General features: G+C 41.6%; 50 protein-coding genes. 29 read left to right on the top strand and 21 right to left on the bottom strand.

Translation table 11 applies throughout. From position 1 onward, the window contains the following. Positions 1-273 precede the first annotated feature (273 nt). A complete protein-coding gene (locus tag FTV31_RS09550; protein WP_180014512.1) occupies positions 274-966 on the bottom strand; it encodes a TIGR04219 family outer membrane beta-barrel protein in 693 nt (230 codons plus the stop codon). 130 nt (positions 967-1,096) lie between these two features. Between FTV31_RS09550 and FTV31_RS09545 the strand changes: the two genes are divergently transcribed. The 4 genes from FTV31_RS09545 (at position 1,097) to zupT (ending at position 5,634) form a co-directional block, all read left to right on the top strand. Then, positions 1,097-2,545, top strand: coding sequence for an aldehyde dehydrogenase family protein (locus FTV31_RS09545; protein ID WP_180014510.1), 1,449 nt, complete (start codon positions 1,097-1,099; stop codon positions 2,543-2,545). A gap of 593 nt (positions 2,546-3,138) precedes the next feature. Continuing rightward, positions 3,139-4,614, top strand: coding sequence for a sodium-dependent transporter (locus tag FTV31_RS09540; protein ID WP_166137423.1), 1,476 nt, complete (start codon positions 3,139-3,141; stop codon positions 4,612-4,614). Positions 4,615-4,624: 10 nt separating this feature from the next. Then, entirely contained in the window at positions 4,625-4,735 is a 111-nt protein-coding gene (locus FTV31_RS09535) for a methionine/alanine import family NSS transporter small subunit (protein ID WP_004780392.1), read from the top strand. A gap of 83 nt (positions 4,736-4,818) precedes the next feature. Further along, positions 4,819-5,634, top strand: a complete 816-nt coding sequence (gene zupT, locus FTV31_RS09530; protein WP_180014509.1) for a zinc transporter ZupT — start codon at positions 4,819-4,821, stop codon at positions 5,632-5,634. A 62-nt stretch (positions 5,635-5,696) separates the two neighbouring features. Here the strand turns inward: zupT and rsmB are convergent, their stop codons facing one another. After that, positions 5,697-7,001 carry a 16S rRNA (cytosine(967)-C(5))-methyltransferase RsmB gene (gene rsmB, locus FTV31_RS09525; RefSeq protein ID WP_180014508.1) on the bottom strand — a complete coding sequence of 435 codons (1,305 nt, stop codon included), beginning with the start codon at positions 6,999-7,001 and terminating at the stop codon, positions 5,697-5,699. Next, positions 6,998-7,960, bottom strand: coding sequence for a methionyl-tRNA formyltransferase (gene fmt, locus FTV31_RS09520; protein WP_180014507.1), 963 nt, complete (start codon positions 7,958-7,960; stop codon positions 6,998-7,000). Before fmt ends, rsmB begins: the two co-directional genes overlap by 4 nt. Positions 7,961-8,367: 407 nt before the next feature. On the opposite strand from fmt, the gene ilvD (FTV31_RS09515) reads away from it, so the two are divergent. The 5 genes from ilvD (FTV31_RS09515) to FTV31_RS09495 all read left to right on the top strand — a co-directional run bounded on the left by ilvD (FTV31_RS09515) (position 8,368) and on the right by FTV31_RS09495 (position 14,708). Next, positions 8,368-10,197: a dihydroxy-acid dehydratase gene (gene ilvD / locus FTV31_RS09515; protein ID WP_081402678.1), complete on the top strand. Its 1,830-nt coding sequence runs from the start codon at positions 8,368-8,370 to the stop codon at positions 10,195-10,197. Between the two features lie 189 nt (positions 10,198-10,386). Next, positions 10,387-12,072, top strand: coding sequence for a dihydroxy-acid dehydratase (gene ilvD / locus FTV31_RS09510; protein ID WP_180014505.1), 1,686 nt, complete (start codon positions 10,387-10,389; stop codon positions 12,070-12,072). Between the two features lie 152 nt (positions 12,073-12,224). Further along, positions 12,225-13,505, top strand: a complete 1,281-nt coding sequence (locus FTV31_RS09505) for a hypothetical protein (RefSeq protein ID WP_180014503.1) — start codon at positions 12,225-12,227, stop codon at positions 13,503-13,505. 21 nt (positions 13,506-13,526) lie between these two features. Further along, on the top strand, positions 13,527-13,814 hold the full coding sequence (locus FTV31_RS09500) for a chorismate mutase (RefSeq protein ID WP_004780403.1): 288 nt from the start codon (positions 13,527-13,529) through the stop codon (positions 13,812-13,814). A gap of 156 nt (positions 13,815-13,970) precedes the next feature. After that, positions 13,971-14,708 (top strand): sulfite exporter TauE/SafE family protein, encoded by a 738-nt coding sequence (locus FTV31_RS09495; protein ID WP_180014501.1) that lies wholly within the window; start codon positions 13,971-13,973, stop codon positions 14,706-14,708. Here FTV31_RS09495 and FTV31_RS09490 read toward each other — a convergent pair. The 4 genes from FTV31_RS09490 to FTV31_RS09475 form a co-directional block, all read right to left on the bottom strand. Further along, positions 14,705-15,610, bottom strand: coding sequence for a LysR family transcriptional regulator (locus FTV31_RS09490; RefSeq protein ID WP_180014531.1), 906 nt, complete (start codon positions 15,608-15,610; stop codon positions 14,705-14,707). The two genes, FTV31_RS09495 and FTV31_RS09490, sit on opposite strands and share 4 nt — an antisense overlap. 97 nt (positions 15,611-15,707) lie before the next feature. Further along, positions 15,708-17,003 carry a solute carrier family 23 protein gene (locus FTV31_RS09485; protein ID WP_180014499.1) on the bottom strand — a complete coding sequence of 432 codons (1,296 nt, stop codon included), beginning with the start codon at positions 17,001-17,003 and terminating at the stop codon, positions 15,708-15,710. A gap of 296 nt (positions 17,004-17,299) precedes the next feature. Further along, positions 17,300-19,984 (bottom strand): phosphoenolpyruvate carboxylase, encoded by a 2,685-nt coding sequence (gene ppc, locus FTV31_RS09480; protein WP_180014497.1) that lies wholly within the window; start codon positions 19,982-19,984, stop codon positions 17,300-17,302. Positions 19,985-20,134: 150 nt separating this feature from the next. Continuing rightward, on the bottom strand, positions 20,135-20,758 hold the full coding sequence (locus FTV31_RS09475) for a TetR/AcrR family transcriptional regulator (protein ID WP_180014495.1): 624 nt from the start codon (positions 20,756-20,758) through the stop codon (positions 20,135-20,137). Positions 20,759-20,906: 148 nt separating this feature from the next. Between FTV31_RS09475 and FTV31_RS09470 the strand changes: the two genes are divergently transcribed. The 4 genes from FTV31_RS09470 to dnaJ all read left to right on the top strand — a co-directional run bounded on the left by FTV31_RS09470 (position 20,907) and on the right by dnaJ (position 26,877). Beyond that, on the top strand, positions 20,907-22,010 hold the full coding sequence (locus FTV31_RS09470; RefSeq protein ID WP_180014494.1) for an efflux RND transporter periplasmic adaptor subunit: 1,104 nt from the start codon (positions 20,907-20,909) through the stop codon (positions 22,008-22,010). A 2-nt stretch (positions 22,011-22,012) separates the two neighbouring features. Continuing rightward, positions 22,013-25,150 carry an efflux RND transporter permease subunit gene (locus FTV31_RS09465; RefSeq protein WP_180014492.1) on the top strand — a complete coding sequence of 1,046 codons (3,138 nt, stop codon included), beginning with the start codon at positions 22,013-22,015 and terminating at the stop codon, positions 25,148-25,150. A gap of 130 nt (positions 25,151-25,280) precedes the next feature. Further along, positions 25,281-25,658, top strand: a complete 378-nt coding sequence (locus tag FTV31_RS09460) for a membrane protein (RefSeq protein WP_034703345.1) — start codon at positions 25,281-25,283, stop codon at positions 25,656-25,658. A gap of 103 nt (positions 25,659-25,761) precedes the next feature. Then, positions 25,762-26,877 (top strand): molecular chaperone DnaJ, encoded by a 1,116-nt coding sequence (dnaJ, locus tag FTV31_RS09455; protein WP_034703346.1) that lies wholly within the window; start codon positions 25,762-25,764, stop codon positions 26,875-26,877. Positions 26,878-27,047: 170 nt separating this feature from the next. On the opposite strand, the gene FTV31_RS09450 is transcribed toward dnaJ, so the two are convergent. After that, positions 27,048-27,233 (bottom strand): hypothetical protein, encoded by a 186-nt coding sequence (locus tag FTV31_RS09450; RefSeq protein ID WP_004780424.1) that lies wholly within the window; start codon positions 27,231-27,233, stop codon positions 27,048-27,050. A gap of 854 nt (positions 27,234-28,087) precedes the next feature. On the opposite strand from FTV31_RS09450, the gene FTV31_RS09445 reads away from it, so the two are divergent. The 3 genes from FTV31_RS09445 to FTV31_RS09435 all read left to right on the top strand — a co-directional run bounded on the left by FTV31_RS09445 (position 28,088) and on the right by FTV31_RS09435 (position 30,349). Further along, positions 28,088-28,285, top strand: a complete 198-nt coding sequence (locus tag FTV31_RS09445; protein ID WP_104426834.1) for a hypothetical protein — start codon at positions 28,088-28,090, stop codon at positions 28,283-28,285. Positions 28,286-28,825: 540 nt separating this feature from the next. Further along, a complete protein-coding gene (gene dapB, locus FTV31_RS09440; protein WP_180014490.1) occupies positions 28,826-29,647 on the top strand; it encodes a 4-hydroxy-tetrahydrodipicolinate reductase in 822 nt (273 codons plus the stop codon). Positions 29,648-29,704: 57 nt separating this feature from the next. After that, a complete protein-coding gene (locus tag FTV31_RS09435) occupies positions 29,705-30,349 on the top strand; it encodes an START domain-containing protein (protein ID WP_034170748.1) in 645 nt (214 codons plus the stop codon). Positions 30,350-30,399: 50 nt separating this feature from the next. Here the strand turns inward: FTV31_RS09435 and FTV31_RS09430 are convergent, their stop codons facing one another. Together FTV31_RS09430 and dkgB are read right to left on the bottom strand one after the other, a co-directional pair. Then, positions 30,400-31,575, bottom strand: coding sequence for an MFS transporter (locus FTV31_RS09430; protein WP_180014488.1), 1,176 nt, complete (start codon positions 31,573-31,575; stop codon positions 30,400-30,402). 9 nt (positions 31,576-31,584) lie between these two features. Further along, positions 31,585-32,391, bottom strand: coding sequence for a 2,5-didehydrogluconate reductase DkgB (dkgB, locus tag FTV31_RS09425; protein ID WP_180014485.1), 807 nt, complete (start codon positions 32,389-32,391; stop codon positions 31,585-31,587). Between the two features lie 113 nt (positions 32,392-32,504). Between dkgB and FTV31_RS09420 the strand changes: the two genes are divergently transcribed. Then, positions 32,505-33,395, top strand: coding sequence for a LysR family transcriptional regulator (locus tag FTV31_RS09420; RefSeq protein ID WP_180014484.1), 891 nt, complete (start codon positions 32,505-32,507; stop codon positions 33,393-33,395). 86 nt (positions 33,396-33,481) lie between these two features. Here the strand turns inward: FTV31_RS09420 and FTV31_RS09415 are convergent, their stop codons facing one another. The 11 genes from FTV31_RS09415 to FTV31_RS09365 form a co-directional block, all read right to left on the bottom strand. Further along, positions 33,482-34,504 (bottom strand): NAD(P)-dependent alcohol dehydrogenase, encoded by a 1,023-nt coding sequence (locus FTV31_RS09415; RefSeq protein WP_180014482.1) that lies wholly within the window; start codon positions 34,502-34,504, stop codon positions 33,482-33,484. Between the two features lie 4 nt (positions 34,505-34,508). Beyond that, positions 34,509-35,090: a DNA-3-methyladenine glycosylase I gene (locus FTV31_RS09410; RefSeq protein WP_180014480.1), complete on the bottom strand. Its 582-nt coding sequence runs from the start codon at positions 35,088-35,090 to the stop codon at positions 34,509-34,511. 21 nt (positions 35,091-35,111) lie between these two features. Next, positions 35,112-35,357, bottom strand: coding sequence for a hypothetical protein (locus tag FTV31_RS09405; RefSeq protein WP_180014478.1), 246 nt, complete (start codon positions 35,355-35,357; stop codon positions 35,112-35,114). Between the two features lie 15 nt (positions 35,358-35,372). Then, on the bottom strand, positions 35,373-35,876 hold the full coding sequence (locus tag FTV31_RS09400) for a M23 family metallopeptidase (protein ID WP_373686985.1): 504 nt from the start codon (positions 35,874-35,876) through the stop codon (positions 35,373-35,375). Positions 35,877-35,966: 90 nt separating this feature from the next. Next, the gene (gene mutY / locus FTV31_RS09395) at positions 35,967-36,995 is read right to left on the bottom strand and encodes an A/G-specific adenine glycosylase (RefSeq protein WP_218948708.1); all 1,029 of its coding nucleotides are present in this window, start codon (positions 36,993-36,995) and stop codon (positions 35,967-35,969) included. A gap of 164 nt (positions 36,996-37,159) precedes the next feature. Continuing rightward, complete coding sequence (locus tag FTV31_RS09390) at positions 37,160-37,519, bottom strand: HIT family protein (protein ID WP_005233203.1); 360 nt, start codon at positions 37,517-37,519, stop codon at positions 37,160-37,162. Between the two features lie 79 nt (positions 37,520-37,598). Further along, positions 37,599-38,333, bottom strand: a complete 735-nt coding sequence (locus FTV31_RS09385) for a dienelactone hydrolase family protein (RefSeq protein WP_005233204.1) — start codon at positions 38,331-38,333, stop codon at positions 37,599-37,601. A gap of 163 nt (positions 38,334-38,496) precedes the next feature. Beyond that, entirely contained in the window at positions 38,497-39,186 is a 690-nt protein-coding gene (locus FTV31_RS09380) for an FKBP-type peptidyl-prolyl cis-trans isomerase (protein ID WP_180014474.1), read from the bottom strand. Between the two features lie 48 nt (positions 39,187-39,234). Continuing rightward, positions 39,235-39,939: an FKBP-type peptidyl-prolyl cis-trans isomerase gene (locus FTV31_RS09375; protein ID WP_125279709.1), complete on the bottom strand. Its 705-nt coding sequence runs from the start codon at positions 39,937-39,939 to the stop codon at positions 39,235-39,237. 168 nt (positions 39,940-40,107) lie between these two features. Then, a complete protein-coding gene (locus FTV31_RS09370) occupies positions 40,108-42,291 on the bottom strand; it encodes a polysaccharide biosynthesis tyrosine autokinase (RefSeq protein ID WP_180014472.1) in 2,184 nt (727 codons plus the stop codon). 428 nt (positions 42,292-42,719) lie between these two features. Next, positions 42,720-43,796: a polysaccharide biosynthesis/export family protein gene (locus FTV31_RS09365; RefSeq protein ID WP_180014470.1), complete on the bottom strand. Its 1,077-nt coding sequence runs from the start codon at positions 43,794-43,796 to the stop codon at positions 42,720-42,722. 748 nt (positions 43,797-44,544) lie between these two features. On the opposite strand from FTV31_RS09365, the gene rfbB reads away from it, so the two are divergent. From rfbB to FTV31_RS09305, 12 genes are all read left to right on the top strand, one after another. Further along, the gene (gene rfbB, locus FTV31_RS09360; protein WP_180014527.1) at positions 44,545-45,603 is read left to right on the top strand and encodes a dTDP-glucose 4,6-dehydratase; all 1,059 of its coding nucleotides are present in this window, start codon (positions 44,545-44,547) and stop codon (positions 45,601-45,603) included. Continuing rightward, positions 45,603-46,478, top strand: a complete 876-nt coding sequence (rfbA, locus tag FTV31_RS09355; protein ID WP_104426847.1) for a glucose-1-phosphate thymidylyltransferase RfbA — start codon at positions 45,603-45,605, stop codon at positions 46,476-46,478. The genes rfbB and rfbA overlap by 1 nt, the downstream gene beginning before the upstream one ends. 5 nt (positions 46,479-46,483) lie before the next feature. Beyond that, positions 46,484-46,909: an FdtA/QdtA family cupin domain-containing protein gene (locus FTV31_RS09350; RefSeq protein WP_180012109.1), complete on the top strand. Its 426-nt coding sequence runs from the start codon at positions 46,484-46,486 to the stop codon at positions 46,907-46,909. A gap of 95 nt (positions 46,910-47,004) precedes the next feature. Further along, positions 47,005-48,093 carry an acyltransferase gene (locus FTV31_RS09345; protein ID WP_180014468.1) on the top strand — a complete coding sequence of 363 codons (1,089 nt, stop codon included), beginning with the start codon at positions 47,005-47,007 and terminating at the stop codon, positions 48,091-48,093. Between the two features lie 86 nt (positions 48,094-48,179). Continuing rightward, positions 48,180-49,295 carry a DegT/DnrJ/EryC1/StrS aminotransferase family protein gene (locus FTV31_RS09340; RefSeq protein WP_180014525.1) on the top strand — a complete coding sequence of 372 codons (1,116 nt, stop codon included), beginning with the start codon at positions 48,180-48,182 and terminating at the stop codon, positions 49,293-49,295. Beyond that, positions 49,296-50,540, top strand: a complete 1,245-nt coding sequence (locus FTV31_RS09335) for an O-antigen translocase (RefSeq protein WP_180014466.1) — start codon at positions 49,296-49,298, stop codon at positions 50,538-50,540. It begins immediately after the preceding gene. A 15-nt stretch (positions 50,541-50,555) separates the two neighbouring features. After that, positions 50,556-51,443 (top strand): glycosyltransferase, encoded by an 888-nt coding sequence (locus tag FTV31_RS09330; RefSeq protein ID WP_180014523.1) that lies wholly within the window; start codon positions 50,556-50,558, stop codon positions 51,441-51,443. A 130-nt stretch (positions 51,444-51,573) separates the two neighbouring features. Beyond that, a complete protein-coding gene (locus tag FTV31_RS09325) occupies positions 51,574-52,716 on the top strand; it encodes an O-antigen ligase (protein ID WP_180014464.1) in 1,143 nt (380 codons plus the stop codon). A gap of 2 nt (positions 52,717-52,718) precedes the next feature. Beyond that, positions 52,719-53,588, top strand: a complete 870-nt coding sequence (locus tag FTV31_RS09320; RefSeq protein WP_180014462.1) for a glycosyltransferase family 2 protein — start codon at positions 52,719-52,721, stop codon at positions 53,586-53,588. Then, positions 53,585-54,739: a glycosyltransferase family 4 protein gene (locus FTV31_RS09315; RefSeq protein WP_180014460.1), complete on the top strand. Its 1,155-nt coding sequence runs from the start codon at positions 53,585-53,587 to the stop codon at positions 54,737-54,739. The genes FTV31_RS09320 and FTV31_RS09315 overlap by 4 nt, the downstream gene beginning before the upstream one ends. Positions 54,740-54,823: 84 nt before the next feature. Next, positions 54,824-55,777 (top strand): GNAT family N-acetyltransferase, encoded by a 954-nt coding sequence (locus FTV31_RS09310; RefSeq protein ID WP_180014458.1) that lies wholly within the window; start codon positions 54,824-54,826, stop codon positions 55,775-55,777. 844 nt (positions 55,778-56,621) lie between these two features. Next, positions 56,622-57,260: a sugar transferase gene (locus FTV31_RS09305; protein WP_180014521.1), complete on the top strand. Its 639-nt coding sequence runs from the start codon at positions 56,622-56,624 to the stop codon at positions 57,258-57,260. Positions 57,261-57,671 lie beyond the last annotated feature (411 nt).

The following is a 57,671-nucleotide window of genomic DNA, read 5'->3' as shown; positions in this document are numbered from 1 at the left end:
GAACTGTTAAACAATGCTAAGAATTTATAGATAAAAAAAGCCCCAACATCCTGTTGGGGCTTTTTTCGTATCTCGTGTTTAGGTATAACTCCTGTCGTACCTCACGTCCTGGTGCACTGCTTTATTCTTCTTGTTTTTAGGTATTTGAGCTTCCTGCTCTGTATGTTTGTAGAATAGTCTGAACCTGAAAGCTGGCATAGACGTCGATGACATCTATCATTGTACGTCTGGGCTTACAGGGTAAGGACCGATTTCCATAACTCATTATATTACTTAAAAGTGTATATCTAAGCCGACATAAGGACCTTTAAATTCCAGTTCCAAGTCTGGCGCATTATTTTGTTCGGCATCGATATTCATGATGCGATAGCCGACTTTAGCCCCTACATCAACCAGCAGGTTATCAATAAAGTCATATTGCAGTTCAGCCTGAACATCAGTCTTTTTGATATCGCTACCGTGACTGTAAACCGCTTCAGCTTTAGCACTCATGCCAGTTAATGGCAGTTTTACCCCAGCTGTAGCGTAGAGTAATGGACTATATTCATCTAGATCGTACTGAGTCAGGACACCTGCATTCAGATTTCTGACTGTACCATCCAGATTAGTCAGACCCGCACCGATATCAGCATGCACAATGGTATCCAGCAGCTCATAATACAGAATATAGTCGATATTATTGAGTTCGATATCAGCAACATTCAGCGGGGTAATTTGTTCGCTATTGCTGTCCAGATTCACATATTTGATTTTGGCATTTGGCAGTAGTGGTACTGGATGTTCAAATGCAACCGACAGTTGTGCCGTGCCTTGGCGATCCAGGTCCTGTTTGCCGGCATTGGCAGACTGGCTATAACCGTCAAAATTCCAGTAGCTGGCATCTGCTTTAAGACCAATCACATCGGCATGGCCTATGCTGCTCAGTCCTAATCCTAGTAATAATGCAGTGAATAATTGTGTACGCATTTCTAATTTTCCTTACGCTTTCTTTAAATTGAGCGATTTTGTTACCTAAATACATCTTCTTAAACGTAATCAGTAAGTGCATGATATAGGTAATTTCTAAAATGTATATGCTAATGTGAAGGGCAGAATAATGGGATCGACAGCAGCACAACATCATCAAGACTATCCATTATATGTGGCAGGACAGCCGGTACAAACGGGTGAATGGCTGGAGGTCAAACATAAATATAGTCAGGAGCTTTATGCTCGTGTCGCGCTGGCTGATGCTGAAACTTTAGAAAAGGCAATTCAGTCTGCGACTCAGGCAGAAGCAGAAATGGCAGCATTGGAACCTTTCCAGAAACAGAAAATTTTGCTACATTGTGTGAAGCGGTTTAATGAAATCCGTGAAGAACTGACTGAAATCCTGATTGCCGAAGGTGGCAAGCCACGTAAAGCAGCTGGCGCAGAAGTAGAACGTCTGATCAATACTTTCCAGATTGCGGCAGATGCGGTCACCCAGATGGATCAGGGCCGTATTTTGCCTCTGGCAGTCACCGCCGCAGCTACCGGTTATCAGGGCATGGTTAAGCAAGTACCGATTGGCGCTGTATCCCTGATTAGTCCATTTAACTTTCCATTAAATCTGACCGCACACAAAATTGCGCCAGCAATTGCTGCGGGTTGTCCATTCGTGTTGAAACCGGCAAGTCTGACTCCAGTTTCAGCCTTAAAGATTGCCGAGATTCTGGCAGAAACTGATTTACCGAAGAATGCCTTCTCAGTTCTACCGTGTCCACGTGATCTGGCGGATGTACTGGTTACAGATGACCGTTTTAAATTGCTAAGCTTTACCGGTTCCGATGTCGTGGGCTGGGATATGAAAGCCCGTGCCGGCCGCAAAAAAGTTACTCTGGAACTCGGTGGCAATGCCGCAGTGATGATTGAGCCAGATACTGAACTCAGTGAACAGCTGATTGACCGTCTGATTGGTGGCGCTTATGGTCATGCAGGGCAGGTGTGTATCAGTGTGCAACGTATTCTGGTGCATCAGGATATTTTTGAAGAACTAAAAGACAAGCTGGTTCAGAAACTGCAACATCTGAAAGCCGGTGATCCGGATCTGGAAACGACTTTGCTGGGGCCAATGATCAAGGAAGCTGAAGCTAAACGTTTGCATCGCTGGATGGAAGATGCCGTAGCGCAAGGTGCCCATGTACTGACTGGTGGTGAAGTGAAAGGGGCGATGTTTGAACCGATTCTTTTGGAAAAGGTAGATCATCAACTGGAAATTTACCGTAATGAAGTATTTGGTCCAGTCGCCATTATTGAAGCTTATAGCGATTTTGAATCAGGAATTGCCTGTATTAATAGTAGTCGTTTTGGTCTGCAAGCCGGTATCTATACCCAGAATCTGCAGAAGATGATGTATGCCTGGGATCATCTGCATGTCGGCGGCGTGATTATCAATGATATTCCGTCATTCCGTGTTGATAATATGCCTTATGGTGGTGTCAAAGATTCCGGTCTGGGTCGTGAAGGCATTCAGTCTGCAATTCGTGACATGCAGGAAGAACGTATGCTTGTCATCAAATGTTAAGCTGACCGAATCAATTAGTACTATTCCACAATCGGGATAATTAAGGCCGGTTGTGGAATTTTACTTTTTATTGCTTAAAAAGGTAGCAGCGGAGGCAGAAAATATAGACTGAACAAATTAAGACACAGCTCTGTTTTTATTCAGAAGAAAATGAACAAAGAAGATTCAAAAACACTTTTTCAATTTCTATTTAACACTTGATGAATTAAGAGCGAAAAATTGCTTGAAAACTGTAGTAAAACTTAAAAACAATATATTCCAAAAAGTTTGTATATATATAAACAATAAAATCAAGAGCTCAGCGTAGAATTATTGAGCATTTGATAAGAATAGATTATAAAAAAAGAATGTTTTAAGCAGAAATTACAGAAAAAATTTGAAAAAGTCAGTATTGTTGAACCATCTACAAGGTCGGCTTTCTGCTCAGACTTTAAGCAAGCTGCCCGGCTAGCTGACCTGTTTGTATATTAGAATTCGATGCCCAAAAGGTATAACTCTAATTCAAACACCCGAAATAATTGAAATGCTTCTTCAGTGCTCGCGACATAACCATAACAAGCAGTATTGAATGAAGTTTAAAGTTTAGGTGTTCTATGACAGATACTCGAGAGAATTGGTCGGCACGATCAGGATTTATTATTGCAGCCATTGGCTCTGCCGTTGGTTTGGGGAATATTTGGCGCTTTCCATACGTTGCCTATGAAAACGGCGGCGGGGCATTCCTGATTCCTTATCTGATTGCGATTTTTGCAGCAGGTTTACCTCTATTATTTTTAGATTATGCAGTCGGACATAAGTTCCGCAAAGCACCGCCGATGGCCTATAAGAAACTCATGAATGCAGAATCTCTGGGTTGGTGGCAGGTCATGGTGACTCTGATCATCGGGATTTATTATGCCAGCGTCCTGTCTTGGGCCGGCAGCTATATGATTTATTCCTTTGGACAGCAATGGGGCACAGATACACAAGCCTTTTTCTTCAATAGCTACCTGCAAAATGGTGAGGGCCTGACCTTCGGTTTTGTACCGGTACTGTTCTTTGGTCTAGTGGTTGTTTGGGCAGCCGTGATGCTGATTCTTTACGGTGGGGTACGCCGTGGGGTGGAACTGGCGAATAAAATCTTCATGCCTTTGCTGGTAATTTTATTCACGATTCTGGTGATTCAGGCGGTACGTTTACCAGGTGCAGTGGATGGCTTAAATGCCTTCTTTACTCCAAACTGGGAAGCCATGACCAATTATAAAGTCTGGCTGGCTGCGTTCGGTCACATCTTCTTCTCACTCTCAGTGGGCTTCGGGATTATGTTGACTTATGCCTCTTACCTGAAACGTAAAACAAACCTGACCGGTTCAGGTGTCGTGGTGGCATTAGCTAACTCGTCTTTTGAAATTCTGGCAGGTATTGGGGTTTTTGCAGCGCTTGGTTTTATGGCGTTCAGTTCAGGTGCGAAAGTTGAAGATGTGGTCTCTGGTGGTATCGGTCTGGCCTTTATTGCCTTCCCGAAAATCATTTCCAGCTTAGGTGCAGGCGGTGACCTGTTTGGCTTCCTGTTCTTTGGTTCATTGACGGTGGCAGGTATTACCTCCATGGTGAGTATTCTGCAGGTGCCAATTGCGGCATTCCAGGACAAGCTGGGCTGGTCAAAGAACAAGTCAGTGACCATCATTGCGGGTGGTTCAGCAGTTGTATCCACCTTGATGTTCTCAACTCATAGTGCCATTACCTTTGTCGACATCATTGACTACTTCGCTAACAACATTGGTATTGTGGGTGGTGGTCTGTTCTCGATTATTTTACTGTCCTGGTTCCGTCGTCCATTGATGAAACAGCTGGAAACACATGTGAACGAGTTTGCCAGTCTGAAACTGGGTGGCAGCTGGAAGTTCATGCTGACTGTGATCACGCCCTTATCTTTATTATCGGCATTGGGCTTAACCCTGAAATCAATCATGGCAGAGGGTTATGGTGATTATCCTGCAAGTACGTTATGGATGATTGGTGGGGGTACGATTGCATTCTTTATTCTGGGTGCCATTCTGTTCAGTCTAGTGAAAGATCGTCATAGTTAGGAGAACGAATATGAATACATCTGCATTAATTATGATGATTTTCTCCATGGTTTTATTATGGGGTGGTCTGGCACTGGCTGTCATGCATCTGGCAAAAAATCCAGAAGAACCAGAAGACTAAAAATCTTCACATAAACACATTGTTGCTGTAAATGAAAGTCATTATCATCTTTGGTGATAATGACTTTTTTAATGGGCAGACTTATGGGAATTGCTCCCGTTACCGATGCACAAGTCTATACCGCTTTTGCAGTGACATTTTTGGCAGGTCTGGCTACCCTCGTGGGTGGGGGATTGGTGCTGTTCTTGAAAAAACCGAATTACCGGGTTTTAGCCTTCGGACTGGCCTTTGCTGCGGGAGCAATGATCTATGTCTCGCTCACAGAAATTTTAAATAAATCTATTAGTTCTTTTAGCCTGGCTTTTGATGAAAAATCCGGTTTTGCTTATGGTACTTTTGCCTTTTTATTGGGTGTGGTACTGGTCTTATTGCTGGATCGATTCGTTCCTAATCCGCATGAAACCATTGAGGCACAATCGAAACAGGATCTGAGTCAGCCGCAATTACTAAGAACAGGACTACTGACGTTATTTGCGATTAGTGCACATAACCTGCCAGAAGGATTGGCGACTTTTTTTGCGACGCTGGAAAGTCCTGCACTGGGTGCACCTCTAGCGGTCGCCATTGCGATTCATAATATCCCTGAAGGTGTTGCGATTGCATTACCGGTTTATGGTGCAACAGGCCGTAAAGATTATGCACTTGTGGCCAGTCTAGTTTCAGGCCTTGCTGAACCTCTGGGAGCAGCATTGGGCTATTTCATTCTGGCGCCGTATATGAGCCATACCATTTATGGCATGGTGTTTGGGATCATCGGTGGGGTGATGGTTTATCTGGCACTGGATGAACTCTTGCCGACTGCGAAACGTTTTTCCAAAGGTCATGAAACCGTGTATGGTCTAGTCAGCGGTATGGCTGCACTGGCGACCAGTCTAGTGATTTTTAAATTTGTACAATAGTAATCTCGAGTCAAAACAATAAAAAAGGCAGCCCAAGCTACCTTCTCTTTTAGCAATATCATTTAAGCAGTTTTTTCAATCCGGCAATAGAAGAAGCCATCGCCTTGACCGGTTTTAGGGAGTAGCTGACGACCATGGATCTGTTCAATTCCCCAATCGGCTTCAATTTTGATTTCCTTAGCATCTGCATGCTTGCTAAAGAATTCGACCATCTGCTGTTCATTTTCCGCTTTAAGAATTGAACAGGTGATATAGAGCAGGGTACCGCCGACTTTCAGTTGCTGCCACATATTTTCCAGAATCTGCTTTTGCAGCTCTACTGTCTGGGTAATATCAGTTGAATGACGTAACAGACGAATATCGGGATGGCGACGCATTACACCGATAGCTGAACATGGCGCATCCAGTACGATACAGTCCGGCTGTTCCGGTGCCTGCCAGGTGATGGCATTTGCGGCTTTAATTTCAACGTGTTCGCCTTCAAGTAACAGACGTTCAAGATTCTCAGTGACACGTGTTAAACGCTTGGCATCCTGATCAAGCGCAATTAGTTTACGCGGCTGATATTTTTCTAGGATATGCGCCGTTTTACCACCCGGTGCTGCACAGGCATCAATAACATACTTGTCATCCAGATTTGGCAACAAGGTAGCGCAGAGCTGGGCATGTTCATCCTGTACCGAAAAACCGCCGACATCAAAGCCGGGTAAATCAGGCACTTGCACATTGGCATCAAGAATAATCCCGACTTTGGAAACAGTACAGGCGTGAGCCGGAATTTCGTGCTCTTCCAGAATTTCCAGATAGTCCTCGCGGCTAACCTGACGTTCATTTACGCGCAAGGTCAGTGGAGCAATCTGCTTTAACTCATGACTCAGTTCAGTAAGCTGTTCTGGCCAGTCTTTTTTCAGGCGTTTAAAGAGCCAGCTTGGCAAACCATGAGCTTGATCCAATGCTGCTTGAAATTCCGATGTTTCACGTGAAACACGGCGCAGGATGGCATTGACTACACCACTTAAAGCCTGATAACCAAGTTGCTTTACTGCAGTCACGGTTTCAGAAATGGCAGCATGTGGTGCAATCCGGGTTTCCAGTAACTGGTATAAACCGACATAGAGACAAGTTTCGACCGTATCATTATTTAAAGGCTTCACCAGCAGAGGCAAGGTAATGCTTTTAAGCGCATACCATTGACGCAAAGTACCCAAAACCAGTTCATGGAACAGGGCACGGTCACGGTCTGCCACTTTCTTTAAATGCAGCGGCAAGATGCTAGCCAGAGATTGTCCTTGCTGTACAGCAAGTAAGGTACGAATCACTTGGGCACGCAAGTTAAGGTGAGATGTGCCTGATTCAGAATGACTCATGCCAATAATTGTCCTACATGTAATTTTTGGGTCTGGTTAATTTGTACCGGATTGAGCGGTTTGCCGCCCGGCCATTGCAGTGAAGTTAAACACACTGCTTTTTCATCACCACAGGCTACATGCACACCCTGTTTATCAATCGCCAGAATCGTGCCGGCTGCATGACAGTGTGCATTTTTTTCTGAGAGTACCGAACCCCAAACCCGCAGGTTGTTATTTTCATCCAGAGGGATAAAAGCCACCGGCCAAGGATTAAAGGCACGGATATTACGGTCAATATTAGAGGCAGTACAGCTCCAGTCAATTCGGGCTTCTGCTTTAGATAGCTTATGAGCATAGACGGTAAGTTCTTCGTCCTGCACTTCCCGGGCAGCCAAATACTGTTGTAATTTTTCTTCAGATTCCAGTACCGCTACAATCGCTTCTGCACCTTGGGCAGCCAGTTTATCGTGCAGGCTGGCTGAGGTATCTTCTGCAGTGATAGGACATAAGGTTTTATACATCATGTCACCGGTATCCAGCCCGGCAGCCATTTTCATAATGGTTACGCCAGTTTCGTGATCACCCGTCGCAATTGCACGTTGGATCGGCGCAGCACCGCGCCAGCGTGGCAGCAGTGAACCATGAATATTCAGGCAACCATATTTAGGCGTATCCAGAACCACTTGCGGCAAAATCAGACCATAGGCAGCTACAACCATCACATCAGCATCCAAGGCTTTTAACTCAGCCTGAGCTGCCAGACCTTCTTCTGTTGAAGACTTGAAATGAAGTGGCTGATATACCGGAATATCATGTTCAAGCGCCAGCTGTTTCACAGCAGAAGCGGTAAGTTTCTGACCACGGCCTGCTTTACGGTCCGGCTGGGTATAGACCGCCACAATTTCATGATCGGTTTTGAGAAGCGCAGCCAATGCAGTTGCTGCAAATTCTGGTGTGCCTGCAAATATGATTTTCACACATGAAATTCCAAATAAACTTGGCAGCTATTATAAGCTAAAAGCCAAATGGCCGCCTAATCTACAATGCACTTAACTGTTACAGCGATTATAGATTCCCACTTTTAATTAAATTTTATATAAAAAAAACTCATGCAAATTCTAAAAATTATTCATGAAAGTTTTGTATTGTCCGATCCATGATGGCGGTATAGTAGCTTTATTAAGAGATTTTTATTGTCAGCTCACCGAGACCTCTCTATAGACATTTTTGTCTGCATCTACAACGAATAGGTCATCTTGTAAAACAATGGCTTGTAGTATGATAGGTCTAACATTCGACTGATTTAAGCTCATTGTCAGTATGATCTAGCCAGAGTGAACCTTTTTCGGTTCATTCCAAGCTCAAACTTTGTTGGAAATATAAAATGCCTGACTATCGTTCAAAAACATCGACACACGGAAGAAACATGGCGGGTGCGCGTGGCTTATGGCGCGCAACTGGGATGAAGGATGAAGACTTCGGTAAACCGATTATTGCAGTGGTGAACTCATTCACCCAGTTTGTACCGGGTCATGTTCACCTTAAAGATTTAGGCCAGCTCGTGGCACGTCAGATTGAACAGGCAGGCGGTGTAGCAAAAGAATTCAATACCATTGCTGTCGATGATGGCATCGCGATGGGTCATGATGGTATGTTGTATTCACTGCCTTCACGTGACCTGATTGCTGACTCGGTAGAATATATGGTCAGCGCACACTGTGCCGATGCCATGGTGTGTATCTCGAACTGTGACAAGATCACTCCGGGGATGTTAATGGCAGCAATGCGTCTGAACATTCCAGTGGTCTTCGTGTCTGGCGGTCCAATGGAAGCGGGTAAAGTGAAAATCCGTGGTAATGACAAAGCCATCGACCTGATCGATGCGATGATCGTCGCTGCAGATGACAACTATACTGACGAAGAAGTTGCGGAATACGAACGTTCTGCATGCCCAACCTGTGGTTCATGTTCAGGTATGTTCACTGCGAACTCAATGAACTGTTTAACTGAAGCATTGGGTCTATCACTTCCAGGTAACGGTTCAACTTTGGCAACGCATGCGAACCGTAAAAAACTGTTCGAACGTGCAGGTTCTCTCATTGTTGAACTGGCAAAACGCCATTATGAACAGGACGATTACAGCGTATTACCACGTTCAATGGTGACCAAAGCATCGTATGAAAATGCCATGACTTTGGATATCGCAATGGGTGGTTCAACTAACACAGTACTTCACCTGTTAGCTGCTGCAAATGAAGCAGGTGTAGACTTTACGATGGATGATATCGACCGTCTGTCTCGTAAAGTACCCGTGCTTTGTAAGGTTGCTCCTGCGAAGAATGACGTGCATATGGAAGACGTACATCGTGCCGGCGGTATCATGTCGATCCTCGGTGAACTGGATCGTGCAGGCCTGTTAGATACCTCTGTAGGTACCGTTCACGAAGCAACACTCAAAGATGCTTTGGATAAATGGGACATCATCCGTACTGAAGATGAAGAAGTGTATAAATTCTTTAAATCAGCACCAGGTGGTGTACCGACTCAGACTGCATTCTCACAAGACCGTTACTACTCACGTCTAGACGGCGACCGTGAAAATGGTGTGATCCGTAATGCAGAACATGCTTTCTCTAAAGACGGTGGTCTGGCTGTACTTTATGGCAACATCGCACTTGATGGCTGTATCGTCAAAACTGCCGGTGTAGATGAATCGATCCTGAAATTTAACGGGACTGCACGTGTATTTGAAAGCCAGGATTCTGCGGTAGACGCGATTCTGGGTGGTAAAATCACAGCAGGTGATGTAGTTGTGATTCGTTACGAAGGTCCACGTGGTGGCCCTGGTATGCAGGAAATGCTGTACCCAACCAGCTACCTGAAATCTAAAGGTCTTGGTAAAGAGTGCGCACTTCTGACTGACGGCCGTTTCTCTGGTGGTTCTTCAGGTCTGTCGATTGGTCACGTTTCTCCGGAAGCGGCTGAAGGTGGTGCTATTGGTCTGGTTGAAGATGGCGACCGTATCGAAATCGATATTCCAAACCGTACCATTCACCTAGCTGTGGATGATGCGACTATGGCCGCTCGTCGTGCTGCTCAAGATGAAAAAGGCTGGCATCCAGTAGAAGACCGTCCACGTAAGATTTCTAAAGCTTTGAAAGCTTATGCCATGCATACCACAAGTGCTGCAAAAGGAGCGGTACGTGAAATCTAAGCTGTAAATTTTATAGCGCAAAAAAGCACTCCAGAAGGGGTGCTTTTTTATTTTTAATAATTGCACTGCCTCAAATAACCGAATCAGATACACAGAGTCTTACTTTTATCTAAAGATCGCTTTCTATACAATCGAATAAAACCTAGACAGCTTTTAAGCTTCACAAGAATTACATCCAGGACGATTAAAATGAGTAAAGACAATATCCGAGAACATTCTGCTCCCGTCTATGAAGGCATCGAAAATGCACCGGCCCGATCCATGATGCGTGCCACCGGTTTTCAGGATGAAGACTTTACTCGTCCGTTTATCGGGATCGCGTCGACCTGGGCCAATGTGACCCCTTGCAATATGCATATTGATGGCCTGGCACGTACAGTCGAGCAGGGCGTGAATGCTGCCGGTGGTAAGGGCATTATCTTCAATACCATCACTATTTCCGACGGGATCTCGAACGGGACTGAAGGGATGAAATACTCCTTGCTGTCGCGAGAGATTATTGCCGATTCGATTGAAGCAGTGGTCGGCTGTCAGGCCTATGATGGCGTGATTGCCATTGGGGGCTGTGACAAAAACATGCCGGGCTGCATCATGGGCTTGGCACGCTTAAACCGTCCGGGTCTGTTTATTTATGGCGGTACCATCAAGCCGGGTGAAGGCCATACTGACATGATTTCTGTATTTGAAGCGGTCGGTCAGCATGCCAAAGGCGAAATTAATGCGATTCAGGTGAAACATATCGAAGAAGTGTCTTTGCCGGGCCCAGGTTCTTGTGGCGGGATGTACACCGCCAACTCCATGGCCTCTGCGATTGAAGCTCTGGGAATGAGCCTGCCGGGTTCCTCTGCACAGGAAGCGGTGTCTGAAGACAAACAGATCGACTGCGCCCGTGCTGGTGAAGCAGTGATGAACCTACTGCGTCTGGATATCAAGCCACGTGACATCATGACCAAAGCGGCTTTTGAAAATTCAATTAAAGTATTGATTGCATTGGGTGGATCAACCAATGGAGTGCTGCATCTGTTAGCCATGGCGCATACAGCGGGTGTTGAGCTGAGCCTAGATGACTTTGTACGAATTGGTAAAGAAATTCCTGTAGTCGCCGATGTCCGTCCATCCGGTAAATATCTAATGTCGGAACTGATTGCCATTGGTGGGATCCAGCCATTGATGAAACGCATGCTGGATGCTGGCATGCTAGATGGTTCCTGCCTGACTGTGACCGGAAAAACACTGGCAGAAAACCTGGCGGATGTAGAAGATTATCCTGAAGGTCAGCAGATTATTTTGCCATTCGACCAACCGGTGAAAAAAGACTCGCATCTGATCATTATGAAAGGCAACCTGTCACCAAATGGCGCAGTCGCCAAAATTACCGGTAAGGAAGGTCTATATTTCAAAGGACCGGCCCGCGTGTTTGAAGGCGAACAGGGTGCGATGCGCGGGATTCTGGATGGCGAAGTTCAGCCAGGTGAGGTAGTCGTGATTCGCGGTGTAGGTCCTAAAGGTGGACCGGGCATGCCGGAAATGCTAAAACCGACTTCTGCTATTATTGGTAAAGGTCTGGGGGATTCAGTCGCACTGATTACTGATGGCCGTTTCTCAGGCGGAAGTCATGGTTTTGTGATTGGTCATGTCACACCGGAAGCCTATGAGGGTGGCCCGATTGGTCTGGTGCAAAATGGCGATGAAATTTCCATTAATGCAGAAACCCGTGAAATGACCTGGCATATTTCGGATGAAGAGCTTGCTGCACGTCAGGCCGCCTGGGTGAAACCAAAACCGAATTACACCCACGGAGCACTGGCAAAATTCGCCAAACTGACTTCTGGGGCAGAGACCGGGGCCGTGACTGACCTAAATCTTGAAATCTAAAGTCTTAGAAAACATTGAACATTTGTTGCTGACTTGATATAAGTTTTGCACAAGACTTATATCAGGTCATAAACATCCTCATAATAGGATGTTGAATAAAACGATCCTGCTGGCAAGGGCTGGCATGACAAAATCTTTTCGAGGCACCTCTCATGTCCCTGCTACGCCGTTGGTTTGATCCAATCCGATCGAGTTGGTTTTACCAGAAACCAGTTCGTCAAACGGTGTTATCTATTGAAGATGGCTTGAGCATCCATTTAAGACTGGATGATGTTTATAGTTATCTGGCGGTACAACAGTTACCGCAACTGGAAGAAATTCTCAGTCCGGAACTGAAGCCACTCAAAGTCATCATTTCAGATCAGCGGGCTGAGCCGCCTAATCAGATGTCTTTTGATGAATGGCAGCACTATTGCCTGAATGATGCCAAAATTTTATCTAAACAGCATCGTTTCAGTTTTCATGAGACTCCAGAATTACCGACAGCTGAAGCCTTAAAGCAGGCAGAAACCATCCTGAGAAATACACCATTACGCGGACAGGATTTTCTGTATTTGCTAGAAGATGTCTTTCATATGCTCTGGCAAAAACAGAACGGAAAATTACGCACTTTATATGCGATGGCCAGCCGTCATCATTCGCCGCAGAATTTTCCGGAACGAATTTTTGAGCATAGTCCGATTCTGGCCAGTTATTTCCAGTTTGGCGGACGCCAGTATCAGGCGGTAGATGATCTGTTACGTCTGACCCGTCGCCTGAAACAGCAGAGATTAGTGACCGGCAATCCGATTTTCCTGATCAATCATATTGAATGGCGTGAGCATCTGATCAGTGATGCCGAAGAGCTGAATGAAATCCAGTCCATGGATCCTGAATTGGATTTGTATATCGCTCTGGAAGATCCGATTTCCTGGTTGTTGCTGGCCTATATTAAGGAAGAGCTGGCTGATTTTTATAATATCCAGTTGAATGTCTATCCGCTGTCTTATCAGGGACGGGACTGGTTTGACTGGAGTCTGGCGACACGCTTATCCAAGCGGACTGAAGTTAAATTTACCCCATTCTGCCGGCCAACCGAGCAGGCCGTGATGCCGATGGCGCAATTGTTTTATAGCTGTCCGGAAGAGCAGCGGATTGAAGCCATGTACCAGATTCTGGAAGCGGTCTGGACTCGTGGTTATGATCTGTCTTATGCAGCGCATTTCAAGCGTATGCAGCAGGAACTGAATATTACTGAACTGACCCAGGAAGACGTTCTGGCCAAGTTGCAGGAAAATGACACCTTATGTGAAATGAAGTCCCAGCCGAATTTACCGGTGCTGGAACTGCGTATTGATGGGCAAAGTTATACATTTAATAGCTTATATCGTGTCTGGATGATTGAAAGTATTTTCAGTAATGTGTTAGAAGAAAAGTATAAGAGTGATAACTAAACTGAAAGTGACTGAATAAACATGGAAAAAATCAAAGCTGAATCATTACAACATGCACGTCAACAGATCGATGCCATTGATACAGCTTTAGTCGAGCTGATCGCTGCGCGTCAATTTTATGTTGATCAAACCACCCGTTTTAAAAAAACTGAAACTGATCTGCAATCACCGGAGCGTATGGAACAGATCGTGGAAAATGTCAAAGCCTTGGCACAACAGCAAGGTGTGGATCAGGCGTTTATTGAACATCTGTACCGGGAAATGTTCCAGTATTTCATTCAGCGTGAACTAAAAGAATTCCGTCCTTAAACAATTTTCATATCCGATTTTTGCTGATGAATCTGATGAGTTTCGGCACATCCATCTGAAGCCTCAACATTTGCTTGAGGCTTCCTTCTTAAAACCCTGATTTTACTCTATTCGTGATTTCTATAGCATGAGCTTAAATCAATTTAGGGTCATCAGATGACTGCTTTTATTATTGCTATTTTTGCTCTGGCTGGCCTGATTAAAGGCACCATTGGATTAGGTTTGCCTGCGGTGTCCATGGGTTTGCTGACCATATTTATGAGCCCATTCCAGGCAGCAACTTTACTGATTGTGCCTTCGATGCTGACCAATTTCTGGCAACTCTTTGCCGAAGGTCATGTGCTGAAACTGATTCGCCGTTTCTGGCTATTGCTGGCAGGTATTATCGTGGGTTCAGTCTGGAGTATTTTCCCGACCTTAGGCCATTCTGAATTTCATAGTGAAGCCTTACTGGGCGGGATGCTTGCCCTATATGGCTTATATGGTTTACTGGCGAAACGGATGCCAGATTTAAGCCAGCACGAAAAGTGGCTTTCTCCGATTATGGGATATCTCGGGGGGGCCTTGACCGTGGCAACTGGGGTAGTGGTAATTCCAGTCGTGCCTTATTTGCAAACCCTGCATTTAAAACGTGATGATCTGGTTCAGGCCTTAGGGTTGGTATTTACCACCTCAACGGTGTGTTTGGCAATTTTCCTGCACCAAAACCCGGTAGAAGATATGCCGATTGATTATGCCATGTCGGCGATTGCACTGATTCCAGCTTTGATCGGGATGTGGTTTGGCAAAAAAATCCGTTCCCGTATCCCTGAACAGAAATTCCGGACAGTATTTTTTATCGGCCTGATCACCTTAGGTAGCTATATGATGCTGCATCAATTCGGCTGGATTTAATTCAGGATTTTTTGTACATCCGCAGAAATGAGGAACTGGCTAAAGTGCTGATAGGCGGTGCTTAGTTCATCAAAGTTCTTTGCAGCTAACAATAACTTGCGGTTGGCCCAATCTCCCGTCAGTTGGATTTGATGAAATGCATAGAGCTTCGACAAACGTTGTGCAGCACGTTTTGGCATGATCGCGATACCTACACCATTGGCCACAACCTGGGCAATGGCGGCAAAATTTGGTAAGCGTAAACGGTATTGAATCTCACAGTTCAGCAAGCGAGCCTGGGTTTCAATCGACTGCTGCAAAGAGTGATATTGCATCAGACCAACAAAGGGATAATTCAGACAGTCTGCTAATGTTAATGCCTGATTCGTTGCCAGATCATGTTGTTCAGGGCAGATCAGCACCAAAGGATCATCTGAAAATTCCAAAGTCTGTAATTGAGGGGCAGAAAAAAAACTGGAAATAAGTCCTAGCTTGGCAGTACCACTCACTAAAGCCGCAATGATGTCCTTGCTCTCTGCTTCTTTGAGGTCGATCTGGATATTTGGGTTATTCACCAGATACTGGGGCAATAATAGGGGAAGGTACTCACTTTGTGCTGAAGAGTTACACCATAAGCTGATATTGGAATGGAGTCCTTCACTAAAACCGGCCATGGCTTGAGACAACTGTTGTCCCTGTTGCAACAGGGCTTGGGCATGCTCAGCAAAGACCTGACCTGCAAAAGTCATTTTCACCCCGCCAGAATGGCGGCTGAACAGACTGACCTGATATTGCTGTTCCAGCTTTTTAATCCGCTCACTGGCTGCCTGTAAGGAAATGGCAGAGCGTTCAGCACCTTTGGTCAGACTACCTGTGTCAACTATGTTGAGAAAAAGACGTAAATCAAAAAAATCCAGACGCATCGGCAGGATGCTCATATAAAAGATCAGGCCTATTTAAACAATTCTTACGATATAAAAAAAGCAGCCTGGAGGCTGCTTGAAAATTTAAGTCTTCGAATTATTTTTTATCGACCAGGCTAAAGAACCAGTTCAGGAATAACGCAGCAAAGGTCGCTGTACCAATTCCACCTAGGTTAAAGTTACCGAAGGTCAGGGCAAAGTCACCCGTACCCAGAATAATCGTTACTGCTGCCACCATCAGGTTTTTGTTCTGTGAAAAATCGACTTTATTTTCGATCCAGATTTTCGCACCGGCAATAGTAATCAGACCAAAGACCACAATTGAGGCGCCGGTTAAAATCGCTGTTGGAATGGTATGAATAATCGCACCAAATTTCGGCGATAAACCTAGGAATACCGCAAATACACCGGCAACAGCAAAGATAATCGTCGAGTAAACCCGGGTAACGGCCATCACACCAATATTTTCACCATAGGTAGTCATACCCGGTGCGCCCACACCACCTGCCAAGGTAGTTGCAATACCGTCCGCTACAAAGGCTTTACCGATATGCGGATCCAGATTTTCACCGGTCATGGCACTTACGGCTTTAATATGTCCCAAGTTTTCTGCAATCAGAATCAGGGCAATAGGCGCAATGATCAGCATGGCATTGGTATCAAATACTGGCGCATGGAAGCTCGGAACACCAAACCAGCCAGCTTGCTGAATGGGCGCAAAATCAATTGCAGTCCCATAGCCCATTATATTACTTAAAATATAGTAAATGAAGTAAGCCAGCAATAAACCGATCAAGAGCAATAAACGCTGTACCAGACCTTTGGTAAACACCGCAATGGAACCCATACACAGGACGGTCACCAGTGACATCCACATATTAAAGGTATTGCCCATGACGTTTTTCACAGTCACAGGGGCCAGGTTCAGACCAATAATCATCACCACCGCACCGGTCACTACAGGCGGCATCAATTTTTCAATCCAGCGGGTTCCTGTTGCCATGACCAGAACACCCATCAAGGCATAAAGCACACCACAGGCAATAATCCCGCCAGCGGCGACACCAATATTTGGATTTAGTCCGCCAGCACCTGCATAACCGGTTGCCGCAATCACTACCCCAATGAACGCAAAGCTTGAACCCAGATAACTTGGTACACGACCACCCGTGATCAGGAAGAACAGGATGGTACAGATCCCCGACATTAAAATGGCCAGATTGGGATCAAAACCCATTAGAAATGGCGCCAGTACCGTCGCACCGAACATGGCAAAGGCATGTTGTACCCCCAAGATCAGGGTCTGGGCAGGCGGTAAATACTCTGCGGTACCTACTGGTCGTGCATCGATACTACCCTCATAAGGGCGCCACTTGGGAAACCAATTGGACATAAAATGAGCACTCAAAAGATAAATTGTGCACATCATACTCTTGTTTTTTAGAAGATTTAATCACTGAAACAAAATTTTTGTTCAAATTAATTCTATGACTTTATTTGAGATTTTACCGTGCGGTAAAAGTTTTTTAAATCAAAACTAAAGTTAAATCAGTGGATTAATTCCCGGACAATTCACATTCAACTTCTATAAGTAATTTTAATTTGATATATAAATAAAGCTTTTTTTGGCTATTGACTGATCAATAAAAAAGCACATCGTGTAGATGTGCTTTAAATGGAAGGGAAAAATCAACCGGTATTTCGTAAACCGGCGGCAATACCGGCAATACTGACCATTAATGCATGATCGACCGGAGTATGTTCAGCCTGCTGCTGTTCCAGATATAATCGACGACGTTTCATCAGTTCGGCTTGTAGTAAATGGAGCGGCAACAGATAAGGTTTACGCACGGTCATGGACTGGTCCAAGACCCCATTACTGCTGAGCAGTTTTGATTCACCTTTTAAAGTGAGTAGGGTCTGGATGGCATCCTGCAAGCGTTGACGCAGTTCCGTGCCAAGCTCTTTCAGGTCTTCATCCTGAGTCAGATGCGATTCATAATAGAGCGCGACATTGCTGTCTGCTTTGGAGAGTACCATTTCTAGCATATCAATCAGCGTCTGGAAATAAGGCCATTCAGTCAGCATTTCATCCAGAATTGTACGTTGTCCCTGATCCAATACTTCATTTAATGCAGCCCCGGTACCCAGCCAAGCCGGTAACATCAGACGGATCTGGGTCCAGGCAAAGACCCAGGGAATGGCACGCAAGGATTCAATCCCGCCGCTGACCTTACGTTTGGCAGGACGTGAACCAAGCGGCAACATTTGCAGTTCCAGTTCTGGGGTCACGGTACGCAGGTATTTCACAAAATGCGGATTTTCACGCACCGTCTGACGATAGACCTGTACCGACAGATCGGTCATTTTATGCATCAGATCACGCCATTCCGGTTTCGGTTCGGGTGGTGGTAATAAAGTCGCTTCCAATGTCGCCGCAGTGTAAATCTCCAGATTTTGTAGTGCGATTTCTTCCAGACCAAATTTAAAGCGAATCATCTCGCCCTGTTCAGTCACCCGGATGGCCCCTGAAATCGAACCCGGCGGTTGCGAGAACAAGGCTTGTTGGGTGGGTGCACCGCCGCGGCTGATCGAGCCGCCACGACCATGGAACAGGGTCAGTTGTATACCATGCTGTTTAGCAACTGCGGTCAATTCTTCCTGCGCACGGTACTGTGCCCAGTTGGCTGACATAAAGCCGGCATCTTTGGCTGAATCCGAATAACCAATCATGACCTCATGCTTACCCTGAATATGCTGCTTGTACCAATGCATATTAAAGAGTGTCGACATGGTGTCAGCAGCGCCGTCGAGATCTTTTAAGGTTTCAAATAAAGGTACTACCCGTAAAGGCTTTTTAATCCCGGCTTCTTTTTGCAGCAGCAAGACAGCCAACACATCACTTGGATATTCGGCCATGGAAATAATATAGGCGCCCAGAGACTCACTTGGCTGTTCGGCCAATGTGCGCATGGTGGTAAACACTTCCTGTACATCCGGATGTTCAATCAGGCTACCCGCTGGTTCATTCAGGTGTTTAGGTAGTAGAGGCCGTTTACTTTGCAGTTCCTGCAACAGGAAGTTTTGACGGGCCTGTTCAGTCCAGGTTTCGAAATTACCCAGACCCAGATATTCAGTAATGGCTGAAATGGCCTGACGATGACGACCAGATTCCTGGCGAATATCCAGTTTGAGGAGTTCAATTCCGAAACAGTTCACCCGGTAAATCAGGTCCAGCAGACTGCTATTGGCAAGTTCTGCCAGATTGCACGCCATCAATGAGCGATAGCAGGTCAGTAAAGGTTTTAATAACTCATCTTTACTTTTAATCACCCGGCTATTATCCGCATCTTTGCCATGCAGTTTTTCAGCCAGCCAGGCACGGGTGATTTTTAGACGTTCACGGATATCGCGTAAATATTCACGGTAGGGTTCAGGATGTTGGTGGCCTAACGCCTGTGTAATTTCATCACTGCATTGCTGAATAGAAAGTTCCCAGCGCAGGTTTTCAATATCACGCAGATACAGGTCAGCTGCTTTCCAGCGCGACAACCACAATACTTCCTGAGTCACATTATGCGTCACATTCGGGTTGCCATCCCGGTCGCCACCCATCCAGGAAGCGAAACGTACTGGAGCAACATCTAGTGGCAAAGTCTGGCCGCATTGTTCCTCAACCATGCCGTTCAGTTCACGAATGAATTTAGGAACCGCATTCCAGAGGGTCTGTTCAATTGTGGTAAAGCCCCATTTGGCTTCATCCACCGGGGTTGGGCGATGTTGACGGATTTCATCAGTTTGCCAGGCAGAACTGATGAGCTGTTTTAAGTCAGCCAAAATTGCCTGATGTTCACGCGGGGTCAGTTTCTGCTGGTCAAATTTGGACAAAGCATTATTGATGCCATCATATTTTTGGATCAGGGTGCGTCGGCTGACTTCTGTTGGATGTGCGGTCAGCACCAGTTCAATCTTTAATTCACAGATTTGCTGATATAAGGTTTCTGCAGAAATTTCTTGCTGTTTGAATTTTTCAAATAAAGGAACCAGAGGATTTGGAGATTCTGTAGTTTCCTCAAATTCGCTTTGACGGCGACGACGTACCACATGGTACTGTTCGGCAATATTGGCAAAGTTTAAGAAATGGGTGAAGGCACGGGTCAATGGCAGGATTTCATGATCTTCTAAAGTCAGGAATAATTGTTCCAGCTGTTTTTCTGCTTCCACCTGTCCATCGCGAGCGCCTTTCGATAAGGCCCGAATTTGCTCGACCTGATTAAACAAATCTTGCCCCGCATGTAACTTCAGGGTTTCTCCCAGCAAATTACCCAGTAAACGTACGTCTTCGCGTAGAGGTGCATCAATCTGTTGAACCATTTTTTATATCCCTCCGATTCTTCCTTTGACTATACCCCGACTGCATGACAATCCAAGTCTTTTGCAGACAAAAGTTGAATATTATTTGTTGATAATTGAATGAATTTTAGTCCTTACGCTGTTGCAAGGATCAGGCCAGATAGAAGAAATTTAACGGGAAATAGCATATTTCAGCATAAAGAGCTCGATGGCCTGCTGAATGATCTGATGGCGTTGCTGCATGTCGGGTAGCGGACTTAAGCCCAGTAAGACTTTGTGATGTCGCATACCTAACAGTAAGGACACCATCAGTTCGGTCTGATGCTGCGGATCATCAGTCTGGATAAATTGATGTTGCTGCGCCTGCTCAAAGAAATCATGCCAGGCCTGATTCAGCTTGATATGTGAGGCTGTATAAAAACGCTCCGCCAACGGATTTTTTTCATAAGCCAGTTGCATGATGAGCAGATCCAGTTTGAGAGCTTCTGGCAGATTGGCAATATTGAATGAGCGCAGACAGATCTGATATAGCTCCTGCTGGAAATCGCTATCAGGTTGCAGAACTTTAGGAGATTCCTGCAGAATTGCCTCACAGGTTTCTTCAACCGCACAGCTAAACAGCGTGGCCTTATCCTGAAAATGATTATAGACAGTGAGTTTGGTCACACCGGCTTCCAGCGCAATCTGGTTCATGCTGGAACCATGATAACCATGCTGTAAAAACAGCTGTTTCGCTGCGTTCAGAATACGCTGGCGTTTCTCCAGATCCTTGGGCCGTCCAACCGGTATTTGCACAATTTCATCCAAAAAAAATCAATATGGTCATTGTTTTAGCTGCAGAATCCTAATTAGTGTACCGGGTGGTATATTAATTAAAAAATAAGCAATTTATATATCTACCTATTTTGCCCTAAAAATGATGATTAGATAAGAGCGAACAATAATGAGCACGATACAGAGCGCACTGGCTGGCATGATCGTCCTATGCAGTATGGCTTTCTCAGGATGTAGCAAGGACAGCGCTGCAGCAGAACAGGAAGTTCCATTTGTCATGGTGACCACACCGAAAACTTCACATCAGGAATTAAAAAGCTATGCCGGTGATGTCCAGGCACGTCAGCAAACGGCACTGGCATTCCGGGTAGGCGGGCAGGTCACCCAGCGCTTTGTCGATGTGGGCGATCAGGTAAAAGTGGGGCAGGTCTTGGCGACCCTAGATGTGAAAGATGCTCAACTTCAATTAAATGCCGCACGTGCCCAGCTGGAAAGTGCTCAATCGGCCAGTAAAATTGCTCAGGATGAATTACAGCGTTTCAAGCAGCTGTTACCCACCAATGCCGTGAGCCGTTCGCAATATGATGCGATTGAAAACCAATATAAGGCAGCCGCGTCAAATCTGAAACAAGCTCAGTCTAATTATGATACGGCCAAAAACCAGACCGCTTATAACCAGCTCATTGCCAATAAAAATGGGGTGATTACTGCACGCAATATCGAAATTGGTCAGGTCGTTGCAGCAGGGCAGGCCGCCTTTGAGCTGGCGATAGCCGGTGAGCGTGAAGTCGTGATTGGGGTTCCTGAACAGGCAATTTCTGAAATTAAAACTGGTCAGCCGGCCTGGGTCACTTTATGGTCTAAACCGAGTGAAAAATTCGCCGCCTTTGTTCGTGAGATTTCACCAGCAGCAGATCAATCGCGTACCTTCCGGGTTAAAGTGGCTTTACGCGAAGGTAATAGCCAGATTCAGCTTGGTCAGAGTGCCCGGGTGATCTTCCAGAACAGTCAGGACAATATCCTTAGCGTTCCTTTATCTAGTGTTTCAGCGACTGATCAGCAGGCCTATGTGATGGTAGTCAAGCCGGATCATACTATTCGCAAAGTGCCAGTGCAGCTGGGTGCTTATGGCCGTGATTCTGTGCCAATCCTCAGTGGTTTGAAAGCCAATGATTATGTGGTGATTGGTGGAGTGCATCTGCTGCGTGACCAACAAAAAATCAATCCGATTGACCGTGAAAACCGTAGTGTGAAAATTCAGGCAGGGAGTTAAATATGAACTTTAACCTGTCTGAATGGGCCTTAAAGAATAAAGGTCTGGTACTGTATTTCATGATCCTGCTCGGTTTGGTGGGCATCGTATCCTATTCCAAACTGTCACAAAGTGAGGATCCGCCGTTTACCTTTAAGGTGATGGTAATCCAGACCTACTGGCCGGGTGCCAGTGCTAAAGAAATGTCCTTACAGGTCACCGACCGGATTGAAAAAGAGTTGATGACTACCGGACAGTATGACCGGATCATGGCCTATTCCCGTCCGGGGGAATCCATGGTGACTTTTATTGCCAAGGATTCCTTGGCTTCCAAGGATGTCTCAGATGTCTGGTATAACGTCCGTAAGAAAATCAATGATATTCGGCATGAATTGCCGCAAGGCGTACAAGGTCCATTCTTCAATGATGAGTTTGGTGATACCTTTGGTAACATCTATGTCATCAAGGGTAATGACTTCGATTATGCCACGCTTAAAGAATATGCCGACCGTTTGCAGTTACAGTTGCAACGGGTCAAGGATGTTGCCAAAGTTGAACTGATTGGACTTCAAGACCAGAAAATCTGGATCGAAATCTCCAACACCAAAGCTACCCAGCTCGGTATTCCGGTGACTGCTATTCAGCAGGCACTGCAGCAGCAAAATGCCATGACTCAGGCGGGCTTTTTTGAAACCGGTTCTGACCGGATTCAGGTGCGGGTCAGTGGTGCGCTGAATAATGTCGAAGAACTGCAGCAGCTACCTTTACTGGTGAATGGCAAGACCATCCAGCTTGGCGATGTAGCGGAGGTTTATCGTGGCTTTACTGATCCAGCACAACCGCGTATGCGCTTTATGGGCGAAAATGGCATCGGTATTGCCGTATCGATGCGTAAAGGCGGCGACATCATTGCCTTGGGTAAAAATCTGGAACAGGAATTTGCTCGATTGCAGAAAACCTTGCCTTTAGGAATGGATCTGCAAAAAGTCTCCGATCAGCCGGTAGCAGTGAAACGCAGTATTAATGAATTTATGAAAGTTCTGGCCGAGGCAGTGATTATTGTTCTCTTGGTGAGTTTTTTCTCACTCGGTTTCCGTACCGGTCTGGTGGTGGCTTTCTCGATTCCGCTGGTACTGGCGATGACCTTTGCCGGGATGCAATTATTTGATGTCGGCCTGCATAAAATTTCTCTGGGTGCCCTGATTCTGGCACTTGGCCTTCTGGTGGATGACGCGATCACTGCCATTGAAATGATGGCAATCAAAATGGAGCAAGGCTTTAGCCGCTTACAGGCGGCCGGTCATGCTTGGCGCACCACAGCATTTCCAATGCTGACTGGAACCCTGATTACTGCTGCCGGTTTCCTGCCGATTGCGACAGCAGCGTCGAGTACCGGGGAATATACCCGCTCGATTTTCCAGGTGGTGACGCTGGCGTTATTAGTATCTTGGATTGCCGCAGTTCTGTTTGTGCCTTATCTGGGTGACAAACTCCTGCCAGATTTCAATAAAGATCTGGTGCAGAGAGCACCATGGTATCAACGTCTCTGGGCGCGTTTACGCAAACGCCCTGAACCGGAGCCGCTGGTACATCATGCGGGTGAACATCATGATCCTTATCAAACCAAGTTCTATCAGGGCTTTCGCCGTTGGGTGAATATCTGTGTTACCTACCGTAAAACGGTCATCGCGGCGACTGTCGGGATTTTTGTGCTATCCATTTTGATGTTTAATCTGGTGCCAAAACAATTCTTCCCGCCATCGAACCGTGCCGAAATTCTAGTAGATCTGAAATTAGAGGAGGGCGCTTCATTAAAAGCGACTGAAGCGGCAGTGAAAAAAGTTGAAAACTTCCTGTCCAAACAGGAGGGGATTGATAACTATGTAGTCTATGTTGGTACCGGTTCACCGCGTTTCTATTTACCTTTAGACCAGCAATTACCGCAAGCCAGTTTTGCCCAGTTTGTGGTATTGGCTTCATCCTTAGAAGACCGTAATGAAATCCGTAAATCTTTAAGTGACCAGATTCGGGTACTGTTACCAGAAGCCCGTACCCGGGTGTCTCTGCTGGAAAATGGCCCACCCGTCGGTTATCCATTACAGTTCCGTGTATCAGGTGAAGACTTGGGATTAGTCCGTCAATGGGCACAGAAAGTTGCAGCAACGGTTGGAGACAATCCGAATACCACCAATGTACATCTGGACTGGGGCGAGCCAAGTAAAGTCATCAAGCTGGATATCGATCAGGATCGTGCCCGTCAGCTGGGAGTAAGCAGTAGCGATTTGGCGAATTTCCTGAATAGCTCAATTTCTGGAACTGCGATTGATCAATATCGTGAAAAACGTGAACTGATTGAAATCCGTTTACGGGGTGATCAGGCTGAACGTGTCGATGTCGGTTCACTGAGTAGTCTGGCAGTACCGACCACGAATGGAAGTTCAGTCCCTTTGGCTCAGATTGCCAAGATCGAATACAGCTTTGAAGAAGGCCAGATCTGGCATCGAAACCGCTTGCCGACCATTACGGTACGGGCTGATATCCGGACGCAACTGCAACCGGCAACTGTGGTCAACGAGCTAAAAGATCAGTTGGCGCAGCTTAGATCAGAAATGCCAAGTGGCTATCTGATTGAAGTAGGCGGGACAGTCGAAGAATCTGCGCGAGGGCAGAATTCAGTGAATGCGGGTATGCCATTGTTCCTGGCAGTGGTGATGACTTTGCTGATGATTCAGCTCCGAAGTATCTCACGTGCCTTCATTGTCTTCCTGACAGCGCCATTGGGTATTATTGGCGTGGTCTTATTCCTGTTAATTTTCAATAAACCTTTTGGCTTTGTGGCCATGCTGGGCACGATTGCTTTGTCAGGCATGATCATGCGTAACTCGTTGATTCTCATTGACCAGATTGAACAGGATATTCAGGCAGGTGAATCGCAATGGAATGCCATTATCAATGCCACAGTGCGCCGTTGCCGACCGATTGTCCTGACTGCACTGGCTGCTGTTTTGGCCATGATTCCTTTATCCAGAAGCATTTTCTTCGGGCCAATGGCGGTTGCAATTATGGGCGGATTGATCGTTGCGACGCTATTAACGCTGTTTTTCCTGCCAGCCTTATATGCACAATGGTTTAAAGTGAAAAAAAGTTTAAATTCTGTTTAAATTTGTCATAATTTCAGGTGCGAAATATTGAAAATTTCAATATAGTAGTACCTGATTTTTTAATAATTCAAAAAAGACATACTGCTGCGGAACTCGCTTGTGCTGGGCCGCACACTAAGGTTGATTAAACATGACTCAAGACACACTCACCAAGATGCGACGTTCCGTGGCGATGGCTTATGTCTTCATGTTTTTTGCCTTATTTACAGTGGTGAGCGGCATATTCGCCTACTGGTATGCACGTAAAATTACCCAGATTGATTATGCTGAAGTGTGGCTGCAGGCGCAGGCACTCTGGATTATGCGCAATATTGTGATTTATTCAGTACTCGCAATTTTTGCAGCGCTCTGGTTCATTCCACTATTTTTCTTTGCTTGGGATAGCCAGCTTTGGGTAAAAGCCTGCACAGTCGCAGGTGTGGTATTCAGCTTTATTGCCATTATTTTCCTCATTAATGCCTGGTTCAAAGGCATCTTCAAATTTTCCCAAAACAAAGCCGTATTCTAAGCTTTCAATTTTTTTTCAGAATTCCCCTTGTAAAGCTGGGTTTAACCCCAATTTTAGACCACAGTCAATATTAAATAGAATTCCGTGAGGAGCATCGCCAGACATGGCTAAACGTGATTATTATGAGGTTTTGGGCGTCTCTAAAACCGCTAGTGATGATGAAATTAAAAAAGCCTACCGTAAGTTGGCGATGAAATATCATCCAGACCGTAACCCGGACAATCCTGAAGCTGAAGAGAAGTTTAAAGAAGCTTCAGAAGCGTATGAAGTTCTGTCAGACAGCGAAAAACGCAGCATGTACGACCGTATGGGCCATCAAGCCTTTGAAGGTGGTATGGGCGGTGGTGCTGGCGGCTTCGGTGGTTTCAGTGCGGAAGATATTTTCAGCCAGTTTGGGGATATTTTCGGTGGAGCCTTTGGTGGGGGGGGCCGTGGCCAGCAACGTCAACGCCGTGGTTCAGACTTACGCTATGTGATGGAATTGACGCTTGAAGAAGCAGTCAAAGGCGTTAAGAAAACCATTACTTTTACTGCACCAGCGCCATGTGACGCCTGTGATGGTAAAGGTTCTAAAAATCCGAACGATGTTGAAACCTGTCCAACCTGTCATGGTGCCGGCCAGGTACGTATGCAGCAAGGTTTCTTCTCGGTACAGCAAACCTGTAGTACCTGTCGTGGCCAGGGCAAGATCATCAAGAATCCATGTAATAAATGTCATGGTTCAGGTGTATCTGACCGTCAGCAAACTTTGGAAGTTACTATTCCAGCCGGTGTGGACAATGGCGACCGCGTACGTTTGACTGGTAAAGGTGAAGCGATTCGTGATGGCCAATCAGGTGATCTATACGTTGAAGTCGTGGTACGTGAACACGAAATCTTCCAGCGTGACGGTGCAGATCTGTATATGGATGTGCCAATTTCAATTGCGGATGCAGCTTTGGGTAAAGAAGTTCAGATTCCGACATTAGATGGTCGTGTCAGCCTGAAAATTCCTGAAGGTACGCAAACCGGTAAACTGTTCCGCCTACGTGGTAAGGGCGTGAAACCAGTACGTTCAACCATGCAAGGTGATCTGCTTTGCCGTGTTGTTGTAGAAACACCAGTGAACCTGACTGCACGTCAACGTGAACTGTTGAAAGAGTTGCAAGCGACCATGGAAGATGAGGGCAGTCAGTCTTCTCCAAAGAAAAAATCTTTCTTTGATCGGTTGTTTGACTGATCTGGATAGATAAAAAAGGACGCTCAGGCGTCCTTTTTTATAGCTTAAATTCGGAAAAGATGTATAAGTTAATTATTAGATAAAAATAATGAGAAAATTATTCTTTTAATGATATTGGCTTTTTAAGAAGGATTTATACCCTCACGCAGAGAAATATAAATCCTGTCATATTATTGAGCTTCAGTTGCTTGAGCTTCTGATGCTGGAGCTTCGCTTGCAGGTGCTTCAGCAGCTTGAACTTCAGACGCAGCTGTTTCAGTTGCAGCAGGAGCTGTTTGTGCTACTTCTTCAGCAGCAAAAGTTTGTGATGCAGCAATTAACGCTACCCCGGCAAAAGTTAATTGAACTAATTTCATATAAATTTCCTTGTATTAAAAATAGTGTACTACTCAGTACACTTGGCAAAAATGTTGACATGAAATGTAGATATTGATGTTTTTTTGTGTGTACTTATGTTTACTAATGTAATTTGATGTTGTTTAAATAATTGAAATATAAGATTAATCATTAATTTCATAAAATTTAGCAAGTGGCAAAATATATAAGAAAATGGATTTTTTAATGTGATGTATGTCACATATTTGCACCTCTAAAGAATGAAATTTAATTTAAATACTAAAAGAAAAACCCCAGCATCCTGCCGGGGTTTTTCGTATGGGTTCGCTCGGTATAACTCCTGTCGTACCTTACTGTCCTTGTGCTGATCTATTGTTATTCTTGTTTGGAACTTCCTGTTCCTGATGAATTCATCATAGGAAACTTCCAGTATTCTGGATAGCAGCAAAAGGCCGAGATTGATGTGAGCCAAAGCGTACAAAGAGTCTGGTTTTACCTTTGCCAGATAGAAAAAATACTTTGTCTTTTAAGACCTCATCATCAGGATATGAAAATCCTGAATTAATGATCTCTCTATTCATTTGACTAATAAAATATTATGAATAATCTGAAATATTAAAAGAATTGTTACAAAAACTGGTTCCTATTAAATTTTTAGCAAACATGAGATTATTAAGAAATTGATATATAAAATTAATTTTTAGGCCGACAATCTTGCTAAATAGGAATGATTTAGACGGTTATTTAATCTGTCAATTCCTCAAAACTTGCAGAACTTTTTCTAATTTGTAATCCTTGCGACCAAGGGTGTCTAGCTGAGCTAAGGCAGGTATTTGTTGTAGTCGGGCCGCTACAATTGATAACAGGTGCCTGTATGTTTAATTTAAAGATTTTTAATAAGATCTCTACCGAAGTTTTGACCTTAAAAAATGACCTGGAGCTGAATTCCGAGATTCAACTCATCACTAAATATAAAACATCTATTTGTGAAGATTATAAAAAAGCGATTATTTTGATCTTTAAAGAACGTGGATATACCAGCTTGGAAGTTGGTCAACTACTTGATGCTTGATCCTTAAACATTCCTAAATTTAAAAAAGTATGGATTTATACTTTCATTTACTCAAACAATCCATCGCGCTTCATCTAAAATAATGCCATGCGCTAAAGGCATATGCCTCAGTACGCGATAATGGGTATTTAACTCAATAATATCAGTAATACTTATATGGCTGAGGTGATCAAATTGGAGTTTCAATATATTTCCCTTAAATACAAATAATCTGAATATGAAAAATCAAGATCATACGTACCATGGAAAAATATTTTTTATCTTATTAAATTCAATTATTTAAAATTAAAATCTAATTCTTATTAACTAGAATTTTTCTTTAAATGAGTTTATCTCTGACTAACTATTTAATCATTATTCCTCTAATGGAATTATTTTTCTTTTTACTCGTCCATAAACTATTGTTGATATGGACTGCATATCAAAATCCCTCATGACCTTCTTTAATTCTTTTCATTGATTTTTATGCGATCAATCTTAGTGTTATGAGCGAGTTTTGCTATAGTAAGAGCAATTTCGAATCAACATCAGGACTATGTTATGTCAGCGACACCACGCATTGGGATTTTAGGTGCAGGCGGCCGTATGGGACGCATCCTTATTCAGGCGGTGAAAGAAGCCGGTTACCAATTGGCAGCAGCTGTTGAGCGCCCTGAAAGCTCACTCATTGGTGCAGATGCCGGTGAACTGGCTGGCGTAGGGAGCTTGGGTGTAAAGGTTGTCGGCCATCTTGAAGAAGTGGTCAAAGACTGTGACGTGGTGATCGACTTTACAGCACCTGCTGCGACGGTGAATCATCTTAAAATCTGCCGTGAAAATGGCGTTGCGATCGTGATTGGTACTACTGGTATGAATGACGAACAAAAGGCTTATCTGGATGAATCTGCAAAAGAAACACCAGTGGTCTATGCAGCGAACTATTCAGTTGGTGTGAACGTTTCGATCAAACTGTTAGAACTTGCCTCTAAAGTCTTTGGTGATACGGTCGATATTGAAGTGATCGAAGCGCATCACCGTCATAAGGTAGATGCGCCATCAGGTACAGCTCTTATGATGGGTGAGGCGATTGCCGGTGCTTTGGGCCGTGATCTGAAAAAAGATGCGGTGTATCATCGTGAAGGGCATACGGGTCCTCGTAAACGTCAAAGCATTGGTTTTCAGACCATTCGTGGCGGTGATATTGTCGGTGAACATACTGCAATGTTTATTGGCGAAGGCGAGCGTGTTGAAATTACGCATAAAGCAACCAACCGTATGAACTTTGCAGCGGGTGCCGTACGTGCCGCAGCTTGGGTCGTTGGTCGTGATGCACGTAAATATGACATGAAGGATGTACTTGGTTTTAACGATATTCAAGTATAAATTTTCGTCAAAATCCTATATAAAAATAACTTAAAACTAAAATAAGATGACAATGGAATGAAGAAATTAATATTAATGGCGTGTGCTGTAGCCTTTGCCGCTACAGCACAGTCGACCTCTGTGCAGAATGCCAAGCTCAGCATTAATAAAAATAATATTAAAGTCTGGACCTATCAGGATGAGCGTAATCCCGTTTTTCTCTATAAAGCCGAAACCACCTACAATGTCCCGATTGAGAATGCCGTTTCTCTGATTCTGGATGTTGATCATGCAGTGAAATGGGTGCCTTATATGGGCAGTATCAAGGTGCTATCCCGTGATGATAAAAAAGGCGATTTCACCTTGTATATGGTGCTGGATTTTCCATTTCCTTTAAAAGATCGTGATCTGATCGTACAAGGCAAAATGATCAAGGATGCCAATGGTCAGATCACCATCAAGAATAAAGCAATTCAGACCGGGTATGCCCTAAATCCGAATTATGTACGTTTGACTGATTATCAGGGAGACTGGACCTTCCAGAAACTGGCCAATAACAAGGTCAAGGTATCGACTTATGGTTATGCCAATCCTGAAGGTTCAATTCCTTTGACCTTTGTGAATATGTTTGTGCAGCAGCAGCCTTATCAGATGCTGCAAAAGATGAAAACCGAACTGGCTAAACCTGTGGCAACGCCTGTGTTACCTGAAGCTTTACGCTAAATAGCCAATAAAAAAGTCCGCATCAGGCGGACTTTTTTGTGAAGGAAATTTTAAGAGCATTGCTGCGTAGTCATATCTTGCTGTGGAGCCAGTTTCATTTGAATCACGACCAGAAGCAAAGCAACAGCACTGAGCCCAGCACCGGCAAATGAAACCGCACTATAGCTAAGTCCCAGATTTAGCACACTGGCACCCGCAATCGCACCCAAAGCATTCCCGAGGTTAAAGGCACCAATATTTACCGAAGAAGCCAGTCCAGGCGCATCATAAGCCACGGACATGACTCGCATCTGTAAAGGTGGAACTACGGCAAAGGCAGCAGCACCCCAGATGATTAATGCCAGACCTGCGCCAAGAGCTGTGCTTGCCAGAATCGGGAAGAGCAGCATCATCAGCATAAGCAAGATTAAAAAGCCAATCAGGGTTTTATCTAAGGATAGATCTGCAAACTTGCCACCCAGATGATTACCAATCGAGAAACCTACCCCGATCAACACCAGCATCAAAGTAATCAATGCAGGGGAAGCCTGAGTAAAACTTTGCAGACTCGGGGCAATATAAGTGTATAGGGCAAACATGGCCCCCGCACTCATCACGGTAGTTAATAAAGCTAACACCACTGGTAAACGGGTCAGGACTTGCAGCTCCTGCCTTACATCCGGTTTCTGACTGCTTTGGCCTTCTGGTAAGGCTTTCCATAGGGAGAACATGGTCAGCACACCAAGCAGGGAAATACCCAGAAAAGCCATACGCCAGCCGATATGTTGTCCTATCCAGGTTGCCAGTGGCACCCCGCCAATATTGGCAATGGTCAGGCCCATAAACATCATGGCTACAGCGCTGGCCTGTTTATCTTTCGGAACGACACTGGCCGCGACAACCGAACCAATCCCGAAGAAAGCACCATGGTTCAGGCTGGTAATGATGCGTGCCCCCATCAGCCCCAGATAATTAGGCGCTAATGTCGCCAGAATATTACCAATCGTAAAAATCGCCATCAGTAAAATGAGAGACTTACGTTTGGAATAACGGCTTAACCAGAGGGTCATTAGTGGTGCACCCAACATCACCCCTAAGGCATAGGCACTGATCAGCATCCCGGCACGAGGAATCGAAATCTCCAGATCACGGGCGATTTCTGGCAGAAAACCCATTGGAGAAAATTCAGTGGTACCAATTGCAAAGGCACCAACCGCCAGTGCAAGCAAAGAAAAATTAACTTTCATAGTTTCTGTTTAATCCCAGATAGGCGCAAGCTGGTCCGGATCAACCTCGCGGCCATTGCGCTCCAAGGTGCTGATCAAAGCCATTTCTTCCTGGGTCAGCTGTATCTCCTGCGCTGCCAGATTGGCAAGCAGATGTTCACGTTTGGTTGAAGAAGGAATCACAGCAAAACCTTTTTGCAAGGCCCAAGCCAATGCAATTTGTGCTGTCGAAGCCTGATGCTGGGCAGCAATTCCTTGCAGGATGGGATCATTCAGCACTTTGCCATAAGCTAGTGTCATATAAGAGGTGACATCAATCTTCTGAGATTGTAGGAAACTGACCAGACGCTGATTTTGCAGATAAGGACTGAGTTCAATCTGGTTGGTTACGATATGCTCTAGACCAATCGTATCAATGGCTTGTTGGGTCAGCTCAATATTGAAATTGGACACACCGATATGCTCAGTCAGACCTTGCTGTTTGGCTTCTAATAAAGTCTGCATCAGCTCAGGAATTTGAACGCCTAAACGAGGTGCAGGCCAGTGAATGAGCGTTAGATTGACTGCATCGGTACGTAGTTTATGCAGGCTTTCTTTGAGGCTTGGAATTAATTTGTCTGGCGCGTAATGATCTGTCCAGATTTTGGTGGTAATGAACAGCTCGTTACGATTAACTTGGCTTTCTGCAATAGCCTGACCCACTTCCGCTTCATTGGCATAAATCTGTGCCGTATCTACAGCGCGATAACCGACTTCCAATGCTGTTTTGACTGAATCAATGACGGTCTGTCCAGACAGGCGAAAGGTACCGACACCAAATTGAGGAACAATATTCATAGCTTTAATCTTTAAGTATTTTCGATGTTGAGTATTTTGTGCTTTTTATTGTTGCGAAAAAATAGCTGAATTTGCAAAATATTATTGACCGAAAATCAATAAAAGAGTGACAAATGAAATCGACGATTGAAGAATTACAGGCTTTTGTCACTATTGTGGATAGTGGTTCTATCGTCATGGCGGCAGAACGTTTGGGGCAAACCACTTCGGGTGTCAGTCGGGCGCTGCAACGTCTGGAAAATAAATTAAATGTCACTCTTTTAGAAAGAACCACACGTAAACTCAAACTGACTCAAGAAGGCCAGCTATTTCTAGAAAAGGCACGCAAAATTCTCAATGATTTGGCAGAAGCTGAAGATGCTTTGCTGAAATCAGATAGTGATACGTCAGGATTGATTCGGGTGGATTCAGCGACGCCTTTTGTGCTGCATGTAATCGTACCGCTAATTCAGGAATTTATGCAGCGCTATCCCCAGATTGAAATTGAACTGAATAATCATGATCAGGTGATTGATCTGCTGGAACATAAAACCGATGTCGCGATCCGTTTTGGAGAACTGCATGATTCCAGCCTGCATGCCAGATTATTATGCCGCAGCCGTTTGTATATTGTGGCCAGCCCTGAATATTTACAGCAAAAGGGCAGACCGCAATCAGTGGCAGATTTATCGGAGCATACTTTACTGGGATTTAGTCAGCCTACGCATTTGAACACCTGGCCGGTACGGCTAAATGGCGAACCTATCACTGTAAAGCCAAAGATTAGAGCACCCAATGGGGAAACGGTTTGTCAATTGGCTTTATATGGGGTGGGTATTAGTTGTCTGTCACGCTTTCTGGTCGAGGACGACTTACAGGCGGGTCGTTTAGAGGCGCTATTTGAAGATCAGATTGAGCTGCATTATCAAAAAATTCATGCGGTCTATTACCGTCAGGAGCATCTGCCTAAACGGGTATATCTATTTATTGAATTTCTGGCTCAGAAGCTGGCTAAATATTTATAAACCAATTATTTACAAATATAGTCATAAAAAAATCTGCCCTAACATGAGGCTAGGGCAGATCTAGATTTACTAATGATTAGGACAAATTAGAAATCGGCTTTCAGTACGATCCGGTAACGGGCTTTGCCTGAGTGCAGACGTTCAATCGCAGTATTAATTTCCGACATTGGGAATAACTCAATTTGTGGCGCAATATTTTTACGTGCTGCAAATTTCAATAACTGACGTAAAGCTGCTGGTGAACCTGTCGGCGAGCCAGTCACTGATTTAGCACCGCCAATCAGTGAACCTGCAGAAATTTGCATGGGTTCCAGTGGTAAGCCCAGCATATGTACAGTGCCATTTGGCGCTAAAGTTGATAAATAAGCCTGCCAGTCTAGTGTGACATTCACAGTACTCATTAATAGATCAAATTTACCACGGAGCGGTTTAAGCGCTGCTGGGTCGCGACTATTCACTACATGGTCTGCACCCATAGCTTTCAGCTCATCGGTTTTATCCAGATTTGAAGTAAAGGCGGTAATTTCACAACCCCATGCTTTCAGCAGCTTGATCGCCATATGTCCCAAACCGCCAATACCAATGACACCGACGTGGTGAATAGCCTGAATCTGATGTTTCAGAATCGGATCAAATACAGTAATCCCGCCACAGAGCAGGGGACCTGCACTTTCTGGGTCCAGATCTTCGGGTAAGGGAATTGCCCATTGCCAGCCAGCACGGACTTTATCCGCAAAACCACCTGCATGACCGACGATGGTTGCAACCTGACCACCGGTACACAATACTTGCTGGCCTGAAATACAAGGATCGCAATGTTGGCAGCTTTCCGCAGTCCAGCCAATACCGACACGTTGACCTACTTTTAGGCCTTTGGCTTCAGAACCCAGTTGCGTAATGGTGCCAATGACTTCATGTCCGGCCACCACAGGATAGACCGAAGATCCCCAGTCATTATTGAGTACTGAAATATCAGAATGGCATAGGCCGCAGTATTCAACTTTCACTTCGACCTGATACGGCTGAAGTTCACCTGCATCAAATTGATAAGGTTCCAGGGCGGCACCCGCAGACATTGCGGCATAGGCTTGAATAGTATTAGTGGACATAGATTCAGCTCTTATTTGAATGGGAGGATATTGTTTTAAAGTGACAGTGATTTTCATGGTCATCGACCATGCCAACTGCCTGCATAAAGGCATAACAGATCGTAGGACCGACAAACTTAAAGCCTGCTTTTTTTAAGGCTTTGGACATGTTCTGGCTTTCAATGGTTTGTGCCGGAGCCTGACGATAATCTGCAACATCATTATTTAACCGGGGCTGATGGGCAAAGGACCACAACCATGTGACCACATCAATTTCTTGAGATTTAAGCTGTTGCCAGGTCCGGGCATTATCACGAATCGCAGTTAGTTTACCGATATGCCGAATTAGACTAGCATCTTGCAGTTTTGCGGTGAGTTGCTCATCTGTAAAAGAAGCAATCGTTTCAATCGAATATTGAAAGAAATGTTTGCGATAAGATTCACGTTTTCTGAGTACGGTAATCCAGGCTAAACCGGCCTGTTGGCCTTCCAGACACAGCATTTCAAATAGGCGTTTTTCATCATGCAGCGCCTGTCCCCATTCCTGATCATGGTAGGCAGTATAGAGGGGATCATCAGAGCACCAGCCACAGCGTTGGATCGTCAAGGGATGCTCCTTTTTCCTATCTTATAATTTAAATGTCGTCCACTGATCTTGCTGATTATCCCAGTAGGAGAGTTCTGCCTGCTGCAGATCACTGAACTGGATCCATATATCCTTACCACTTTTATCGGCATAACCGGTACTGATCAGAAGCGCCTCTTCGGTAATTTCCATGATCCAGCCCTGATAGGTCTGGCCATTGAGCACGATTTTCTGTTGATTGCCTGATTCAGCAAATTCGACCAGACGGTTGATCAACGCTTCTGACATGTAAACTTCCTAAAATTAACGTAAATATGGATAGGGGTTAACAACACCACGACCCTTACCACTTAAATAGAGACCATAATGCAGATGTGGCGCGGTATGGCGGGCATTGCCAGTATTACCGACATAACCAATGACATCACCCTTTTTGACATAGTCACCGACTTTCAAGCCACGCTTATGACCATCCAGATGTGCATAATAATGCCAGGCACCGCCTGGACCCAGAATCCAGACTACTTTACCACCCAAATTGTTATTCCGTAAATCCGCGATCAGACCAGGCGTCGCACTGCGAACCTTGGTTCCACGTGGAGCCAGAATATCAATGCCCTCATGCAAACGGCCGCTACTACGCGAAGCTCCCCAGGTATTTTTCAATTCACGGGCCTGGACCCGATCTACCGGAATCGGCAGAGAAGAGGGCATACGCATATGATTCAGTTTTTTGACCAATGCCGGATTAAGCTGAACCGCAGAAGGATGTTTCGGTGCGCTACTACACGCCACCAGAAATAACATCACCAAAGAAAGCCCGACAAACGCAAGAGAATGGCGCAAAATATTTATCCTTAAATGAGGCCAGTATGATTCTTCTTGTTCCAGACTATGTCATAAATTTACGGTAGAAATCAATTTTTTCATGGCGGTTGGAATACCTGCATTGACCGCAGTTTTCGGGTTCATCCAGAAGCCTTGTAACTCAATCGCCAGATGTTCCTGCTGATCTGCATCGACTGCAAAAAACATGGCTTCAAGCTGCCAGGTAAAATGGGTGAAACTGTGGCTGATCTGGACCTTTTGTACGAGATTTTTCAGACCCAGTTGCTGGCACAGTTGTTCAAATGCATGAGTGTCTTCAATAATTGGCAGAGACCAGAGCCCGCCCCAAAGACCACTATTAGGACGCTGTTGCCATAGCCATTCATCACCTGACTGGATCAACAGCACTTGAGCTGCTTTGACCGGTACCGGCTTTTTGGCTTTTTTAAAGGGCAATTCATTTTCCAGACCCTGTTGATGTGCCTTGCAATGTTGCTGCATTGGACAATACAGGCATAAAGGCTTTTTCGGAGTACAGACGGTTGCACCTAGATCCATAATCGCCTGGGTATAATCATGATTCCGCTCAACCGGGCAAAGCTGTTCAGCAAGCTCCCACAAGGCACGTTCATGTACTGGTTTAGACAGATCATCTTCGATCGCAAAAAACCGAGCCAGCACGCGTTTGACATTGCCATCCATGATCACGCCGTACTGACGTAAACCCAAAGACATTAAAGCCCCCGCGGTTGAGCGGCCAATGCCGGGCAGGGCAATCCATTCTTCCAAGCTATTCGGGAAATGCCCCTGCCTTGCTACAATACCGGCTGCCTTATGCAAATTTCGGGCACGAGCATAATAGCCCAGCCCCGCCCAATAGGGTGCGACTTCATCCCAAGAAGCTGTACCTAAGTCCTGTACCGTCGGAAAACGCTGAATAAACCGCTCAAAATATTGCAGCACGGTTTTGACCTGAGTCTGCTGTAGCATGATTTCAGAGACCCAGACCTTATAGGGATCATCAGCCACTTGCCACGGCAAATCATGGCGGCCATGCACATCAAACCATTCTAAAAGGGCATCTGAAAATACAAACATGAAGATAGAACAAACTGGAAAACGAGGTCTAGTATAACTGAAGAGACCCAGCGAAAAGATGAAAAGTCTGCTAAAACAGTGAGACTAAAAAAGAGTAAAAATGAATAAATGGAAGGAACAAGTGAACACTTCGAAAAGCATTCACTCGGCAAAAAATTAAATTCTTATTCTTCAATGCCCCAGCGTGCATCCAGCTTTAATACCTTGCCTTCATAACGCGGGATTATATGAATGTGTAAATGTTCTGATTTTTCCTGAAATACTTCGCCATCATTAAACCCCACATGAAAACCGGAAGGCTGATAGCGTAATTGCAGTTCATTACGAGCCTGTTCAAGTAAGGACATCATACTTTTACGTTCTTTATCTGTGATTTCAAAAAATGACGCCACATGACGTAATGGAGTAACTACATAATGTCCTTTGGACAGCGAGTTGGGTTCAGGTAACACGACAGCAAAATCATTTTTAGCCAGAATATCGTATTCGTCAAAATTACAGTACGGGCAGTTATTTTCAGTCATGATATTGGCTCCTTTCATTGAATTTATTTTTTTCATGTATGACCCAGCTCGATCATGAGCCGGATCAATTTATCTGTTATTAGGCGAGTTGTCGTGCCAGTAATTCATACATGGCAGCCAAACTTTGTTTCTCTGCTTCAGCATTGTAGCCCAGATCGACACCATTGGCCTTGGCGCGCTCATCCGCAAGCGGGTTACTGAATCCATGCTTGGCATTTTCAAATACAATCACATTATGCTCGACCTTAGCCGCCTGCATTTCTTCTTTAAAGCTGGCGACATCATCCAGGCTCACCATACTGTCCTTTTCGCCATGTAGGACCAGAATTTCTGCCTGTACCTGGCCTTCCTGTGCAGGTGCTTTAGGAGACAGGTTGGCATGGAAAGTAGCCACAGCTTTTAACGGTGCATTTGAGCGAGCCAGATCCAGAGCCACTTTACCACCGTAGCAGAAACCAATCGCAGCCAGTTTTTCCGGATTGACTTCATCTTGTGCAGCCAGTGTATCCAGTGCTGCTTTTGCACGGTTCACAATAGTGTCTGGATCTTCAAAAGTCTGCATCATCCATTGATAGGCCTGATCAGAGCTGGTGGTCACTTTCTTGTCACCATACATATCAATTGCCAGCGCGGCATACCCATGTTCCGCCAGTTCACGGGCACGCTGTTCAGTATAGTCATTGCGGCCCCACCATTCGGGTGCCACGATAACACCTGCTACAGGTGCATCAGTTTCTGGTGCGGCAAAATAACCAATCAAAGTGCTGCCATCCTGCGCAGTATATTGAATTTCGCGGGTCTTGATTGCTGCCATGCTGAAGTCCTCTATTGTTGTTGAATATTTTGATTAAACTATAAAATAGCAAAACTGCTATGAATATACATGAAAAGCTCCAACTAATTCGTTTCTCATCAGTACAAAAAAAGAGAGGTAAATAATTTGCCTCTCTTTTTAGTTTTTACAATTAAAGGAATTTTTATTTAATAATTTCCAGTAATTCGATATCAAAAATCAGGGTACTATTTGGTTCAATTATATCTCCCGAACCAATCTGTCCATAGGCCAGATCAGCAGGGATAAAGAAGCGGTACTTGGCACCGACTTTCATGAGCTGTAAGCCTTCTGTCCAGCCAGTAATCACTTGGGTGGTACGGAAATCGACTGGCTGCTGGCGGGCAATCGAACTGTCAAAAACGGTACCATCAATCAGGCGACCTTCATAATGGACACGGACATTACTGTTAGCGCTTGGTGATTTCCCTTTACCTTCTTTCAGCACCAGGTATTGCAGACCAGATTTGGTGGTTTTAATGCCGGGCTTTTTGGCATTTTCCTGCAAGAATGCTTTACCAGCTTTGGCATTTTCTTCAGCTTTGTGTTTCAGTACAATCAGTTCTTTGGCATCACTTTGACGTTTATACTGAGTCAGCACTTGGGTCATTTCTTCATCGCTTAAACTGGATTGTTGTCCAGCAGCGGCTGTCTTTAAGCCCTGGCTAAATGCATCTAAATCAAGATCCTTTAAAGTGTCAGCATTACTACGACCCATCAGATAACCAAAGCTGTAGCCAATCTTCTCAGCTTCACTACTTATATTATTGATCTCTTTAGCAAAAAGGCTGCCTGAACTGAGCAGCAAAACCATTAAACTGATTTGTATTTTCATTATCAATTCTCAAAAATAAAGGAGAGCTGATCGCTCTCCCTATTTGTATTATTTTACTTCGATTAATTCCACATCAAAAATCAAAGTGCTATGCGGAGGAATCGTACCAGGGACACCCTGTTCACCATAACCCAGATTTGACGGAATATATAGAGTTGCCTTACCGCCTTCTTTCATCAGCTGCAGACCTTCAGTCCAGCCTGGAATGACTTGATTTAATGGAAACTCGATCGGTTCACCGCGTTCTACTGAACTGTCAAATACAGTGCCATCTACCAGTTTACCAGTGTAATGTACTTTCACAATTGAAGAAGCTTTTGGCTGTTTACCTGTACCTTCTTTGGTGACTTGGTACTGTAAGCCGGAAGCAGTTGTTTTAATACCTGCTTTTTTCGCATTTTCAGTCAGGAAAGTATCACTTGAAGCTTGAGCCTGTTTTGCACTATCAAGCTGCTTTTGTTGCATTTCTTTCTGGAACTGCTCATAAGCTGCCTGTAATTCTTCTTCCGTATAGGCAGGTGCAGAACGCGCATGTCCTTCACGTACACCAGTCACAAAACTGTTGATATCTAGCTCAGGAGGAGTCTGATGCGCCACTTCATAACCGAGTGCATAGCTGATTTTAGAGACAGCAGAGGCATCTTTAGATGCTTTTGTAGTTTGAGTAGCAGGGTTTTGAGTTGCATAGTAAACAGGTACTAGCGCGGCACCGCCTAAAAGAACAGCGACGGCAATCGGTAAGGCCTTACTCATGTATTTGTCCAATCTAATGTTATCGTTGAGGTTCAGTCCATCTTAGCAGAAAATTTTAAGAAATCTTGTAGAACGGGTGGTTTTTTAGCAAGTGAATACCTGCATTTGGTACGGTACAAAAAAGAAAAAACCAGCAATGATTGCTGGTTTTTTTTGGGAGCTATCAGATTAGCTGGTTTTGGCTTTCGGCTTATAACTATACGTATAATCATAGCTATAGCTGCCACCTGCTGAACGCTGGATATCATTCAGGATCAGACCATTGACAGTACTACCAGCCTGTTTAAAGCGGTTTACTGTAAGTGCCAGTTCCTTCATCTGGGTTTTTGCATAGCGTGCTACAACCAGATTGAGTCCGACATATCGGGATACAATGATCGCATCCGTAACAGCCAGTACCGGTGGAGTATCAATAATGATATGGTCATAGTGTGGAATCAGTTTTTGCAACAATTCCTGGAAGCGTTCTGAATTCAGAAGCTCGGCTGGATTAGTTGCATTTTCACCACAGCTAATGACATTTAAGTTCGGCACATTGGTGGTTTGTACCACTTTATCCAAAGACACATGCTCATTCAGATATTCAGTTAATCCATACTGGTTATCCAGATTAAAATATTTGTGTATATGGCCACGGCGCAAATCTGCATCAATGATCAGTACACGCTTATTTTTTTCTGCCATGATGACGGCCAGATTGCTGGCAACAAAAGATTTTCCAACTTTTGGTGCTGGCCCTGAAATCATCATGATATTGTTTTTAGCCTGGGTCAGGGCAAAGTGACTCGCTGTACGAATGCTTCTTAAACTTTCAACTGCCATATCATCACTGTGTTTCAGTGCCAATAAGAAAGGCATTTTTTTCTTTTTCAGTAATTTCAGACCAGGTTTCTGAACAGTAGAATGAGCAATATTGGCATAGACTGGAAGATCCAGCTGGTATTCGATCTGACTGCTATCTTTCACCCCAGAACGTAGCATATTACGGAACAATGCCACCAATATGCCCAGGAAAATACCGAAACAGAAGGTTAAAAATAAAATCAGAGGCTGCTTTTGTTGAATCTGGTCAACTGGCTCAAGTGCGGTATCAATAATATGAACATTACCGCTTTCACCCGCTTTAGCAACACGCAGTTGTTGATAAGAATTTACCAGATTGGTGTACAGTTGCTGTTTCACTTCAACGTCACGAGACAGTTGTAAATACTGGCGTTGAATCTCTGGAATATTTTTAAGTGTTGAATTCAATTCACGAATCTTGCCATTCACTACGCGAAGTTGGGCTGTAATTTCACGCATGGCTGGATGGGCAGCTGCATACTTGGCACCTATTTCCGCCTGTCTCTGTTCAAGTAGGGCTCTTTGTGATTCTAAATTAACACTTTGATTTAAATATAATTCTGACTCTCTGGTGATATCAACAGTATTATATTTTTGGCGGAAGCGATTGAAGGCAAATTCTGCATCATCAAGCTGTTTCCTTAAATCCGGCAATTGTTCATCCAGGAAAGCCAGTGTTCGTGCGGTATCTGTTGAACGGCGTGTAATATTATGCTGGCTGTAAACTGCTAAAATCGTATTCAGGACTTTAGTAATGTGCTGTTTATCTTGACCCTGATAGCGAAGTTGTAGAACACCGCTCAGATCACCTTTTTCTGTAATTGTATAATTGGCAAGAATAGAATCGATCGCCGCAGGCAATGAGAGCTTTTTCAACTGATAGCTGTTATCGAGATTATCTTGAGTAAAGATAGCAATTTTCCAGTCGCCCTGTGCAGCTTTAGCCTCAACCGGCTGGTTCAGTGCGCCTTGAAAAACAATTTCTTCGGTCAGTGGATTGATCAGGCTAAAGCTCTGTTGTTGAAATTTCAGCAGCAGATTTTTATCCAGATAGGCTACAGGAACGTCAAACTGGCGGATATCAAAGCTTTTTTGGCCATCTTTAAAGCGCACAGTTTCGGTCTGATATTCAGTTTGAGAAGTTCTGCCTTGAATCAAACGGTTGATAAAAGAGTCTTCAGTGCTGGCAATATGCAGATCCAGATTTAAACGGTCAATTACGGATTCGAGAATCGTGCGTGATTTTAAAACCTCAATCTCGGCATTGGATGAAGACATCTGACTCACAATGCTGGACAGACTGCCAAGTAAAGCAGCTGATGAGCCTCTACTTTCTTCGACCTGGACGATTGCATCAACCTTATAGTTAATTGCTGCGGTACGTAGGTAAAGCAGCACTACAATCAGGCTGAGCAAACCACATAGCAGGATGAGCTTCCATTGCGCGAGCAGGGAAAAGAACACCCCTTTTAGGTCAATCATATTATCGGTATTGTTATTTTTGTTCATAATTTTACTATCTAAAAGTTTAAAAGTGATTTTTCCAGTCGCTGATGCTGTTTTGAATTAATTCAAAACAGCATCAGCGACTTGCTGCCACTGCGAGAAAGGATCCTCAATATTCTGTTTTTTTATCCTCTCTTGGGATGTCTAGTCTGCTAAAGACCAGACATTCTGATTCTGATCAGAATAATGTTGTCTTTCATCTAATCTGTTTCATATCTGGTTTTCGGGCACCATGGAGTTGCAGGTGAAGTCCATGGAGGAATTAAAAATTGTTTTTTTATTACGACTAACAGTCATTATTTAAATGACCCAGCCTTATAGATTTAATCTGAAAGTACGGGTAGATCTTATAAATAAATGTTTAGTCACTGATTGATAATCAACATGCCCAAAACAGGTTGCTAAAAGATTTTTAATTTTCATACTTTCACCTATCGTATAGCTGAGCCAGCGACATATGAAAATGGAAGAATCTGGCTCACTACGCGTTCCCAGCGTGTCAGACCGGTAGCATCAACATAGACAATATCGTTACTATTCATCTTGAACTGTTTAGCCAGACCAAAATCTCCCAGATTTTTTAAACTTAAGTGATAGATTTCAGTCATCTTGTTGTCAGAATTGCCACGCAAGACATAAATTCGACTCGGATTGGCAGAATATGGATTAATCCCTTCGCTTTCACCCAGTACATCGGCAAGTGTCATGCCCTGGTCACGAATGGGTAATGGTTTATTGGTGCCGGCTTCACCCATGACATAGATTTTCTGGTTTTCCCGAGGACTGATATACAGGGTGTCATTGGGTTGAATCAGTAGCTTGTGTAAGGAATAACCCGCTTTTTCCAAAGCAATCGTGTTCAGATCATAGGTCACACCTTGGCGTACGAGCTGGATTGAAGTGGAATCACCTTGCTCATTAATCCCGCCAGCCAGGCCCAGCGCCGTATACACACTTACCGGCTGATCAGTCAGATAAAATTGTCCAGCTGATTTCACGTTACCTACTACTGAATAACGCTGTCCCTGATAGGAAATTACTCTCACGACCACATCCGGGTTATTCAAATAAGGAATCAACAAACGTCGCACTTCCTGATTCACTTGTGGAAGGGTTTTTCCGGCTGCTTTATAACGATTGATGAATGGAAACTGGATATAACCATTCCGGTCAATCTGATAACCATTGTTATTGTCGCTTGCTGTAGGAACGGCACTAATTTCAGGATAAGCCCATAACTGGAAAGATAAAATATCTCCTGGATTTAAGCGGTAATCCTGCACCTCAGTCTGAAATAGTGGAGCATAATGACTGAGATTATTCGTTTGCGCAGACTGTACTACAGGTAATGTATCCTGAGTCAGTTTCACCAGATTGACTGGAGTTCCCAGTTCAGTTTGATAGATTCCTTCTGTCGGTAAATCATACGTTTGAAAGCCGGATGTTGCTGCACATCCAACCAGAGATAGGCTTAAGGTAAAAGTACCTAAAAGGTGTCTATAGTTCACTTGAAACCCCTTTATTTTTTATATGTTCAGAATTGGTATTTATTAATAATTATTAATTTTTTTGAATTCGGTTTATGTGATTAACGTCTAAAAAATATAATAGATCACATACCTTGTCTATAGCTATTCTTAAGTCAATTTAACAAGTTTGAGCTGAAATTTAACTGTAAGATTGACGAAAATGGACGTGAAACCGTGATTAAATAAGCTATAGAGATATAGTGAATTGCTTAAGATAGCATTAGAATATTAATTGTTTCCAATTGTTATTTTTTAAATAAGTACTATTCTTCAATGATAGAAGGAATTAAGCCCTGAAATTAATATGGAAAAGTATTTTCATATAATTTTTATCTAATCTAGAGGTTTTTTAGATCATTGATTTTTCTTAATATTCAATTATATTTTGAGGAATTTTAAGATACTTTATTTTTATATTAATCAAAATAATCCGTTGTTAATTAAAATAATATTTAATTAGTTTAGGTGATTGTTAAATTAATATTAGTGGAAAATTATCTGAAAACTAAAAGCCTATATAAGATGGATTAAGTTTAAAAAAAATTATCCAGATTTTTAAAATGTAACTACATTTGATGATTAGCTGTTCTATGGGTAGTTTGTGTAATAAAATTAATATATCTTATAGACAAATCAATAAAAACAGACGTGCCTAGACGGCACCAATACATTAAAAATAATTTGTGAAAAGTAAAATAAAAAATATTAAAGGATAATCAAAATGGTGATGAATATATTGGTAACCGGTGGGGCCGGTTTTATTGGATCTGCCGTCATTCGGCATCTCATTAACGAGACTGAACATCATGTATTAAATGTTGATAAGTTAACTTATGCAGGTAATCTGGAGTCACTGATTTCTGTATCGGATCATCCCCGTTATCAATTTGCGCAAACTGATATTTGCGACCATGTATCTTTAACCCGATTATTTTTAGAGTTTCAGCCAGATATTGTTATGCATCTGGCTGCAGAGTCTCATGTAGACCGTTCGATTGATGGTCCGGCAGAATTTATTAATACAAACATTGTGGGAACTTACACTTTATTAGAAGTAGCCCGAAAGTATTGGCAAAATCTATCTACGATTAAAAAGTCTAGATTCAAATTCCATCATATTTCAACGGATGAAGTATATGGAGACTTAGAAGGTACAACAGACTTATTTACTGAAACTACGCCTTATTTACCAAGCTCACCTTATTCAGCGAGTAAAGCCAGTTCGGATCATTTGGTTCGGGCCTGGCATAGAACCTATGGTTTGCCAGTCGTAGTCACGAACTGTTCAAATAATTATGGTCCTTATCACTTTCCTGAAAAGTTAATTCCTTTGATGATCTTAAATGCCCTGGATGGTAAGCCATTGCCGGTTTATGGCAATGGTCAACAGATCCGGGACTGGCTTTTCGTAGAAGATCATGCGCGTGCTTTATATCAGGTTGCCACCGAAGGCACCGTAGGGAAAACCTACAATATCGGGGGGCATAATGAAAAACAGAATATCGAGGTAGTTAAAACCATTTGCAAAATTCTGGATGAGCTCAAACCCCGTCCGGAGGGAAAAACTTATGCAAGCCTCATCACTTTTGTTAACGATCGGCCAGGTCATGATTTACGTTATGCGATTGATGCTTCAAAAATCGAGCGCGAACTAGGCTGGAAGCCACAAGAGTCCTTTGAAACAGGTATCCGGAAAACGGTGCAATGGTATCTGAATAATCTGGAATGGTGTCAGCGTGTTCAGGATGGTTCTTATCAGCGTGAACGTTTAGGGGAGGCAGTATAATGTTAAGAACAACAAAAGGGATTATCTTGGCAGGTGGCTCAGGTACACGTTTGCATCCTATTACCAAAGGAATTTCGAAGCAGTTACTTCCAATTTATGACAAACCAATGGTTTATTACCCCTTATCTGTATTAATGTTGGCCGGTATTCGTGAAGTCCTAGTGATTAGTACACCAGAAGATATTGAAGGGTTTAAGCGCTTATTAGGGGATGGTTCGCAATTTGGCATGGAGCTGAGCTATGCGATTCAGCCTCGTCCTGATGGCCTGGCACAAGCCTTTATCCTGGGTGAAAAATTTATCGGTCAAAGCAATGTATGTCTGGTACTAGGCGATAATATTTTTTATGGCCAAGGTTTTACGCCCATGTTACGTCAGGCGGCAGCACGGCAAAAAGGTGCAACAGTATTTGGCTATCAGGTGAAAGATCCTGAACGCTTTGGCGTCGTAGAATTCGATGAACAGCAACGGGTAATTTCAATCGAAGAAAAGCCCCAAAATCCAAAATCTAACTTTGCGGTGACAGGTTTATATTTTTATGACAATGATGTCATCCAGATTGCCAAACAGGTCAAACCCTCTGAACGGGGTGAGCTGGAAATTACCTCAATTAACCAGGCCTATCTGGAACGTGGTGACCTAAATGTTGAACTGCTGGGACGTGGCTTTGCCTGGTTAGATACAGGTACCCAGGGTAGTTTGCTTGAAGCGGCTCAATTTGTTGAAACCCTCGAAAGACGTCAAGGTTATAAAGTTGCTTGTCTAGAAGAAATCGCCTTGAACAATGGCTGGTTGAGTAAAGAGCAAGTTTTAGCGATTGGTCATACCATGCATAAGAATGGCTACGGTCAATATCTGATTTCTTTGGTGGGGTAATGAGCATGAACTTAATTAAGTGGATTGAATTACCTAACCTGGGAGATCACCGCGGCAGTCTGGTCGTCGCAGAAGCCAATCGGAATATACCCTTCAGTATACAGCGACTTTATTATATTGCTGGCGCTCAACCTGATGTTCCACGCGGATTCCATGCACACAAGCAACTTCGACAGATTGCTTTTGGAATTCAAGGTAGCTGTAAAATGCTGATGGATAATGGCAGAGAAAAACAGGAAGTTTTAATTGCTCAATCTAATAAGGGATTATTGATCCCACCTATGGTTTGGCATGAGATGCATGATTTTTCAGAAGATTGCATCCTATTGGTACTGGCAAGTGATTACTATGATGAAAGTGATTACATTCGTAATTACGACCAGTTCCTAAAAGAAGTAGATCAGACTTTGATTGAGCAGATCACTAAATAATAAAATTAATTCATTAGAATGAAGGCCTTGCAAAAGAAGAAGCTTCAGAAGATAGAATTGTAAAAATAATAATAAATATTAAGGAGATATATGACGTGATTAAGCCGCTTACATCATTGCGTATGTTTTTCGCACTTTTTGTTTTTCTGAGTCATTTGGCTTTTCTAAAAGAAACAGACTATGCCAATATTTTTAATAGTATTTTTGACGAAGGCTTTTTAGGGGTCAGCTTTTTCTTCATTTTGAGTGGATTTATCTTAGCCTACAATTATAAAGAAAAGTTTTTAATCGGAAATATTTCGAAAAGAGAATTTTATATTTCTCGTTTAGCCAGAATATATCCCGTACATATTGCCACAACAGCACTGGTATTTTTATTGACTTTTGCTCAGTCTGGCAAGGGTTGGGAATATTTAATACAGCATGTTTTTCTGATACAAAGCTTTTTTACTTCAGAAGAGATCCATTTCTCATTGAATTCTCCTTCCTGGAGCATCTCTGATGAAATGTTCTTCTACCTGCTGTTTCCATTTGCATTTTTGATTTCTGAAAAAATCAGAAGTTATATTTTTATATTATATCTTATAAGTATTTTGATTCTAAATATTCAGCTCGATAAAAATCAGGATCACTATTGGTTATATATTTCACCATATGTACGTTTTTCTGACTTCTTACTCGGTATTATCCTGTTTGATATTTTTGAAAAAGTAAAAGTGGGCTATTCCAAAATTAAGCAACCTATAGTTATATTTGAATTAGGGGCTATTTTACTTTTTATTTTATTCTTTATATTTCATAATAAAATAGATATAAGTTACAGGTATTCAATTTACTACTGGGTGCCTATGGCAGCAATTATTTTAACTTTTGCACTGTCTCATGTTGCTCAGAACAAAAGTATAATCACCCAGTTTTTATCAAATAAATACATGGTGTTAGCAGGAGAAATCAGTTTTTCCTTTTACTTGCTGCATGTTCTGGAAATACAAATTTTAAATTATATAAGAAAAATATTTTCATTGAATATGGACTTAATGCTGTTTTCCTTTTTTATATTTATTGCCACTCTAATCGCTAGCTTTTTAATGTATAGATTTATTGAAAAACCGCTAAATAAGAAAGTAAAACAATTTTTATTGGAGCCAAGCTTTAAATCTAAAGGTTATGAACTGAATAAATAGGATTGTATTTAAATACTATAGGTATATTAATTTTAATTAATATGAGACTAAAAATAAATATAAATTTTTATATGAGAGTGATAAAAATGATTCCTTTTCTTGATCTGAAAGCGATAAATACTCAATACCGTGATCAACTGATTGCAGCTTGCACTCAGGTAATCGACTCTGGTTGGTATATCTGTGGCAAAGAATTAGAAGAATTTGAGCATAATTTTGCAAATTATTGTGGAACACGATATGCCATAGGTGTTGCTAATGGCTTGGATGCTCTTATTTTAACGCTACGCGCATGGAAAGAATTAGGAAAACTCCATGAAGGAGATGAGGTTATTGTCCCTTCAAATACCTATATTGCAAGTATCTTAGCAATTTCACAGAATAATCTGAAACCGGTACTGGTTGAACCGGATATAACGACTTTTAATATTGATAACAAGAAAATTGAAGCAGCCATAACTCCAAAAACAAAGGTAATTTTGCCTGTGCATTTATATGGACAACTTGCGGCAATGCCAGAAATTATGGCCATTGCCAAAAAATATAACTTGCTGGTTTTAGAAGATTCGGCCCAGAGTCATGGTGCTGAAATAAATGGTCAAAAAGCAGGAAATTGGGGAGATGCTGCAGGTTTCAGTTTTTATCCTGGTAAAAACTTAGGCGCACTTGGTGATGGAGGAGCAATTACTACCAATGATACTGAGTTAGCGCATATGCTTAAAGCTATACGTAATTATGGTTCACATGAAAAATATAAAAACCTGGTACCGGGTGTAAATAGTCGTCTTGATGAAATTCAAGCTGCAATCCTGAATGTGAAACTTAAATTTTTAGATCAGGAGAATCAGCATCGTCGGCATATTGCAGATCTATATTTAAAAGAAATTCACAATCCAGCAATTGAGCTATCGTGCAAAAATAGAGATACCGAAACTGATACCCAACATGTCTGGCATTTATTTGTGATCCGAACAAAATATCGGGAAAAATTACAACAATATTTAGCAGAAAACGGGGTACAGACACTCATTCATTATCCAATTCCGCCTCATCAGCAGCAGGCTTATAAGGAATGGAATGGCTTAAGTTTTCCAGTTTCAGAACAGATTCATGCTGAGGTCCTAAGCTTACCGATTGGACCCACTTTATCTATGGATGAAGCAAAGCAGGTTGTTCAGTTATGTAATGGTTTTCAGGCATAGATGAATCTATTTAGGACCAGTGTACTGAATGGTGTAGCCGTTTTGATTAAAACCATCACCATGTTTGTACTAAATAAAATTCTGGCTGTATATCTAGGACCCACTGGATATGCAGCGATCGGCCAATTTCAGAATTTTATTCAAATGGTGACGACCTTTGCTGGTAGTGCGATTAATACCGCAGTAGTTAAATATACGGCTGAATATCATGAAGATGAGACTAAACAACGAGCAGTCTGGAAAACAGCAGGAAGTATTGTTTTTCTATTTAGTTTCGTTTTTGCGATTCTCATACTTATTTTTCAAAAGCAGCTGGCATTATATATATTTCAATCACTTAAGTACCAAACGATTTTTATCTGGTTTGCTGTTTTTTTAATATTTTTCAATTTCAATACGCTATTTTTAGCCATATTGAATGGAAAAAAAGAAATTTTAAAGCTGGTGCTTGCAAATATTGCCGGTAGTTTATTTGCACTTGCAATCACTGGTGTTTTGGCAATCAAGCTGCAGTTATATGGGGCTTTAATTGCATTATCCATCTATCAGTCAATTGCATTTATAGTGACATTAATACTCTGTCATAGAGCAGACTGGTTTGAGTTTTCCTCCCTATTAGGAAAAATAGACATAGGAATTACCAAAAAATTTGCTTCGTTTATTCTTATGGCACTAGTCAGTGCAATCTGTGTGCCGCTATCGCACATGTTAATTCGAGCCTACTTAACCCAAGAATTTAGTTTGGCTTATGCGGGTTATTGGGAAGCGATGATTCGTCTAAGCACAGTATATCTTTTGCTTGTAACCACTACATTAGGCGTGTATTACTTGCCGCGCTTATCAGAACTAAGTGCAATTGATGAAATTAAGAAAGAGGTCTATTTAGGTTATAAGTTTATTTTTCCACTTGCTGTGGTAGGCGGAATTTGTGTTTTCATACTACGTGATTGGATTATCAACTTATTATTTAGTCCATCTTTTGCCCCTATGCAGGATTTATTTCTTTGGCAAATGATGGGAGATGCCTTGAAGATAGGAAGCTGGATACTGGCTTATTTAATGCTCAGCAAAGCAATGACTAAACTCTATATTTGTACAGAGATTATATTTACAGTGTCTCTCATTGCTTTAACTTATATATGTACTCAAGTATTTGGTTTCGAAGGTGTTTCTATTGCTCATCTCATAAATTATGGGCTGTATTGGATCGTAATCAGTTTATTTATATTTAAACAATTAAAATAAAGAGGGAATAATATGATGATAAGTGAACAACCCTTAGTCTCTATAGTTATACCAAGTTATAATCATGAAAGGTTTATACGTGATAGCATCAAGAGTGTTATTGACCAGTCTTATCAGAATATTGAGTTAATTATTATTGATGATGGATCTACAGATGCTTCAGTAGAAAAAATACAAGAATTAATTTCATTATGTGAAAAACGGTTTACCCGATTTGAGTTTAGACATCGTCCAAATAAGGGCTTGAGCGCGACTCTAAATGAAGCATTAGAATGGGCACAGGGGGAATATTTTTCTTCTCTAGCCTCCGATGATATAATCTTAAAAGGTAAAATAAAAATACAAACTAAATTTCTAAGCCAGAATAAGAACTGTATAGCTGTATTTGGAGGAGTATCAATTATTGATAATGGTTCTAATCTTGTGAAAAATAGAGTTAAAAAAAGAAAAAGTTATACCTTTGACCAGATTTTATTGTTAGAACATGATTTGCCGGCTACTACACAACTTATTCGTACTCAAGCTTTAAAAAAAATAGGTGGCTACAATGCAGAAGTGCAAATAGAAGACTGGTATATGTGGCTGCTTTTAGCGCAAGCAGGGGAGTTATGCTATCTTCCTGTGCTTTTTGCAAAATATAGGTTGCATGACAATAATATGCATAAGCAAACGACTCTTATGCACGATTCAAGAATGATGATTCTAAGTGAATATCAGAATCATATTTTATTTAATAAAGCAAAAAAGAGAGCTTTGTGGATTAATGCATTTGAACTAGGGCTATTATCTAAAAAGAAATCATTAGAAAAGATGATAAAAATTTTAAAAGAATATCCTTCAGAAATTTTAACATATGATTTTTTTAGATTTTTTTATTGGCTACTAATTAAAAAAGATTTTTAATAATTAAAAAAATTTATATAAACAACTATATTTTAACTTTATTTAAAAAATAATTTAGTTAGTAATATAAAAATATTAATCATTTCTTTTGCTGATTCTAGGCATTAGATAATAATAAAAGGAATGGATAATGATTATTTTAAATGAAAGTAATTCAAAAAATAACATTATTTTTTTAGATGATATTAATTTAAAAGATAAAGTGGTTATATACTTTATCTTGCTATCATTTTTCTTATCTCAGTTTTATTTTTGGTCCAGTGGGGTTCCACAATTTAGTCACCTTTTTATTATGGCGGCTATATTTTTATTATTCAGCCGTAGCTCAAAAATAACCATCGAATACTCAAGTGTAGCTTTAATCTTTGTCGCATATACAATTTGTGTAAATTTTGCTTGGTATTTGATTGTTCTAGATCCCAGTTATATGGTTTCTACCATTTACTGGATCTTTAACTTGTTGTTTTTTTTATTATTAATGAATTTGAGTTCCTCTCAAGTTAACTTTTTTTATGAAAAAATACTGTTTCTTATTCCATTTTCCTATGTAATAGAAATTGCGATCTGGGCAAGTGGATTAGGTCGTTACAATTTTGAACCACGATACAATGGTCTTTTTAATGATCCCAATCAGATGGCATTTTGGGTTTTAACTACCTGTGCTATTTTTTTATATATTTCTGAAAGTAATTTAAAAAAGATAATCGTTTATTTTTTAGCTTTATTCTTAATTCTATTGACCATGTCAAGATCTGCTTCAATTGGTTTTTTAATGCTTACTTTAGGATTTATATTTAGTCAAAAAGGGGATCTGAATAAAAGAATATTTGTATTTTTTGGCATATTAGTCATTTTTAGTACCCTCAGTTACTTTTTATATCATTTAGGGGCTTTTGATAGTGTTGTTCTGCGTTTTGTCGAAGGCCTGGATCAAAAAGATAGTCAGGCAGAAGGACGAGGTCTTTTTAACTTCCTTGAATATCCTCAATATTTAATTTTTGGTGCTGGCCAAGGTGCACACTGGTTATATAATCCAAAAGGAAACGAAATTCATTCAACCTGGTTAGGTATCCTTTTTTATTATGGGATCGTCGGTATCTCTTTATTTTTAATCTTTTTATATCAAATATTTAAAAAATTATCATTTTCAAACAAGCTGATATTCTTGGGGCCGATGCTATATGGGTTTACAACTTATAGCGCAAGAACACTCATTTTTTGGTTTTTATTGGCCGCTTTTTTACTATTTTCAAATAATAATAAGGAAGAATAACTATGTATATTTCTATAGGAATACCATTTTTTAATGCTGAAAAATATTTAGAAGATGCGATTAAATCGGTATTAGCGCAAACTTTTCAAAATTGGGAATTAATTCTGGTAGATGATGGGTCAACAGACCGATCATTAGAAATTGCGCGCTCATTTAATGATCCGAGAATCCGTATCATAGCTGATGGGCATAATAGAAGATTACCCTACCGCTTAAATCAGATTATCAATGAAGCAAAGTATGATTTTATTGCACGTATGGATGCCGATGATTTAATGGCAGTCGATCGTCTTGAAAAACAGATTAAAGTACTAAATGAAAATCCAGATATTGATCTTGTAGTCACCAGCTTATATTCAATTGGAGACAAGAATGAAATTTTAGGAAAGAGAATCTATTCTAATCATCAAATGCAGCCCAAAGAAATTTTGCAAGGTGTTACTAATATACTGCATCCCTCATTACTTGCCCGAAAGGAGTGGTGTAAAAGGAACCCTTATCAAGTCGATAATTGCTTAGCTGAAGATTATGAACTATGGCTTTCAGCTGCGATAAAAAATGATTTTAATTACGTCGTTTTACAGGAACCTTTATATTTTTATAGAGAAGTTGAAAATGTAAAAAAAGAAAAAATGATCCGTGGTTATAATACCCAGATCGGAGTAATCAATAAATATTATAATAGTACTATTTCCGATCTTGAAAAAAATAAGATTGTTTTAAAGTTTGAAATTAAAAAAATTATTGTAAAAGTACTAAATTTTTTGAACTTAATGCAGATACTACATAAGCGTAGAGTTACATCAGTCTCTGACTCCGATAAAAATTTTTATGCTGCACAATTAGAACTCATAGAGCGTATAAAGCCATGATCTCTAAAAAAATTATCATCATTGGAACGACTGCCTCTAATCTTTACGGTTTTCGCAAAGATTTCATTTTGTCTTGTCTGGCACAAAATTATCATGTTTATGCCTTTGTATCCGAATATACAAATGAGTGGTTGGCCAAAATTCAAGATTTAGGAGTCACCTTAGTGACATATCAGCTTAGTCGAGGAGGGCTGAATCCCTTGGCTGATCTACGTTCAACTTATCAGCTGGCTAAAAAAATAAAAGAAATTCAACCTGATATTGTATTCTCATATTCAACTAAGCCTGTTATCTATGCAACGCTAGCTGCCTATAAGACTAAAGTGCCTTATATTTATGGCATGATCGAAGGACTAGGCTCACCTTTTACTATTCATAAATATGGCCAAAGCTTAAAGGCTAAATTCATACGTTTTGTGCAGGTGGCACTATATCGGCTTGCATTTCCATATCTAGATAAAATTATTTTTTTAAATCATGATGATCCTAAGGATTTAGTCCATCATTATAATTTGCCTCATAAAAAAAATGCGATTGAAGTCTTGGGACCAATTGGTCTTAATTTACAAGATTATGCTTATACAAAATGGAATAATCAGAACAATATATCATTTATATTTATAGCTCGATTGATCGCTGAAAAGGGAATATTTGAATATATAGAAGCAGCACGAATAGTAAAAAGAAAATATCCTGAAGTTGTGTTTAAAATTATTGGTGGATTAGATCCTGAGAATCCAACTGGCTTAAAGCAAGCTGAATTAGATCAGCTAATACAAACAGGTATTATCGAATATAATGGTTTTGTGACTGATGTAGATCAAAGGCTACGTAATAGCGCGGTTTTTGTATTGCCGTCTTATTATCGAGAGGGGGTGCCCCGTAGTACACAAGAAGCAATGGCTGTAGGACGCCCAGTCATCACTACTGATGTTCCAGGCTGCAATGAGACTGTAGTTGATGGGGTGACAGGTTTCCTAATTCCTAAATGGGATGTAGCTGGATTGGTAGAGAAACTGACTTATTTTATAGAACATCCTGAACAAATAAATAAAATGGGCTATCAAGGATTCCTCTATGCTAGAAAGAATTTTAATGCGGATCATATAAACCATAGACTATTACAAATGATGGGCATTAATAAGTTTTAAAAAAGTAATAGTATTTTTCTTAATAAATAGAAAAATTATATTTGATTTAAAAATAATAATTGGGATATAGATATGGGTATTATAATGAAAGAAGACTTAGGTTTTCAAATACATAAATATGAAGCTTCAGATAAAATAATATGGAATGAGTTTTTATTAAAATGTAAAAATTATCATTTTATGTTTAATCGTGATTTTATGGAATATCATGCTGATCGATTTGAGGATTTCTCACTAATATTTAAAAATGAAAAAGGGAAAATTGTAGCTTTATTGCCTGGAAATATCAAAGATAATATTTTTTATAGTCATCAAGGTTTAACTTTTGGTGGTTTTTTAATTACTAGAGATGTTCATGCAGCTGACATGCTAGAATTATTTAATTTATTAAAAATTTATTTAAAACAAAAAAATATTGATAAGATTATATATAAATGCATTCCTGTTATTTATCATAATTATCCTGCTCAAGAAGACTTGTACGCTTTATTTCGAAATGATGCCAAGCTTTATCGACGAGATATTAGTGTTTCTATTGCTCTAAATGAAGAATATTCATACTCAGAAAGTAAAAGAAGATCAGTCAATAAGCTCAAAAAAAATGGAGTTAGCTGTGAGGAAGTAGATCAACCTAGTATGGTTTGGGGAGTAATCCGGGAAGTACTGCGTCAGCATCATAACCAACAACCTGTACATAATGAAGATGAAATAGATTTATTAAAAAGTCGTTTCCCTAATAATATAAAAGCATATAAATGTTGTCTTGATGGAAATATTGTGGCAGGAGCAGTGACTTTTGAAACTGAAAGAGTAGTTCATACTCAATATTTGGCTAGTAATGATAAAGGTAGGGAGAACAAGGTATTAGATTATCTCATTGATCATTTAATAGACAAAAGTAAGAAAAATGCCAAAATATTTGATTTCGGTACTTCTAATGAAAATGAAGGGAAATACTTAAACATTGGATTGATTGATCAAAAAGAAAGATTTGGTGCGCGTGGTATTGTGCATGATTATTATAGTATAGATTTATGATCACCTAATTTTAACTTGAATTATTCCACCTCATTATTATTAGAGGTGGATTTCTAGTTTTCTTAAATTTTTTTTATCTTATCTGGTTTTATATATTTAAGACGGTTTCAATAGAATAAAAATAACGTTATCTTGATTGTATAATTAATTAGAAATATATTTAATTATAAGCTTAAAATAGTATTTTATTGTGATATAAGACTCATTATTTATAAATAAATTACATTTTGTCACATTTTATTTAGTGTGAGATTTGCTATATTTTAAAAAATTATTTATCTTAATAATGAAATATATTTCATTATTAACTGATCTAGTGTAATTATAAATTATTTATTTTAATTTAATATAAGTGGCTAATATTTATAGAAAAAATATAAACTTAAGTTTTTTATTGGGTGAAATTTAACTAAATTTAGTTAAATATATATTTTAATAAAAATAATAATAATATTTTTAAAAAACTAAAATATGAAATTGGCTAACAATAGTCTCTCTACTTTAATAAAAATACAATTGATATGATGCGTAGATAGACATAGTGAGGTGTTTATTAATGGATCTACAACAAGAAAAAAATAAGATCGAAAACTTTGTAAAAAGCTCTATTACAACACGTAAATCGTTATTTATTGAAAAAGATAATATTTTCTTAAAAAAAAATCTTGTAGAAAAAGAAGGGTATAAGAACCAAATCATTCAATTTTCTCCACGGATAAATAAAGTGGCTAAGCTAGAGAAAAAAAAATCTTGGTATTATCGAGGGAAGAAAGATCTAATTTTAAAAAATTCTTTAACATCTTTTCCTCATCTATATTCTAGTAGTGACCTTTTTAGGAGTGATATAAAAGTTGCTAAGCGATTAATCGATATTATTATTTCGCTTGCTGCTATATTTATATTATTGCCAGTTTTTATCATCATTGCTTATAAAGTACGTAGAAATCTAGGCTCCCCAATTTTCTTTTATCAAGAACGACCTGGTAAAAATGGAAAGCTCTTTAAAATGATTAAGTTTCGCTCTATGAGAAATGCATTTGACCAAGAAGGTAATCCCTTACCAGATAAATTTCGAATTACACCATTCGGTCAAAAACTACGTTCTACCAGCTTAGATGAAATGCCTCAGCTTATAAATGTCTTAAAAGGTGATATGAGTATTGTTGGGCCTAGACCTCAAATGAAAGAATTTCTAGAACATTATACGGCTGAACAAATGCGAAGACATGAGGTAAAACCCGGCATGACAGGGCTTGCCCAAGTCAGTGGGCGTAATAACTTATCTTGGGAAGAAAAATTCGACTTAGATGTTCAATATGTTGAGCAGAATAACATTTGGCTAGATTTTAAAATTATGTTTAAAACAGCTAAGGTGATGTTTAATCAAGAAGGAATTAATGCACCAGATCAAGAAGTTGGTGCTGCACGATTTTGTAGAAAGGAGGTCACTGAAAACCATTTACGTGCAAAAGAAGTGAAATAATTTAATAAAGTTCATTATTACTAAAAAATATTTTTAACTTCTTCTAATTATTTTTTAGAAGATTCCTTTTATTTTAATAAAGGTTTATTATTTTTTTAATTATTTCTGGTTGAAATATATTAATCTTATTATTAGATACTTTTATTAGTTATAGTGGATGTCTAAGAAATTTTTTATAATAGTTGTATATTTAATTTTTTCATATTAGAAATAATCAAGGAAGCTGATAAAAAACTTATCTAATAAAAATTATTCCTTTAAAATAAAATTTATTAATAATTTAATAGATCTCTTTCATAAATCAAAAAACGATCTTCTTTTTGGTTAATATTTGCACTCCGGATTTCTTAGCATTCGTGCATAATCTGCGGATGAAATACATCGATTCAAACAAGCTTTCTGATCCTCAGT

The organism is Acinetobacter sp. YH16031, from assembly GCF_013417335.1.
GTDB lineage: Bacteria > Pseudomonadota > Gammaproteobacteria > Pseudomonadales > Moraxellaceae > Acinetobacter.
The sequence above is the reverse complement of the archived record's forward strand: the minus strand, read 5'-3'. Positions and strand labels throughout refer to the sequence as shown.

Excerpts from the sequence above, each read along its gene's own strand:
- FTV31_RS09550 (WP_180014512.1), bottom strand. The coding sequence starts at position 966 with ATGCGTACACAATTATTCACTGCATTATTACTAGGATTAGGACTGAGC.
- FTV31_RS09545 (WP_180014510.1), top strand. The coding sequence starts at position 1,097 with ATGGGATCGACAGCAGCACAACATCATCAAGACTATCCATTATATGTG.
- FTV31_RS09540 (WP_166137423.1), top strand. The coding sequence starts at position 3,139 with ATGACAGATACTCGAGAGAATTGGTCGGCACGATCAGGATTTATTATT.
- FTV31_RS09535 (WP_004780392.1), top strand. The coding sequence starts at position 4,625 with ATGAATACATCTGCATTAATTATGATGATTTTCTCCATGGTTTTATTA.
- zupT (WP_180014509.1), top strand. The coding sequence starts at position 4,819 with ATGGGAATTGCTCCCGTTACCGATGCACAAGTCTATACCGCTTTTGCA.
- rsmB (WP_180014508.1), bottom strand. The coding sequence starts at position 7,001 with ATGAGTCATTCTGAATCAGGCACATCTCACCTTAACTTGCGTGCCCAA.
- ilvD (WP_081402678.1), top strand. The coding sequence starts at position 8,368 with ATGCCTGACTATCGTTCAAAAACATCGACACACGGAAGAAACATGGCG.
- ilvD (WP_180014505.1), top strand. The coding sequence starts at position 10,387 with ATGAGTAAAGACAATATCCGAGAACATTCTGCTCCCGTCTATGAAGGC.
- FTV31_RS09505 (WP_180014503.1), top strand. The coding sequence starts at position 12,225 with ATGTCCCTGCTACGCCGTTGGTTTGATCCAATCCGATCGAGTTGGTTT.
- FTV31_RS09500 (WP_004780403.1), top strand. The coding sequence starts at position 13,527 with ATGGAAAAAATCAAAGCTGAATCATTACAACATGCACGTCAACAGATC.
- FTV31_RS09495 (WP_180014501.1), top strand. The coding sequence starts at position 13,971 with ATGACTGCTTTTATTATTGCTATTTTTGCTCTGGCTGGCCTGATTAAA.
- FTV31_RS09490 (WP_180014531.1), bottom strand. The coding sequence starts at position 15,610 with ATGCGTCTGGATTTTTTTGATTTACGTCTTTTTCTCAACATAGTTGAC.
- FTV31_RS09485 (WP_180014499.1), bottom strand. The coding sequence starts at position 17,003 with ATGTCCAATTGGTTTCCCAAGTGGCGCCCTTATGAGGGTAGTATCGAT.
- ppc (WP_180014497.1), bottom strand. The coding sequence starts at position 19,984 with ATGGTTCAACAGATTGATGCACCTCTACGCGAAGACGTACGTTTACTG.
- FTV31_RS09470 (WP_180014494.1), top strand. The coding sequence starts at position 20,907 with ATGAGCACGATACAGAGCGCACTGGCTGGCATGATCGTCCTATGCAGT.
- FTV31_RS09465 (WP_180014492.1), top strand. The coding sequence starts at position 22,013 with ATGAACTTTAACCTGTCTGAATGGGCCTTAAAGAATAAAGGTCTGGTA.
- FTV31_RS09460 (WP_034703345.1), top strand. The coding sequence starts at position 25,281 with ATGACTCAAGACACACTCACCAAGATGCGACGTTCCGTGGCGATGGCT.
- dnaJ (WP_034703346.1), top strand. The coding sequence starts at position 25,762 with ATGGCTAAACGTGATTATTATGAGGTTTTGGGCGTCTCTAAAACCGCT.
- FTV31_RS09450 (WP_004780424.1), bottom strand. The coding sequence starts at position 27,233 with ATGAAATTAGTTCAATTAACTTTTGCCGGGGTAGCGTTAATTGCTGCA.
- FTV31_RS09445 (WP_104426834.1), top strand. The coding sequence starts at position 28,088 with ATGTTTAATTTAAAGATTTTTAATAAGATCTCTACCGAAGTTTTGACC.
- dapB (WP_180014490.1), top strand. The coding sequence starts at position 28,826 with ATGTCAGCGACACCACGCATTGGGATTTTAGGTGCAGGCGGCCGTATG.
- FTV31_RS09435 (WP_034170748.1), top strand. The coding sequence starts at position 29,705 with ATGAAGAAATTAATATTAATGGCGTGTGCTGTAGCCTTTGCCGCTACA.
- FTV31_RS09430 (WP_180014488.1), bottom strand. The coding sequence starts at position 31,575 with ATGAAAGTTAATTTTTCTTTGCTTGCACTGGCGGTTGGTGCCTTTGCA.
- dkgB (WP_180014485.1), bottom strand. The coding sequence starts at position 32,391 with ATGAATATTGTTCCTCAATTTGGTGTCGGTACCTTTCGCCTGTCTGGA.
- FTV31_RS09420 (WP_180014484.1), top strand. The coding sequence starts at position 32,505 with ATGAAATCGACGATTGAAGAATTACAGGCTTTTGTCACTATTGTGGAT.
- FTV31_RS09415 (WP_180014482.1), bottom strand. The coding sequence starts at position 34,504 with ATGTCCACTAATACTATTCAAGCCTATGCCGCAATGTCTGCGGGTGCC.
- FTV31_RS09405 (WP_180014478.1), bottom strand. The coding sequence starts at position 35,357 with ATGTCAGAAGCGTTGATCAACCGTCTGGTCGAATTTGCTGAATCAGGC.
- FTV31_RS09400 (WP_373686985.1), bottom strand. The coding sequence starts at position 35,876 with ATGTTATTTCTGGTGGCGTGTAGTAGCGCACCGAAACATCCTTCTGCG.
- mutY (WP_218948708.1), bottom strand. The coding sequence starts at position 36,995 with ATGTTTGTATTTTCAGATGCCCTTTTAGAATGGTTTGATGTGCATGGC.
- FTV31_RS09390 (WP_005233203.1), bottom strand. The coding sequence starts at position 37,519 with ATGACTGAAAATAACTGCCCGTACTGTAATTTTGACGAATACGATATT.
- FTV31_RS09385 (WP_005233204.1), bottom strand. The coding sequence starts at position 38,333 with ATGGCAGCAATCAAGACCCGCGAAATTCAATATACTGCGCAGGATGGC.
- FTV31_RS09380 (WP_180014474.1), bottom strand. The coding sequence starts at position 39,186 with ATGAAAATACAAATCAGTTTAATGGTTTTGCTGCTCAGTTCAGGCAGC.
- FTV31_RS09375 (WP_125279709.1), bottom strand. The coding sequence starts at position 39,939 with ATGAGTAAGGCCTTACCGATTGCCGTCGCTGTTCTTTTAGGCGGTGCC.
- FTV31_RS09370 (WP_180014472.1), bottom strand. The coding sequence starts at position 42,291 with ATGAACAAAAATAACAATACCGATAATATGATTGACCTAAAAGGGGTG.
- rfbB (WP_180014527.1), top strand. The coding sequence starts at position 44,545 with ATGAATATATTGGTAACCGGTGGGGCCGGTTTTATTGGATCTGCCGTC.
- rfbA (WP_104426847.1), top strand. The coding sequence starts at position 45,603 with ATGTTAAGAACAACAAAAGGGATTATCTTGGCAGGTGGCTCAGGTACA.
- FTV31_RS09350 (WP_180012109.1), top strand. The coding sequence starts at position 46,484 with ATGAACTTAATTAAGTGGATTGAATTACCTAACCTGGGAGATCACCGC.
- FTV31_RS09340 (WP_180014525.1), top strand. The coding sequence starts at position 48,180 with ATGATTCCTTTTCTTGATCTGAAAGCGATAAATACTCAATACCGTGAT.
- FTV31_RS09335 (WP_180014466.1), top strand. The coding sequence starts at position 49,296 with ATGAATCTATTTAGGACCAGTGTACTGAATGGTGTAGCCGTTTTGATT.
- FTV31_RS09330 (WP_180014523.1), top strand. The coding sequence starts at position 50,556 with ATGATAAGTGAACAACCCTTAGTCTCTATAGTTATACCAAGTTATAAT.
- FTV31_RS09325 (WP_180014464.1), top strand. The coding sequence starts at position 51,574 with ATGATTATTTTAAATGAAAGTAATTCAAAAAATAACATTATTTTTTTA.
- FTV31_RS09320 (WP_180014462.1), top strand. The coding sequence starts at position 52,719 with ATGTATATTTCTATAGGAATACCATTTTTTAATGCTGAAAAATATTTA.
- FTV31_RS09315 (WP_180014460.1), top strand. The coding sequence starts at position 53,585 with ATGATCTCTAAAAAAATTATCATCATTGGAACGACTGCCTCTAATCTT.
- FTV31_RS09310 (WP_180014458.1), top strand. The coding sequence starts at position 54,824 with ATGAAAGAAGACTTAGGTTTTCAAATACATAAATATGAAGCTTCAGAT.